Raw genomic sequence first — 57,671 nt, 5'->3', positions numbered from 1 at the left:
AAAGAATGCTGTAATTTCTGTCGAATTCAATGTGACCAATATCCACTATCCAAAAATTTATCTGGAAAGTATCCTTGGCAATCTCATCAGCAACTCACTTCGGTTTACAGCGAGCGATAAAGCGCCATGTATTGAAATCAGGACTTCCCTAGAGAAAAATGGAACATTATTGACCGTCAAGGATAATGGATTAGGTATCAATCTACCTAAATATAAATCTCAGCTCTTCATGTTTAAAAAGATTTTCCATCGCGGGTTTGAGAGCAAAGGCATTGGTTTATTTCTTACCCGGTATCAGGTAGAATCATTGGGCGGTAAAATAGATGTCCAAAGTAAACCGAACGAAGGAAGTATCTTTTCCGTCAAATTTTTAGAAAGAAAATAATGAATCAGGAAAACAATAGAAAAATCATCCTCATAGACGACAATGCGATCTTACGCACTATTTTTGGCTACATGCTACAGGGATTTTCGGATTATCCAATTGAATTTTACCCTTTCAAAAATGCATTGGACGCACTGGATTTTATGGAATCGAATGACATCAGTGCATCATCCAGACCAGCCGTACTGTTTGTTGATATCAGCATGCCCTTTATGACAGGCTGGGAACTGATGGACGTTTTAGAGGATAAAACCGATTTTATCAATCAGACCAAGATCTTTATCATAAGCTCTTCCACCAGCCAGAGCGACCAGGAACAATTGGCAAATTATCCTTTTATAAGTGGTTTTATTTTGAAACCTTTTGGCAAAGAATTATTATATGAAATTCTGAGAGCGCCCCATTAAAGATGATCGCTTCATCTCCAGAATGTTGGATAAAAGCATTCAACAGAATGCTATACCTATCATTGATGAAACGGAATAGTGGGAAGACCGACAACAATTAGCCTGTTCTTTAGAGGCAAAAAAGGAAATAGACATCAGTTAAAATACGGATGTCTATTTCCTTTTTTTTGTCTGCATTGTTAGATTGCCTTACATTTCTCTGCAAGCCAGTTCTTTTCTTCACTCGAAAGATGTGTTGATAACTGATCAAATACCCATTGATTGTAATTATTCAGCCAAGAAAGATGCCTTTTTTCCAACAGGGATTTTTCAATCAAGTCTGTCGCAATATAACATATTGTCAATGTCTCAAAATCCAAGAAATCACCGAATTCCGACGAACCCGCTTTTCGAGTCAACACCAAATTCTCGATACGAATACCATGTTTGCCAACACGATATAGACCAGGTTCAATGGAGGTAATCATACCCGGTTCAACAGCAACATCTATTGCGGCAGCATTAAATGTCTGCGGCCCTTCATGCACGTTCAGGAAAAATCCAACACCATGCCCTGTGCCATGACCATAATTGCGCAAGGTCTCCCACAATGGGCGGCGGGTAATAGCATCGATTTGATATCCACGAGTGCCTGCAGGAAAAATTGCCTGCGACCCCTCTATCGTACCTTTCAGCACCAATGTATAATCTTCTTTTTCCTCCTGTGTAAGACCTCCCAGTGAAACAACCCGTGTAATATCTGTCGTTCCTGTTTTGTATTGACCGCCAGAGTCCACCAACAACAAGCCCTTTGGGCGTAATGTATAATTGGATTTCTCATTCGCTGAATAATGTGGCAATGCACCATGATCTAGATATCCTGCAATTGTGGTGAAAGAAACATCAACAAATCCGTCTTGGTCCTCACGGAATCCACGCAGCTTATCAGCGATCGACAACTCCGAAAGCTCTTCACTGCCGACATTTTCTTCCAACCATTTAAAAAACTTCGTAAGTGCAACGCCGTCTTTTACAAAAGTATGCCTGTTATTTTCAATTTCAACTTTATTCTTAATTGCTTTTAAGGTCGTAGAAGGATTTATTTTTTCTACGATTTTAATGCTATCAGGCACGCTGTCAAATACAGCAAAGCAAGTACGTTTCGGGTCAATTAAGATGGCCTTTGCCGATAATGTTTCAATCGTTTGATAGATGCTTTCGTATGCAGCTATTTCCACACCATAGCCTTTTAGTTCAGCAATTGTTTCGGTGCTCAACTTCGACGGCTCAATGTAGAGTGTTGCTGTATCCGCTGTAATCAATACGAACCCTAAAACAACAGGATTGCAGGGTACATCCTGGCCACGGATATTAAGTAACCAGGCGAGATCATCCAGAGAAGATATTAAATGTGCATCGGCACGATTTTTCTTTATTTCAGCCCGAACAGCTTCAATCTTCGCAACAGTAGATTGCCCTGTAGTACTTTCTGGCAACAGGTAAGCCTGCTCCCTTGGTAAGTCCGGTCTGCCCTCCCATAAATCAGATAACAAATCGATATGACCATCCACCTGAATATCCAGAGGCTCCAATGCATTTTTGACAGACTGAGCCACCAAAAGTGACGCCAGATTGCCATCAAAAGCAACTTTTGCTCCTGCATTCAATTTCTCTCCTAACCAATCCGCATATTCCGCCGCTGCCTGGACTTTCAGTTTAACTAATTCAAAACCTGTTCCTTCCAATTGCTCCACAGCCTGGACAAAATAACGGGAATCTGTCCAAAGGCCAGCAAAATCTTGCGTGATAGCCAAAGTGCCTGCAGACCCTGTAAAACCTGAGGCCCAGGCAATACATTTGTAACGTTCTGGTAAATATTCACTGATATGAGGATCTGATGACGGGATAATATATCCATCGATTCCTTGAATCTTCATAGCCTCACGAATAGCAGCTAATTTTTCGATATGCTTCATGTCGTCTATACAATTTTATGCAAGTTAGGATTTTTTAGGGTCGAATGCCTAACTTTAAGGCAAATAAAACAAACGGATTAAATGCGTATATACGCTAATTAAAATTATACATACATTGGACCAACGGTACAATATCAAAGAATCGTACAGTTCATGTTCAAAGAAATTACTTGTTGATGAAAAAAATCGCCATATATTCCATTACACTATCGACCTATGCATTTACCGCGGTGACAAGCTCCCTGTTTGCTCAGGATATCAGAACCAAGATCCAAGAAGCATTCAATCAATTTCAAAACCAAGAAAGCCTGAAGAACGCAATAAGTTCTTTGACAGTATTTGACGGAAAGACAGGTCAAACCATTTTTGCTGCCAACGAAAATATCGGGCTGGCTACAGCTTCAACGATGAAAGTCATTACAGCTGCTACAGCATTGGATTTTCTGGGCAAGAACTATCAGTTTAAAACGACCTTATATTATACAGGTTCAATCGATGAAAACGGGGTCCTCAATGGAAATATCATTGTTTCGGGCACCGGTGACCCTACACTGGGGAGCGACCGTTATCCGGAGACCAAAGCAGCTATTGTGCTAAACAAATGGATTACGGCCATTCAAAATGCTGGAATACGAAGTATCAATGGAGCTGTTATTGCCGACGACCGCTTATATAATGGCAATCAGCTACCGGGCGGATGGATATGGACGGATATGGGTAATTATTATGGCGCAGGCATTTCATCACTCAACTGGCATGAAAATGCTTTTGGAATTGATTTTAGTCCGGCGGCCAAAGTAGGTGCAAAAGCTGAAATCGTCAATTACACGGTTCAGGTTCCCTATCTGCAGATTATCAACGAAACCACAACAGGCAAAGCTGGAAGCGGTGACAATGTCTATGCCTATGCAGCCCCCTATTCCACCAAAATATTCGTTCGTGGCACCTATGGGCAGGATTTAAAGAAAACGATCGAACTCGCTTCCCCCGACCCTGCATATGATTTGGCTTTTCAACTGAATGAAGGACTCAACAAACAGGGCATTGTTGCTATCCAACCGCCTGCAACAGGTGTCAAAATGGATTCGATAGACCTTTCCCAAAAGCAACCATTGGATGTACACCTATCGCCTACCATGGACAAAATTGTCTATTGGTTTAATCAAAAAAGTATCAATCTCTATGGGGAAGCCTTACTAAAGGCTATCGCCTATACAACCGCTGGAAAAACGGGAACGGATGATGGTGCCAATTATATCCAGAAATACTGGAACGCGAAGTTAGGGATCAAACCGGGCGAGATCAATAGTGTGGACGGCTCAGGGCTTTCGCCACAGAATAGAGTTACGACCCTAGCCATGAACAAAATTATGCAGTATGCGCAAAAGCAAAACTGGTATCCCGTATTCTACGAAAGTTTGCCGACCTACAATGAGATGAAGATGAAAAGCGGAACAATTGCTGGTGCCTTAGGCTATACCGGCGTACACACCGCTAAAAATGGACAGTCTTTTACCTATACATTATTGGTCAATAATTATTCGGGATCAGGGGCAAATATGCGCAGGCAAATGTTTAAATTGCTGGACGTTTTGAAATAACATATTATTGTCTATTTATAATAAGATATTGGCAAATATTTCCAATTGTCAAAAAGAATGATAGATTTGTAGCCTTAAATTAATAAAATCGTAATGAGTAACACTAATCGTAAACAGGCAGCGTTAAATTACCACTCAATGGGTAGACCTGGAAAAATAGCTGTTGTTCCGACAAAACCAACAAATTCGCAAAGAGACTTATCGTTAGCATATTCTCCTGGCGTAGCGGAGCCATGTTTGGCTATTGCCGAGAATAAAGAAGATGCTTATAAATATACCGCAAAAGGGAACCTTGTTGCTGTTATCAGTAACGGTACAGCTGTATTGGGCCTAGGTGATATCGGCGCTCAAGCAGGTAAACCTGTCATGGAAGGAAAAGGTTTATTGTTCAAAATTTTTGCTGACATCGATGTATTTGACATCGAAGTGGACACCAAAAATGTTGACGAGTTCGTCAAAATCGTAAAAGCATTGGAACCAACTTTCGGAGGTATCAACCTGGAAGATATCAAGGCTCCTGAATGTTTTGAAATTGAGCGTCGCCTCAAAGAGGAAATGAATATCCCGGTCATGCATGATGATCAACATGGTACAGCAATCATTTCCGGTGCAGCACTGATCAATGCCTGTGAAATTATCGGAAAAGATATCTCCAAAGTAAAAATCGTCGTCAATGGTGCCGGTGCTGCTGCGATGTCCTGTACAGCAATGTATATTTCCGTAGGCGCAAGCAAAGAAAACATTGTGATGCTTGACAGTAAAGGTGTCATTCGTACGGATCGAGAAAATCTGGACAGCATGAAAGCACAATATGCTACGGATCGTGATATCCACACCCTAGCAGATGCTGTCAAAGACTCCGATGTGTTTATTGGTTTATCTGCAGCTGATGTCATGTCAGCAGAGATGTTGTTGACTATGGCTCCTAATCCGATTGTTTTGGCGATGGCCAATCCAAATCCAGAAATTGCCTACGATTTGGCAATGGCTACCCGTAATGATATTATCATGGGTACTGGGCGTTCGGATTATCCAAATCAGGTAAACAACGTATTGGGTTTCCCTTACATTTTCCGTGGTGCTTTGGATGTACGCGCAACAGCAATTAATGAGGAAATGAAAATTGCCGCTGTACGTGCTATTGCTGACCTGGCAAAACAACCCGTTCCTGAAGAAGTCAACCAAGCTTACAATACCAACAATTTAAAATTCTCTGAAGAATATATCATTCCTAAACCTACCGATCCACGTTTGATCACAGAGGTTTCTATGGCTGTGGCAAAAGCAGCAATCGAATCTGGTGTAGCGAAAACGGCAATTGAAGATTGGGATAAATACCGCGATGCATTGCGTAAACGTCTGGGTAAAGATGATGCGATCATGCGCAACCTAACGATGGCCGCTAAAAGAGACCCAAAACGTGTTGTCTTTGCCGAAGCAGATAATTACAAAACATTACGTGCCGCTCAAATCGTAAAAGAAGAAGGTATTGCGATCCCGATCCTATTAGGTAAGAAAGAGAAAATCCAACGTTTGATCCAAGAGTATGCTTTTGAATTGGATGGTGTAGAAATTATTGATCCAGTTGCTGAGGTTGACGGTGAATCAGAGCGTTCAAAAAAATTCATTGAGCACCTTTATACCAAAAGACAACGCAGAGGGATCTCCCGTTACGACGCGCGCAAACTGATGTTTGACCGCAACTACTTCGGTGCTTCTCTGGTTGAGTTTGGCGAGGCAGATACATTGATTTCTGGTATGACCAAAAATTATGCAAACACTATTCGTCCGGCATTGCATGTCATCGGTGCCAAACCGGGCAGCCGTGTAGCAGGTATGTATATGATGTTAACCAAAAAAGGGCCTATTTTCATGGGCGATACGACCGTGAATGAGGATCCTACTGCACAAGAGCTAGCTGATATCACCTTACTTTTGGACAAAGCGGTTAAACGCATGAATATCCAACCACGTATTGCTTTGTTGTCTTACTCCAATTTTGGCTCCAGTGAAGGAAAGACTCCTACCAAAGTGAGAGCAGCAGCACAGATCATTCATGAGCAGCACCCTGACATCATTGCTGATGGCGATCTACAAGCTAACTTCGCCTTAAATAGTGATATGTTGACTGACAATTTCCCATTTAGCTGTCTAAATGGACAATCAGCAAACACACTTGTGTTCCCGAACCTGGAATCAGGTAATATTGCCTATAAACTATTACAAGAAGTCGGTGAAGCGGAAGCTGTAGGTCCTATTCTTTTGGGGATGAACAAACCGATCCATGTACTCCAATTGGATAGCTCTGTACGTGAAATCGTCAACATGGTGACTATTGCTGTAGTTGATGTTCAAGCTCATCTTAAAAATTTATAGAATCGCTTAAAATCTTCCTATATTCGTAGTACTATGTACGAATATTTCAATGGAAAATTAGCATATAAAGCCCCCACTCATGTTGTTATCGACGTGAGTGGGATTGGCTATTATGTTCACATCTCTCTTTATACCTTTTCTCAAATCAAGGATCAGGAAAATTGTAAATTATTTATTTCACTACAAGTTCGGGAAGATTCCCATACACTGTATGGTTTTGCCACAGAAGGTGAAAAAAAACTGTTTGAGAATCTGATCTCCGTTTCAGGTATTGGTCCCAATACAGGCCGGATGATCTTATCGTCCAATACACCTGATGAAATACAATCCGCTATTGTCAATGGGCAGGTTGCTTTAATTCAGAAAATTAAAGGAATCGGTCCTAAAACAGCACAACGTCTAATCCTGGAACTTCAGGATAAATTGAAAAAACAGGGCGTGGAAACACTTTCAACTACGATTCCATCGCAGTCTGTACCTGATGAAGCTTTATCTGCTCTGGTCATGTTAGGCTTCAATAAAGCTGCTGCCGAAAAAGTATTGAATACGATTCTAAAAACAGAGGCGAACCTCTCTGTCGAGGATATGATCAAATTAGCGCTAAAGAGGCTTTAAAAAACGGCGGGCTCAATTCGCTTAACAAAAAGAGGCTTACAGGTTTGGCTCAAATAAAGTTTCATCTGCTGTACTCCAATTTCAGGATAACTAGGATGCATCTTTATAAATGCCATAGGATTTATAGGGACTTCACAGAAACCTTATACGGACCCCATTCGGACTTTATTCGGATCAAAGCGTATAAAGTCCGTTTTATATCCTTATCAGCCTCATAAAAAAAAATATCTTATACAAGTGCTAATCTGCATTTTGTTCAATCATTGAAACGAACCATTTGCCTTTTAATGAATTAGGCTGTCCGATACTGTAAACTCCGATAAAATTACGGATGAAATAAACTTTATTCGACAATAAATGCGCATCCAAATGTGATCAATCATCGGTGCCCTCAGCGGGAAACGCAAACGATTGTTTTAATTAAAAACACATTAAATCAAACCACTGCAAAATACAAAGAAGAGTATTTATCCTATTTCAACAGACTATTTGTTACATTAAGCTTTTGCTAAATCGTATTTATTCCTTTATTTTTAGGGCTTCTTATTTCAGTTATAATCGCACTCATGAAAAAACTATTTTCACTTGCGCTTGCTTTAAGTATAGGAGCAGCAGTATTTGCGCAGGAAAAAAAAGATGTCACATTGAATATTGTGCCTCTACCGCAACATGTCCAGATCAAAAATGGCTCATTCAAAATCAATGCAAATACAAAAATTGCTTTCGATAGTGAAGAGGACAAAAAAGTTGCCGCTTTATTCCAGGATTTTCTAAAAAGCAACTACAACCTCAATTTAACGCTGGCAAAGTCGGCAGGTAAAAACAGCATTTATTTCTCTTCTAAAAGTGCAAAATCAGGCAATACCGAAGCGTATGATCTTAACATTGCTTCTGACCAAATTACGGTCAGTGGAAAAGCAGCCGGCCTATTTTATGGTATGCAATCGTTGATTCAATTGCTACCTGTCGATAAAAAAGCAGGTATCGAAATTCCCCAGGCATCCATTCAGGATGAGCCTCGTTTTGCTTACCGTGGATTACATCTTGATGTTGGCCGTCACTTCTTCCCCGTAGAATTTGTCAAAAAGTACATTGATATTTTGGCATCCTACAAACTGAATACTTTTCATTGGCACTTGACAGATGATCAAGGCTGGCGCATTGAAATTAAATCCCACCCCAAACTGACACAGATCGGTGGCTATCGTAACCAGACTTTATTGGGCAACTATAAAACTGACGGTGACTACGACAATACCCCTTATGGTGGTTTCTATACCCAAGACCAGATTAAAGAGGTCGTCGCTTACGCAAAAGCGAAGTATGTCACTGTCATTCCTGAAATAGAGATGCCGGGCCACGCTTTGGCGGCACTTTCGGCTTACCCAGAGCTAGGTTGTGGTGATCAACCGGGGCCATACACAGCTGCCCAGACCTGGGGTGTATTTGATGATGTCTTTTGTGCTGGTAAAGAAGAGACATTCAAGCTATTGGAAGATGTTATCGACGAAGTCATTCCATTGTTCCCAAGCGAATACATTCACATCGGTGGTGATGAGTGTCCTAAGACCAAATGGAAGACTTGTCCACATTGTCAGAAAAGAATCAAGGATAATAACCTCAAAGATGAACATGAATTGCAGAGCTATTTTATTCAACGTATGGAAAAATACATTAATAGCAAAGGCAAACGTATCATTGGCTGGGATGAGATCTTAGAGGGTGGATTAGCACCAAATGCGACTGTTATGAGCTGGAGAGGAGACCAAGGAGCCATCGACGCGGCAAACCAAGGACATGACGTCATTATCACAGCCAACAGTTATGGACTTTACTTTGACCACAAACAAGGTGCTGATCAAAATAGAGAGCCATTGAGCATCGGTGGACTTTCGACATTGCATAAAGTATATGCTGCCGACCCTATGCCTACCAAAATTTCAGAAAACAACAAGAAACACGTTTTGGGTGTACAAGCAAATATCTGGACAGAATATATCGGCTCTTCCAACAAAGTAGAGTTCACCATCTTACCGCGTGTACTGGCTCTTTCGGAAATTGCCTGGACGCAACCGGAGAATAAAAACTGGAAGAATTTTTCCGAACAACGTGCGGCACGCCAATTGGCAAAACTCGATCAGACAAACACATTCTATCGTGTACCTGAGGTATATGGTATCACTGACACGACGATATACGCATCAGAATATACCATCCGGGATTTAAAGCCATCTGTCGAAGGTGCGAAAATCTTTTATACCCTGGACAATTATGATCCTTCAGAATTGGACCTTGAATATACTGGGCCGGTCAAAGTGACGGTTCCAAATAGTAAAGAACGTGTGTTCAAAGCCGTAGTTGTGACGCCTTCCGGAAAACGAAGCAATTACATTCGGGTAAACATTATCAATACAAAGAAATAATATCATTTCGCCCATGTGAAAGCGCTAATATTCTGTTAACTTTGAACAGAATATTAGCGCTTTTCTATTTAATGAGCGTATTCTACAAGAATATAAATACGAATTTTATGGCTGAAGATCTATTAATTGCCAAGGGCAGCAAAGCGGAACAATATCAAAACTTACTTCCACAGATAGGTGGATTGTTACAGGGAGAAAATAATCAGATTGCAAACCTTGCCAATATTGCGGCAGCACTAAAGGAACAATTTAATTTTTTTTGGGTTGGTTTTTATCTCGTAGACGGTACTGAAGAGCTTGTTCTTGGCCCCTTCCAAGGCCCTGTTGCCTGTACGCGTATAAAAAAAGGAAGAGGGGTATGTGGTGGTGCCTGGGCGCAGGCCAAAACTCTTATTGTACCTGATGTGGAGCAATTTCCCGGGCACATTGCCTGCAGCTCGCTGTCACGGTCTGAAATCGTATTACCTGTTTACAAAAAGGGGGAAATTATCGGTGTACTCGATGTGGACAGCAGTGAATTGGATAGCTTCGACGAAATAGACGAAAAATACCTTACCCAAGTCTTGCAGTTGTTGGATAAATAACGTATTAAGCATTATTAGCAAAAAATATATAAAGCAAAAACCTAATAATCAAAAGTCGAATCCATTCATACACATGATTTCTACTGGCGCACTTACGGTCTTTATATTATTGTAATTCCCAAATTTTAACAAGCTTGTCGTCGCTGACACTAAAGAAATATTGGCCGTCTTCGGACCATATTCCTGCATTGACGGATAGATGATGGCCATCCTGCATTTTGTCGCGGCTCATATTTTTCAGCAGTGCAAAATCAGCATTAGACCAAAATTTCAACGACTTATCGCGGCTTACTGTTGCAAAAAATGGTTCAAAAGGGTGTGGATAGATCCCATACACCGTGAACAGGTGTGGTATAAAGGAGAAGTTATTGCTCAGTTGATTGACATCGGAAATAATAAGCTGAGCATCGCGTCCACCGCTTAAGAGTTTATTTTGAAGAAAAGCCAAAGAGGTTGTGGGCAGACTATGCAACTTCATCCGTTCGATGACATGGAAGTCCTCGCTAGCCAACAAATATACCCAGCCATCTTTATCACCCAGAGCAATCTTGGTTTCATCGGCATCCACGGCAATACTTCGTACTGTCGTTTGGGATAGCTGTAGGTCATAGATACGCTTGTATGTTGCGAGGTCGATTACATAAAGCCGTCCTTCCTCCCCTACGGCGAGCAGCTCATTCTTTTGCTGGATATAGGAAAGTGCAAAGATGGCTCTATTGCCGAGCTGCAAACTCGCCACAAGTTTCTGTTCCTGTACATCCACGAAAAGCAACTTTCCCTCCCGCAGCGCAATTGCCAGTATCGCAGTTCCCGGAATCAATTTTAAAGCATACACGGAGGAGGTCACCGCGCAGAGGATGCGCTTAAATCCGTTCTTCTCAACATCCCATTCGACCACGCCCTTGTCGTTACCGCCAGTAAAAAAAGTATTTAGGTAATACCCTTTTTCTACACAAAAAATTGGGTTCTGATGTCCAGTTAAAGTCGATTTTAATTTAATATCCATAGTTATTTATCAAGAGCAAACCGCATTCTTCCTGGCATTCACCTCCGTCCCAAAAAAGTGCAGTATATCTACAAATATACTGTACTTCTTAGATTATTTTGTCATCCTAGCTTAAAGCCTTTCGCCCGAATCGGATTTCGTCCGAATTAAAATGGCGCATTGTCAAATTTAAGCTCTGGGAAAACATTGCCATTTCACATTTGCTTTGACCCCGAACGGGATTATTTGGTCCTGAACCGATAATTAGTTTGCATCCAAGGCTTACACACGGAGCACCGAAGCAAACACTTGCGCGCTTAAAGCATTATATTCGGGTGTTTTCTTAATCCTTCAGCGTGCGATAGCAAATACATGCGGCACTACCCGGATCACATCGTTGTCCACTACATCTCAGTTTGGCGTACAAGCAAACATATATAGCACACATGTAAGGTATATGACGATCGAATTATTTGTCGCTGTATTGGAAGTGTTTGCAAGGTGTACCGATCCAATCGTCCGGGTGGTAGAAGGGATCAAGAAGAAAGGCAAAGCACCCTAATGCAAAGAAAAATAGAATCAGTCGAACGAAATTGGCAATACAATAGCGGTATTTGATTTGCTTTGGAAAAGCAACTGAATATTATTGGTATATCATTGGATTACTTGGTGTGATAATATGGAGTCTTCGGATGCTAAAGAAGTTCCGATCAAACACGAAGTGATATTGAGCTAATACAAAGTGACATCGATCCAGCTTGAAGCAATATCGGTCTGGTGGGAAGAAATACCGTACCAGCTGCCTTTGGACGTCTCTTTAAGTCAAAATCAGTCTGTCAAAGGAATTAAAAATTTACTCAGCTTACCCGGAATTGGGCCCTACAGTACAGCCCTACTTATTACGCTCAATGAGCGCAAGATGCAGACGATACTAAAGTAAAAGCCCAACCAATAGGTCGGGCTTCACTTTTTAAAATGGTCTAATCGTTCTTTATAAACCTTTTTTTGACGCTCAGTTCTTTTTGGGTCGATCGCTTGAGGTCCCTAACTTTTGTTGAGCAGGCTATTGATGCCTACTTTCAAGATTTTTCGCAATTGTTTCCAACGAAAATCCCTTCTCACGCAACAATACGATCAAATGGAACAATAGGTCAGAAGTCTCATTGATAAAGTCGGTTTCAGTTTCAGTTAATGCGGCAATAACCGTTTCTACAGCTTCCTCACCTACCTTTTGCGCGATCTTATTAATTCCTCTGGACCGCAAACGGTTAACATAGGATTCGTCAGAAGGATTTTCATAACGATGATTGACGATACGTTCGAGCTCCAGTATAAAATTCTGATTGAATTCTGTGCTGAAACAGCTCCGGCTTCCCGTATGGCAAGTTGGCCCCACAGGATCAGCCTTGATCAATACGGTATCTTTATCGCAATCGATATGGATACTCTTTACGTTTAAAAAGTTTCCACTCTCTTCCCCTTTTGTCCAGAGACGATTTTTGCTACGGGAGAAAAAAGTCACGCGCTTCTCCGCCTGTGTCTTTTGCCAAGCCTCTTCATTCATATAACCCAGCATCAACACCTCCAGGGTTTGGGCGTCTTGAACAATCACTGGGACAAGTCCGTCACTTTTTGCAAAATCTAACATTGTATTGTATTTAGTATTGAGCTATGGGTATTTGAAGCTTACTTATGTCCGCCTAGGGCTTAGAAGCTTTGTTCCTACTCCTTACTCATTAATCAATTTTCTTATTCTGCAAGCCCTGATAGCTTACCTAATAGTATCATTACTCCTTTATCCTTACTCTTAATTCTTTACTATTTTATTCGCGCCTATCGCACGACAATACCATTATGGCGCAAAGTCTGCTTAAGATCCGGAATCAATATTTCTCCATAATGGAATACGGAAGCTGCTAATGCGGCATCCACGTTGGCCTGTTGGAAAACATCGACAAAATGCTGTTGATTACCAGCCCCACCAGATGCGATCAGCGGAATATGAATACGATCGTTAACAGCCTTTAAAAATTTATTGTCAAAACCGTTCTTAGTTCCATCATGATCCATTGAGGTCAACAGAACCTCTCCGGCCCCGCGTTCTTGCGCTTCAAGGATCCAATCCAGGGTATTGATTTCCGTCTTGATGCGTCCACCACTTAAATGGACAAAATCCTGTCCTTCAATAGATCTCGTATCGACAGCAACCACTACAAATTGGGCACCAAAAGCGGCGGCCATTTGATTGATCAGTCCCGGATTGCGCACTGCTGCAGAGTTAATGGAGATCTTGTCCGCCCCAGCATTTAATAGGATATCCGCGTCACTGATTTCATTGATACCACCTCCTATTGTAAAAGGAATATTCACCTGACGAGCTACCGCTTTTACGAGATCTATCGTCGTCTTACGTCCCTCATGTGTAGCTGTAATATCTAGAAACACAAGTTCATCAGCTCCTTGCTGGGAATATTCATAGGCGAGTTCAACAGGATCACCTGCGTCACGCAGGTCGACAAAGTTGACACCTTTTACCGTACGTCCGTCTTTGACATCCAAGCAGGGAATTATCCGTTTTGCCAGCATGTTAAAATCGGATTAATGATTTGAGATTCCAGTCTTTGACTTCATCGATAGAGATACGATTCTCATAGATTGCTTTTCCTACAACCACAGATTCTACTCCACCTAGCTCTTGAAGCTTTTGAATGTCATCCATTGAACTGATACCCCCAGAAGCAATCAGCTTGATAATCGGAGAGTGGTTTAACAATTTTTGATACAATTCCACACCTGCGCCCCCCAGTTTTCCATCTTTGCTAATGTCCGTACAAAGGAATCTAAAAAATCCCAAAGCCAAGCATTTATCAATATACTCGATCAATTTAATTGGTGAACTTTCTAACCAGCCGGAGTATTTAATGACTTCGTCCAACACATCAATTGCAATGACAATATGATCTGCGTATTTGACTTTCCCTTCGTTAAGCGTTGCCAGTTCCTCCAAAAAAGAAGGATTTGTGATCGCTTGCGTACCGACAATCACACGGTATACACCAGCATCCACCAATTCCTTTACCTTATCAATGCTTCTGACTCCACCGCCATACTGTATTTTCATATCTGTCTTTTGGATGATATCGAATAAATAGGCCTGATTGCTAAAGTCACCTTTTGCACCATTTAAATCTATGATATGAACCAACTCCGTACCGTTTGCACGATAGTTCTCGATCTGCTCTTCTAAACTTATAGCATAAGTTGTAACGTCGTTGTAGTTACCCTCTCTTAAACGGACAACTTTTTTGTCCAAAACGTCAATTGCTGGAATGATATACATAATCGAATATTTTTAGTCTACTTGAATAGTTGAAAAATTGAGCAACAACTGCTCACCTGCTTTTCCCGACTTCTCCGGGTGAAATTGTACGCCAAAGAAATTTTCTCTGGAAATTGCTGCTGAAAATGGCACTCCATATTCACATTTAGCGGCGGTAAATGTCGTATCATATTCGATATAATACGAATGGACAAAATAAAAATAAGTCTGATCTTCTATATTCGCAAATAAAGGATTATTTGCTTGTACCGAAACGCTATTCCAGCCCATATGAGGCACTTTACCCGCTATACCAGCTTCAAAATGTAACGTTTTCAACGGGAACAACTTCAGCATCTCGGCATCACCTTCCTCCGAATATTCCGTCAGCAGCTGCATCCCGACACAGATTCCAAGCACAGGTTTACGCAAATCTTTAATATAGGGTACTAATCCCGACTCAAGCAACTTATTCATTGCCGCCCCAGCATGACCTACGCCCGGAATAATAATCCGATCATAACGATCCATCTCCTCAGCCGTATTGATCATACCATAAGTCAACCCTACTCGATCTAGCGCAGCAGTCAGGGAAAAGATATTCCCGGCACCGTAATTAATAATTCCTATCATCTTACAACACTCCTTTTGTACTTGGCAGTTGCATGTGATCTGCATCACGGCGAACAGCTTTCTTAATAGATTTGGCAAAAGCTTTAAAAATTGCTTCAATCTTATGGTGCTCATTATCCCCTTCGGCCTTGATATTTAGATTCGACCTGGAGGCATCAGAAAATGATTTAAAGAAATGGAAGAACATCTCTGTCGGCATGTCACCTATTTTCTCACGTTTAAATTCAGCATCCCATACGATCCAGTTGCGTCCGCCAAAATCCAGTGCAACCTGTGCCAGGCAATCATCCATTGGTAAGGTGTACGAGTAACGCTCAATACCACGCTTGTCTCCCAATACCTTCAAAAATACCTCACCCAAAGCTATCCCTGTATCTTCAATCGTATGATGCTCGTCTATATGAAGATCACCTTTCGCTTTGATCGTTAAGTCCAATGCACCATGTCGGGCTATTTGATCCAGCATATGGTCAAAAAAAGGCAATCCTGTTTCGATTTCCGATTTACCGGAGCCATCCAAGTTTAGTTGAATAAAAATATCCGTTTCATTTGTCTTACGATGATGTTCGGCAGTACGCGTGCCCAGTTTAAGAAATTCGTATATCGTCTTCCAGTCTGTGGTTTCCAACGCCACCACTTTCGGGTCAATGTCAACGTTCTCCAACGCCCCCAATTGATCATTGGCACGCAGCCATATTGCTTTGGCACCAAGATTTTGCGCGAGCTTCACATCATTGACTCGGTCACCGATAACGAACGATTCACTTAAATTATATTTTGATGGATCGAAATATTCACCGAGCATACCAATACCCGGTTTACGAGTGTCAGCATTTTCATGCGGAAAAGTTTTATCTATATGTTCTTTGGCAAATACTACACCCTCTGCTGCAAACGTATCTAGCACAAAATGATGGACGGGCCAGAAGTTTTCTTCCGGATGGGAAGATGTTCCCAGGCCATCTTGGTTTGAAACCAAGATCAATTCAAAATCCAGTTCCTTCGCGATACGTGGCAGGTACTGCAAGGCACCCGGATAGAATTTTAATTTTGCAAAAGAATCGATCTGCTCATCTTCTGGTTCCAAAATTAATGTTCCGTCGCGGTCTATAAACAGTACACGTTTTAAGTTATCAGGCATAGTATTATTTATTGATTTGATTAAGTTTTTCTAATAATGTTTGGTTCTCTGCAGGCGTCCCGACTGTAATGCGCAAACAGCCCTCACAAAGTTCGACTTTAGACCGATCTCTGACAATGATCCCATATTGAACTAGATAGTCATAAACTTCTCTCGGCTGTTCCATCTTGACCAGGATAAAATTGGCATCAGAAGGAGTGATATATTGCACATAATCCAGTTCGAGGAGCTCGCGTACCAGTCGTTCACGTTCAGCTACCGTCTCTTTGATCCAGTCATTGACCTGATCCACATTATTCAGGGCCTCCAACACGATATCCTGTGTTGCCTGATTAATGTTATAGGGTGGTTTGATTTTATTATAAACTGCTATAATCTCTTTACTTGCAAATGCCATGCCCAATCGCAATGCTGCAAGCCCCCAGGCTTTGGACAAAGTCTGCAATACCACCAAGTTAGGGTATTCAGCCAATTCCTGTGTAAATGATTTTACGGCAGAAAAATTGATATAAGCTTCATCGACGACAACAAGCCCCTGAAAATTATTCAATATCGTTTCGATGTCCTGACGACGGATAGAATTTCCGGTCGGATTATTCGGCGAACAGATAAAAATCAACTTGGTATGTGCATCTACTGCATTCGCTATTCCATCCAGATCCAACTGGTAGTCTGCTGTAAGGTTTACTTTTTTGAAAGCGACATCATTGATATTCGCCGACACCTCATACATACCATAGGTCGGTGGAACGAGGATAACATTATCCACACCGGGTGTACAAAATGCGCGGTACAAGATATCAATCGCTTCATCGCTCCCATTGCCTAAAAAAATATTTTCTGCGGGAACACCTTTTATTGTTGAAAGTTTTGCTTTGACTTGATGTTGGAGTGGGTCTGGGTATCGGTTGTAATCATGGTTGAGTGGGGATCCAAAAGGATTTTCATTGGCATCAATCCATATGGATGCCTCCCCTTTAAATTCATCTCTTGCGGACGAATACGGTACGAGCTTCTTGATATTTTCCCGTAATAGGTTGTTTAAGTTGAATGGATTATCCATTATAAAAAAATTAGAGCCGTAAACTTAGATAAATTGTTTATCAAATGCAATATAATAAGCAATTTAAAAGCATTTGGTCGTAGAAATGTGGTATAAAATTCACAAAAAACTAAACTAAAAACCACTTCCCTTCGATCGAAAGTTCGGTATTGGGAAATACTGTTCGGGCTTCTTCCAACAAGGGTGCTAAATCCCGGTACCGTGCAGAGTAATGACCGAGCAATAATTTCTTTGCATGGGTTTCTTTGGCTATCTCTCCAGCTTCCAATGCCGTTGTGTGGAAAGTTTCTTTTGCCCGGTCGACCATATCATGTAAAAATGTAGATTCATGGTACATGAGATCGGCATGCTGAACATAGGGAAGGTAATTTACTGTGCGTACCGTATCTGAACAATATACATAACTTCTGGATTTGGGTGCAGGCAGGCTCAATTGATCCGCTGGGTAAACATCCCCTTTTTCGTCCACATAATCCATCCCTTTCTTGATAGCGGGATAATATACCGTGGGAATGTTCAACGCTTGAACCACATCACCGAGCAAGGTCCTAGCCCGTGGTCCCTCATCAAAACGAAAACCCGTGCAGGCAATACGATGTGTTAAAGGGAATGCGCTCACTTTCATGGTCCGGTTTTCAAAAATAATACCGGGCCCGTCGGGTGAAATCGGATGAAAAATAAGATTATAGCGCAAGACTGTCTCCGAATGCATAAATTGGACATCCAAAATCTCTTTTAAGGCAGCTGGTCCGTATAAATGAAGATCACTTTTGCGGCCGACGAGATGCATCGAAGAGAGCAGCCCCACTAAACCTAAATAGTGATCTCCATGTAAGTGACTAATAAAAATATGTCCTATACGATTGCTTTTAATTCCATAACGGCTGAGCTGCATTTGTGTCCCCTCCCCGCAGTCTATTAAAAACAATTGTTCATTAAAGTTCAGCACTTGGCTAGTTGGATGGCGATCAAACATCGGTGTCGCGGAACTATTTCCTAATATCAGAACTTCAAACTTCATATTAATCTTCAATTGTCCCCCGGTATTCAGATTCCAGTTCGTGCGCGAAGATCAAATCTTCCGCAACCTTCAGTGATGGAGCGATCTTTATCGATTTATCCAGGTGCGACACCCGAACCATATCCATTAATTTAGGACAAAGATTGACCAAAATAAATACGCCACCAACAGACTGACATAGGCGGTGCGCCAATATGCCCAAACGGATCCCAACTTCATCCGTCTTTTGGACATGAATCATATCCAGAACAATGTTGCGTTGGCCAATTGTATTGCGCAACAAAAACTCACCCTTGAGTTTCGCCGCATTATCCGCATCTATCACTTCGACATGAGGCTCTATGACAATATAGCGATCGTGTTTATCAATAGTATACTTCATAAGTCTATTTCCTTAGTTTGAGGATACAATGTACTAATAATTTAGCTCTTTTAAGGCTTTTGTCACATTTCTTTCCACGCGTTCCAGTACATTTTCCTGATCAGGGTAAACAAATTTTTCGCCCACGATGTGCTCATATAGCTCAATATAGCGTTCGGAAATTGAAGCAATGATCTCATCTGTCATCTCTGGGACCACCTGTCCATCTTTACCCTGAAATCCGTTATCGATCAACCACTTACGAACAAACTCTTTTGACAATTGCTTTTGTGCTTCCCCTTTGTCCTGACGTTCTTGATATCCGTCAGCATAGAAATAACGGGAAGAATCCGGCGTATGAATCTCGTCGATAAGGACTATTTTGCCGTCTTTTTTACCAAATTCATATTTGGTATCCACTAAGATCAATCCTCTTTGTGCTGCAATTTCAGTTCCGCGTTGAAACAATGCTTTGGTATATTTCTCCAGTTGCACGTAATCTTCCTCACTTACAATACCTTTTTTCAAAATATCCCCCCTGGAAATATCCTCATCGTGACCTACTGCAGCTTTGGTCGTCGGTGTGATAATCGGTTCAGGCAATTTGTCATTCTCCTTCAATCCCTCAGGAAGAGACTCCCCACAAACTTCCCGTTTACCGGCAGCATATTCACGCCAGGCATGTCCTGATAGGTAACCTCGGATAACCATTTCAACTTTAAACGGTTCGCACATTTGACCTATGGTCACACTAGGATCCGGTACAGATACGACCCAATTCGGGATAATATCGGCTGTCGCTTTCAAAAATTTAGCCGCAATTTGATTTAACACCTGTCCTTTGTAGGGAATAGGACGAGGAAGTACCACATCAAATGCGGAAATACGGTCAGAAGCCACCATAGCCAAGTAGGTATCTGCAATCGTATACACGTCACGTACTTTTCCTCTGTAGAAAGCAGTCTGGTTTTCGAAATTGAAATTTGTTTCTTTTATAGCGTTCATGTTCAAAGTAAAATTCAAATAAATAATTATTGATCAGTCTTTGTTTTCATTTCCATGGCTGAAAACAAAGACTCGATTATGCATCCATGGCCTTTTCTAATGGTCCAAATGAACCAGTTTATCGTGCCTTTTAAAGACGATATGAATATCCAGATCCTCTTGGTCCGTACTGGGCCTCCGATCGGGGATATTACAATTGATCTATTTTTGCAACGAACGATTAAATGTCGCCGTATGCTTCCAAAATGCGTCGCACCAATTTATGACGAACCACATCGCCACCACTAAGGTGGATAATATCAATACCTTCAATATTTTCCAGCAAACGGATCGATGTCGAAAGGCCCGATTGATTTTTTTTAGGGAGATCGACCTGTGTCATATCACCCGTAACAATGAATTTTGCGGTCGGCCCCATACGGGTCAAAAACATCTTTAGCTGCATATCCGTTGCATTTTGGGCTTCATCCAAAATGACAAAACAATTATCCAGTGTGCGTCCCCGCATAAATGCCAGTGGCGCAACCTCGATGGTACGGTTTTCTAAATATCCTTTTAATTTTTCGGCCGGAATCATATCGTCCAATGCATCGTAAAGAGGTCTTAAGTAGGGATCTACCTTTTCTTTCAGATCTCCGGGTAAAAAACCGAGGTTTTCTCCGGCTTCCACCGCTGGTCTTGTCAGGATAATACGTTTGATTTCTTTATTGCGAAGTGCCCGGACAGCAAGTGCAACAGCCGTATAGGTCTTTCCTGTTCCTGCCGGACCAATGGCAAATAAGATATCATTTTTCGAAATACTATCGACCATCCGTCGCTGATTGGCTGTCCGTGCGCGGACAATCAAACCATTGGGTCCATAAACTATGGGCTCAGAACCAAAGGCAGCTTGCTTGGCAGCAATTTCCTTTTCCTGTTGGGCAGCAGAACCTGCACTTGCCCCAAGGAGATTTTCAAAATCCAACAACGTAATGTTGTTAAATTTCTCAAGGTGAGCCATGACTTCCTTAAACGATTGCTCAAACAGCTCCAACTCCTTCGCATCACCTAACACTTTCATTTCACTTCCACGAGCCACAATCCGCAGTTTTGGGAATTGCTTCTTTAAATAATCAAAGTGCTCATTGTCTGCTCCCCATAATACGGGCAAATTCAGACCATCTAATGCAATTAGTAATTCGTTCAAATTTTATCCTATTTTAGAATTAATTAGATTGTAGCTACCACGCAATAGCTCTTATGCGTAATACTATTCAAAATTAACGTATTCTAATGAGAAAATAGACCATACCAAAGAGATTTTTGCAAAAAGAAAACCAAATTATTTTTTTCGTATTTTATACCTGAGTTTTGCTTTTAAAAGTGGATCTTCAGGGTGCGGAAACCAATTCTTTATTATTTAAATCGAAGCTATGTTTGTGTGTATCAACCGGAAAAAGATATATTCAAAATAAGTTCTTCAATTAGCTTTACAAATCAGCTGATAAATAGTAATTTTGCTCTCTATTTAAATAGATTTTTTAGCATCAGAACAAGTAAGCAACAGAAGATCTATTTCTATTCATTCAAAAAGGGAATTCGACAGCAATTCGGTCTACTTTAGATTATAATGGCAGTAATTACGTTAACGACAGATCTAGGACATAAGGATTTTTATCAAGCTGCGCTAAAAGGGAGCCTTTTAACGCAGTTGTCTGATGTTAATATTGTCGATATCACCCACGAGATCCCAGCATTCAACATTCCGCGCGCAGCCTTTGTACTTGGTAACGCCTATCATTATTTCCCCAAAGGGACCGTACATATCATCGGTATCAACACCTTATTTCATGAAGAATCCAAATACATCGGCATGAAATACAAGGACCATTATTTTGTCGGCGCGGACAATGGTATTTTCAGTTTGCTGTTAAATGGAAATGAGCCCCAGGAATTGTATGAACTCAATCTGATGCAGGACCTGCGATACCTCCATTTCCCACTCGCTGACATTCTTTCAAAATCAGCCTGTCATATTGCAAAAGGGGGAAAACTGAAAGATGTGGGCACGCCAATGCATCAACTGATAGAAAAAGTTACATTACAGCCGATCTTTGATAAGGATATGATACGGGGAAATGTCATCTACGTTGACGCCTTTGGCAATGCCATTACCAATATTTCAAAAGACCTGTTCAATAAAGTCCAAAAAGGGCGAAATTTTGTCTTGTATTTCAAGCGCAACGAAACGATCACCAACCTTTCCTGGCATTACAATGAGGTCGGCGAAGGCGAAAAATTATGTCTCTTTGGAATCAGTAATTATCTGGAAATTGCGATCAACAAGGGCAACGCGAGCCAGCTTTTGGGACTTCACGATGACGACTCCAATGTCATCCGTATCGAATTTAAAGATTAATTTCATAAATTCATTCTTAGAAATTATTTGCCCACAGGTGTCAAGCTCCAAAACAGGGATAGCGCTTGTAGCAGTTCTGCTGCCAAGGCAAAGCAATTTCAGCAAACTTAATATGGGATTGATTGGTTCATTGTTTATGAAGTCTTTAAAATACACGTTACTGCCCTTTCTTTTATTATTTAACCTCGCGTATTTGATGGCGCAGGAAAATGCAGATTCCAGTGCTTTTGAAGTACAGCGCAAACGTGTCAATAGCCTGCTTGAGGCAAGACAACAGAAGTTCGGCGCTTATGATACGAGCCTCACTCAGAAAACAGGGCTTTTTGGACTGTTTAAATCCAAGGGTGATATGCAAAAAAGCATCGATATCCTCAAAGATGTCGTGATCACAGATAACAACATCTTTTTGGAAACCCAACAGCTGCTCAAAATCAAAGATTTCGAAAAGGACAAATTCCGGCAGATGGCCACAGAATATGATAAGCAGATCTCAGCCTATATGGGCACAATTAATAAACTTCAGCTTGAAAATGAAAGACTCAGGACACAATTGGACAAATCAGCCGGAAACGGACTGTCCGGCAATGTATGGCTCTACCTGGCCTTGCTCGTCATCCTAGTGCTAGCGGTCTTATTGTATCGTAGCCGTACACAAAAATCAGTCCCCATCCTTAAAAATACGGACTAGCACTTTGTGCTTTTGGGCGTATAGCGATGACATGCACCACGAGAATTGGCTAAATGATAATTGTTGTTGATTAAAAGCAGTCAAAAGCCAAAAAATTGACCAAAGTATGATAGCAAAATATTTTTAATCTCTTTACATTTGTCCTCGCAACAAAACATTGAAGTAGCGGATTATGGCAAGAGGTTTCAATAGTGGTAATAAACAAGAAGAAGATCTACCAAAACCAAAGTTAAATAAGGAGCTCCTGTTACGGGCTTCGAAAATAATGACCTATTTAAGGCCTTATCGGGTTAAGTTTGGAATCGGCATGTTATTTTTGGTATTATCCAGTCTTTCCATGCTAGCTTTCCCTGCACTTTTGGGTGCGATGATTGATGCCGCCCAAGGCAAGCAAAAATACACCTGGCTACCCCCTGAAGTGTATTACATTGGTGGAATAGCCTTTATCATTCTATCGTTTACGTCCGTCGTTTCTTTTTTCCGAATCCGTATCTTCGTCGAGATCGCTGAACGCGCTTTGTCCAAAATTCGTAAAGATACCTACCATAAGCTTATCTCCTTGCCGATTGAATTTTTCGCCAATCGCCGTGTGGGAGAATTAAATAGCAGACTTTCCGCTGATCTATCCCAGGTCCAGGACACCTTAACCACTACATTGGCTGAAATTTTAAGACAATTGATCAGTCTTTGTTTTGGAGTATTTCTGCTCGTCTGGGTATCGCCCAAATTGGCCTTGATGAATCTCTGCATATTACCCGTCATCGTGGTTGCCGCAATTGTCTTCGGAAAATTTATTCGTGAATTATCCAGACAGGCGCAGGATAAGATGGCGGAATCAAATAGCATAGTTCAAGAAACTTTATTGGGCATTAGCAATGTAAAAGCTTTTGTGAACGAATACTTTGAATTCAACCGTTACAGTAATCAGATGGATTCTGTTGTCAAATTAGCGGTCAAGGGAGCAACATTCCGAGGAGCCTTTGCTTCATTTATCATATTCTGTATTTTCGGTGCTGTTATCGCCGTTATTTGGTATGGAGCCGCATTGGTTTCTATCCATGAGATGTCTGTCGGTGATCTAACAACATATATCCTTTATTCGATGTTTGTTGCCGGATCGATGGGTAGTTTCCCTGAATTATACGCAAACATACAGCGCTCACTTGGCGCCAGCGAAAGGATCCTGGAAATTCTTGATGAACCACAGGAGGATATCAAAGTTGAACCGAGTTGCAAGGAGATCAGTAAAAAGATGAGTGGAAATCTCCGTTTTAATCATGTGGCATTCGCCTACCCTAGCCGTCCGGATATTGAAATTCTCAAAGACATTAATTTTACCGCCAATGCTGGCGATAAAATCGCCATCGTCGGCCCTAGCGGCACCGGTAAATCAACCATTGCCTCTTTAATACTACAGTTCTATACCAGCAATAAGGGAGAAGTACTTTATGATGGCAAGCCTGCATCGGACTTTGAGCTGTGCGATATACGCAACCAGGTGGCCATAGTACCGCAAGACGTACTGCTCTTCGGCGGAACAATCCGCGAGAATATCGCCTATGGTAAATTAGACGCCACAGAAAATGAAATAACAGAAGCTGCCAAACGCGCCAACGCCCATCAATTTATATTAAATTTCCCTGAAGAGTATGATACCGTGGTCGGAGAACGTGGTGTAAAACTCTCGGGAGGACAACGTCAACGCATCGCTATCGCCCGGGCTTTACTCAAAGACCCAGCGATTCTGATTCTGGATGAAGCAACGTCTTCATTGGATTCCGAATCAGAACGTCAGGTACAAGATGCGCTGGAAGAATTAATGCGTGGCCGTACATCCATCATCATTGCCCACCGTTTATCGACGATAGTCGATGCAGACAAAATTATCGTGGTCGAAAATGGCATCGTCTCAGAAAGCGGAACACATTTCGAATTATTACAGAAAGAAACCGGGCTGTACCGCCACCTCTATACCCTGCAATCCAAACAGCAGAAAGTAGATATGTAAAATTTTGTTAATTATTGATTCTTTTTAAACAAATTGTTCCAGTGATTGTTCATTTGGTATCATACTTGATTATCATTTGAATACACAATAAAATAGAAGAATTATGAAAAATAGCAAAAATGGATTAGTGGCATTTGCTTTGGTAGGATTGGCTGCGGGAGCTGCTGCATGGTATCTTTTAGGAACAGATGACGGGAAAAAGCAATTAGATCGTGCAAATGATGGCATCAAAAGCTTAACTAAGTCATTGAAAGATCTTTCGAAAAAAGAAGCTAGAAAAGCCCAAAAGTTAGCTAATAGAGCTTCGGCTGAGCTGGACAACTTAAAATCAAAAGCACAGGCTGCTTTCAGTAAAGCGACGGACGATGCAGATGCATTGAAAAACAAGGCAAAAGAAGCAGGCAGAGAAGCTTTGGACCACGCCAACAATGCAGCACAAAATTTAGCAAGTAAAATCGACAACACAACCGATGCTGCTAAATCAAAAATTTCTAATGCATAAGTAAAAAAAACGTTTTTTTAAGAATTGGTGGTTTGGCCGCCTTCGGTGGTTAAAATACATTTGTATCTTTGCGGAATATGACTTTACTGCAACAGGTAAAAACCTTAATTCTTAAAGACATCATTCTGGAATGGCGATCAAAATACGCCATCAACGGAATCCTACTATATGTCGTATCTACTGTATTTGTTTGTTACCAAGCATTCAAGTCAGTAGATACCACAGTTTGGAATGCTTTGTTCTGGATTATCATGTTATTTGCATCCATCAATGCCATCAACAAGAGCTTCGTTCAGGAAAATCCCAACCGACAACTCTATTATTATTCCTTAGTTGACCCACGGGCAATTATCCTCGCCAAAGTCATTTACAACATGTTATTGATGACCATCCTGGCTACCATCGCTTATTTCGTTTATTCGATCATATTCCAAAATCCTCTCGGGGATCCCACGCTATATTTCATTTCGGTCATTTTGGGCAGCATCAGTTTTGCCAGTGTATTTACTATGATTTCGGGCATCAGTTCAAAAGCCGGAAATAACAGCACGCTAATGGCCATTTTAAGTTTTCCGGCAATCATACCGCTGTTGATCGTACTGATCAAACTCTCCCGCAATGCAATAGAAGGTTTGGAAAGAGCAGCAAGCATGAGAGAAATAATCGTATTACTCGCAATTAATGTAATCACGATCACTATTTCTTTATTGTTATTTCCGTACCTTTGGCGAGATTAAATTTTAGGATTGAAACACATTAAATTCAATTTACCATGAGAAAAAAATGGTGGAAAATATTAGCTGTTCTGATTATTTGCGCAGTCATTATCAATGGTCTTTTAGGCCCTGTCCCCCGCCTATTTATCCTTCACGAAAGTATCCGTAATGTCTATTTCCATGTTCCGATGTGGTCTGCGATGATTGTGATGTACCTGATTTCTGTTATTTATAGTGTCAAATACCTTAATACAGGTAAACAAGAATACGATTTAATGGCCATAGAAGCCGTAAATACAGGTATTACCTTTTGTTTTTTTGGCCTGGCAACGGGAATGCTGTGGGCCAACATCACCTGGGGAGAGCCTTGGCCAAATGATCCCAAGTTAAATGGTTCGGCAATCGCGACATTAATGTACCTGGCCTATCTCGTACTCCGCAATGCACTCGAAGAAGAGCAGAAGCGGGCGAAAATATCTGCTGTCTATAATATCTTTGCATTTCCGATCATTATTGTATTGCTTTATATTCTTCCAAAAATGACAGATTCTCTTCATCCCGGAAGCGGTGGCAACGCTACCTTTGGCCAGCTACAAATGAGCAACGAGCTCCGCCCGACATTCTATGCTGCAATGATCGGATGGCCAATGATTGCTTTTTGGATCTGTTCGATGCGTTACAGGGTGCGTCTATTGGAAAGAAAAGAGCAGGAAATCGATTCATAAAATAATAGAAACAGGCTATAACTGCCTTAAAATAGGCATTAGGACAATAAGTCCTAAGCTCATGAAATAAAACGGAAAAATAAGCATAAGCCCTTTGTTTATAGCGGATCAAATGGCGATAACACTGATCAAAAATAAAATTCTGATGAAACCGGAGATTTACCCGATTACTCATCAGTCATTAAAAGACAAATAATAGGATGAAAAAAATAACATTGTCAATTGCATTATTAATCTTATCAACTGTAAGCACCTTCGCTCAAGATGACGTTGATATGGCAACAGGATTACGTAGTGAGGGCAAAATCTATGTGGTTGTGCTCGTGATGCTGGTCATTTTTTTAGGTTTGGCCTTCTTTCTTTTCTTGCTCGACCGCCGCATTACGAAATTGGAAAAAAAGAATAAATAGTCAGCTATCAATCGCATACCATGATTATAAGTCAGTTCAGAAATTATACACCAATAAATATCCTATTTTTATCCTTAGTGGGTTTTGTATTATGCCTCGGCATATTCCTGCACCTTCCGGATAAACTGGATTCTGTTATTTTTGAACCGGCGCTTGGCAATCTATTGGGGGAAAACAATTTAATCAATCTATCTCCGGCAACCAATGTCTTTATCACGCTCATTCTGACCATTTTTCAGGCAACCATACTTAACCGGATCACAAGCCACTTCAACCTGCTCGGAAAACCTAGCTTTTTGGTTGCTTTGATGTACATGACATTGGCCAGTTTATTTTTACCTTTTCTGGTGCTGTCGCCTACGCTCATCTGTAACTTTATTTCAATATGGATGCTGAGTAAATTGCTTTCTTTGTATCGTCAGACCGATGTGAAAGCAGAAATGTTTGACTTGGGTATGATTGTCGGCATAGGAAGTCTGATTTATTTTCCTTTTTTGAGCATGTTCTTCTTGCTGTGGATAAGTCTGCTTATATTCAGACCATTCAATTGGCGCGAATGGATCACACCGCTTTTGGGATTGGTCACAGTTTATTTTATACTCGCCGTCATCTATCTATGGGTAGGTAAAATGGAATTATTTTACACCATATGGTTGCCATTCACGTATAAGTTCCCAACTGCCATACGGATTCAATTGTTTGATTACCTCGTATTGGTCCCGATACTTTTTACACTGATCCTTTTCCTGTTGATCCTCAAGGATAATTTTTTCAAAAGCATCGTGCACATCCGGAAATCTTTCCAATTGTTGTTTTTCATGTTATGTCTGGCCGTGGCATCTTTCTATTGGAACAAGAAACTAACAGAAGCCCATTTTTTACTCTGTGCCCCCCCAATCGCTATTTATATGGCCTATTACTTCACCTATGCCAAAAAGAAATGGTTTTTTGAAGTTGTTTACGCCATTATTGTATTAACGATAATCTACTTCCAGTTTTTCTAAACAACTGTACAACAGGTGTTTAACCTTTTTTAACAAAATCGGCTTAACAAGCTCACAAAAATTGAATAGTTTTGTATGCGAATAAAAGCAAAGAACATTTAATTACAGGAGTCAAAAAACTCAAAGATTTCACAAAAACTAAATAAACATTAGTTTCTCAATTTTATAGGTTGACCATGCAGAAACGCTTTATAAGCTCTCTAAGAAATAAATCACTCCAACTGTTGTTAGCAGGTGGAATTTTAGCTAGTTCTACTACCGCATTTGCCCAAAAAACAACATCAGCTTCGCCATATTCTCAATTGGGAATAGGTCAGATCCGTGAAGATTTATTGCCTCAGTACAGAGCTATGGGGGGAATTAATACAGGTATCCGTACATTTGACGGGGTATATAATACCAACCCAAGCAACCCTGCCTCTTACTCTGCAGCACGAGTGAGTATCTTCGATGCAGGTCTATATGGAAACTATACACAACTCAAATCCACTACCAGAGCGGACAATACCGCTGATTTTGCTTTTAGCCACATCACGATGACTTTTCCAATGAAGAAGTTCGGCGGTATCAGTATGGGTATATTGCCATTCTCAGATGTGGGTTACCGCACAAGTTCGCAGGAGGGTATTAATTCCGAAATCTATAACAAGGTATTTACCGGTGAAGGCGGTCTGACAAAAGCTTACGCCGGATGGGGTGTACGTGTTTACAAAGGGTTGAGCATCGGTGCGAATATGTCGTACTTATTCGGTACCTTAAATGACTATAGCCGTGTTGAATTTCCGGTCACCTCTGGAGCTTTAAACCCGCAACGCCAAAATAAGCGTGAAATCCAAGGTATTATCTTTGATTACGGTTTACAATATGAACAACCTCTAGGTAAAGAGCATGTATTGAGCTTCGGTTATTCAGGATCACTGAACAACGATATCAAGGAACGCACAACAATTATCGACACAAGGACCGCTCCATCATCTGATCCGGACAATCAAAATATTCCGATAGATACGACTTATATGTCTGACCGAATCAGCAGGCATCTGACTCTTCCGTTAAAACACAATGTGGGGGTTACACTTGCTCGAAATGGCAAATGGCTAGTTGGGGCAGATTTCAAATATGCAGACTGGTCAAGATTTCAGGTCAGAAATGGTGAAAATAGACTCCGTAAAAATTATGGTGTAGCTCTTGGTGGACAATTGACTCCGGACAAATCGTCTCTTAACTATTTAAAACAGGTAGACTACCGTCTTGGATTCAGATACAACAAAACACAGTATTTTCAGGCCGGCGAAAACATCAATGATATGGCTGTGACTGTAGGTGTGGGATTACCATTAGCTAGAACGCTATATTTAGGTGCATTTTCAAAAGTCAATTTATCGGCAGAATTCGGACAGATGGGAAAAGCAGCCAATGGTCTCTTACGGGAACGTTATATCAACTTCAATATTGGCTTTACGCTCAATGACCGTTGGTTTAGAAGAAACCCAATTGACTAAAATCATGGTACGCAAAGTATCCGCAAGATCCATATTTCAAAATATATCGCCCCTGGTAATTCTATTTTTGCTAGGGGCGCTCTTATTGACTTCCTGTGAGCCGGACCTAAAGGAAGTTGACCGGATCGCTAATCTAAAAAAAGAGGAAGCCGTGGATATCTCACGTCATGTGGATATCATCTATAGTGATTCAACCCGGGTCAAAGCCAACCTCACGGCCCCCGAAATGCGAATCAAACATGATAGCACTGAAATCTATGAGTTCCCAAAGAGTATAAAAATCATATTTTATGATGAAAACCTCAAGGAAACCCAACGTATTACTTCTGACCATGCCGTCCGGAGAGAAAAAGAAAAAACAACGATCTTTACCAAAAATGTGGTTGTGACCATGGCTGATGGATCTATTCTGAAAACGGAGGAAATCGTCTATGACGAAGGTGCAAAAGACCCCAATAGGACTTTTTACAATAATCTACCAGTCACAGCATTCTTTAAGGACCAACGTGGTAACCTGTCAGGATCATCATTTACGTCTGACAAGGATTTACTGCATGCCAACATACAGAACGCCACTGGTGTCGTCATTATTAAAGACAACAGTTTATTCCCATCAATAGGTAGATAAACTGCCCCTGCTATTTATTTGTTTCAGGTATTGTTGCACCGCTACTTTTCCCCATCGCTTATATGAGGCCGGAAAACAACGTTCCGAATGGGAGTTAAGCCCCATGAGCAATAAATGGCTGTGACAAGCAAATCACGCTGCTACAGATGGCTTACAGCAGATTACGCTGACCTGATCATAAACTTTGTAATAAAAAACAGCAGAATACAAATAGTTTTCAAATTTGTTTTATTACATTCAGGAAAATATTCCGTTTTTTTTTATAAAAATTGTATCTTGCACCGCATTTTGCTATGCTATGCATAAATTAACGAAATACAAGTATTTACACAATATAAACACAATAAGCAGACTATGGGATTAATGGGCTTTTTGCGTAACAAAGCTGGTGTCATCTTGACCGCAGCGATGGCTATCGCAATTTTAGCATTTTTACTAGGCGATGTCGTTCGAGGAGGAGCCCCTTTTTGGGCGAGACATCAAAATCGTGTAGGGGAAGTCAACGGAACAGAAATTGAGTATCCTGCGTTCAACCAACAAGTGGAACAGGCCGAAGAAATGTTCAAACAACAAATGGGCGGTGCAGTTACTCCTCAAATGAGAACTTATGCCGTACAACAGGTTTGGAATCAATTCCTATCCAGAGAGATCTTGAAAAAAGAGATTGAAAAAATCGGTTTGACAGTAGGTAAAGATGAATTAAATGATCTAGTAAAAGGACCAAATCCTTCTCCTCAGATCGTACAGGCATTTACCAATCCACAAACAGGACAGTTTGACCATGGCCAATTGATGACTTTTATAAGTCAAATGAATACATCCGGTAACCAAGCGGTGGCACAGCAATGGGAAGTGCTACTTGAAGGTGTAAGAGACGAACGCCTAAGCAGCAAGTATGGCGAATTGCTTTCGAACAGTGTTTACGTAACTTCATTGGAAGCTAACGAAGAATACCAGGAACGCAATAAATTGGCCGACTTCAAATACATCCTTTTAGATTACGCTTCTGTAAAAGATGCTGAAGCTAAAGTAACTGATGCGGATTTCCAGGAATACTATAATGAGCATAAAAACATGTTCAAAACACAAGAGGAAACACGTGCGATCCAATACGTTACTGTAGATGCAAAACCTCTTGCAAAAGATTCATTAGCTGTCAAAGAAGCGATCGACAAGTTAAAACAAGATCTTATTGTTGCGAAGGATGACTCACTATTTGCTTCCATCAATTCAGATAACAAATACCCATTCACCTACGTAAAAAAAGGTCAATTGAGCCCTTCATTGGATTCAGTTGTCTTTAACGTAGCAACAGGTACTACGGTAGGTCCATTCTTAAGCAATGGTGCCTATGAAATTGCGAAAGTGGTTTCAACAGTGGTTGGTCCAGATTCAGTAAAAGCTTCTCATATCCTATTGGATGCTACGGCAGAAGGTGGTGTTGACAAAGCGTTGGCAAAAGCTGATTCAATCAAAGGCTTAATTCAAAAAGGAGACAACTTCGCAGCATTGGCCGTTCAGTTCAGCAGTGACCCGGGCAGTAAAACAAATGGTGGCGAACTTGGTACTTTTACAAGAGGCCGCATGGTACCGGAATTTGAAAAAGCCGTATTTGAAGGTAAAGCTGGAGACATTAAAGTGGTAAAATCCCAGTTTGGCGTACACATCATCAAAATCGAGAAACAGATCGGTACTGCAAAATACGCTAAAGTTGCGGTTATCGACAAGGTTATCAACAGCGGCAAAGAAACTTTAAACAATGCACATAGCAAAGCGACAGCATTCTTATCTGCAGCTACTGCACAAAACTTTGCACAAGAGGCTAAAAAACTTGGTTTAGAAGCTCGTACGGCATCACGTGTTACAGCAATGGACAATGTGCTTGATGGTACTGAAGCGCCACGTGATTTGATAAAATGGGCTTTTGAAGCTAAAAAAGGTGATGTTTCAGACAAAGTCTTTGAAACTGAAACTTCTTATATCCTGGCGAGCTTAGTAAATGTACAACCGAAAGGGGTACTTTCTTTGGACGCGGTGAAAAAAGACATCGAGCCTGCAGTTAAAAATAAGGTTAAAGCTAAAGTCTTAAAAGAAAGATTTGACAAAGCTTTAGCTGGAGCTTCTTCAATTGACCAAGTGGCTCAAAAAGTGGGTAAATCGGCTATCCATGTGGAGAATGTGGTATTTGCCAACCCTGTTATTCCGGGTGTAGCCATGGAAAATGCGGTAGTAGGTACTGTATTTGGTCTTCAACCAAATAAACCTTCGAAAGCAATTGAAGGAAACACAGGTGTTTATGTCGTGCAGGTGAATGGATTCACAAATCCATCAGCAATCTCTGACATCAACGGACAAAAGAAACAAATGCTTGCAGCTAAAGCACAACGCGCTTGGGGATCTATTTTCCGCGCATTGCAGGACAAAGCTGAAATCATTGACAATAGAGTGAAATTCTTTTAGAAGATTTTTAAGTAAATTTGTAGCCGGACGAATTATCGTCCGGCTTTTTTTTGATAGAATAACTATGGAAATTCAAACGAATATTGTCAATAAAGTTGCGCAAAGTGGATTAATAACCGTTGATCTGGCAGATTATCATCCGAAGACCGACAATGTCCTATATGATATCAAGGACAATTTGTTCCATGGTCTGATGTTACGGGAAAAAGATTTCCGAGAGTTCATAAAAACACATGATTGGTCACTGTATACCGACAAACATGTTGCCATCACCTGTACTGCTGATGCTATTGTGCCCACATGGGCCTATATGCTGCTGGCAAATAAGCTAGAGCCTTATGCCGCGGCTGTTATCTTCGGAGATTTAGATGAGCTCGTACGCATACAGTACGCCGCCGCTATTGACCAAATTGACATGGAGCAGTTTCGCGATCAACGGGTGGTCGTGAAGGGCTGTGGAGACACCTTCATTCCGGAATCGTCATTTGTTCAGTTCACGATAAAACTTAGCAAAGTAGCTAAAAGTATTATGTACGGAGAACCCTGTTCAACAGTTCCAGTTTTTAAAAGAAGTCCTCAAGCGCCAAAAGCAGCTGACAAACAAGTATAAGCTACTGGCTCATGTGGGTTTCATCACCTTAAAAAGACAATTTATTCTGATGAAATTAACATTTCTTTTCAAACAATTTTCGTAAACTTACGTACATGAAACTTATATCGACATTGCTCCTATACTTATCAGTTTTTGTAAGTACAGTTTTCGCTCAGGATTTACCCCATTTAAAGGAATCGGCATTTAAAGGTGGAGAGAAATTAAAGTACAAACTCCGCTATGGTATAATTTCCGCAGCAACGGGAACGTTGACTGTCGGTGATACGAAAGACGGATTTGGGAATCCCTCCTTTCATCTGTATGCCGCAGGTAAAACAGCGGGAGCATTTGCCATTTATACTGTAAGAAACGAATATAACTCGTATATCAATAGTAAGACATTCTTGCCTTACTACTATACGGAAAACATCCGTGAAGGTGGTTACAGAAGGAACGATAAAGTACGTTTCAATCAGGATACACATACAGTGGTTGGTAATAAAGGAACATTTACATCCAAGGTGGATCAGACCTTTGATTTGCTGTCCTCCTACTACTTTGCCCGCAATCTGGACTTAAGTTCGGTAAAGCCCGGGGAATCCTTTAAACTGACCTATTTTCTGAATGACGAAATTGCCACACTGGGCATACAGTATATCGGAGTCGAAAAAATAAAAACCGAATTGGGTACATTGGAGTGCCTTAAATTCAGTCCCGAAATTAAACCGGGACGTATCTTTAAAAAAAATAGCAAGCTATACCTTTGGGTAACCAACGATGGTAACCGCATTCCAGTGAAGGCCAATGTCGATATATTAATTGGCTCTGTCACGTTAGAACTTCTGGAAGCAAGCGGACTAAAATATAAATTGGGCCAAAAAGCAAGCTACTCAAAATAAATAGAATGATTGAAGTAGGAAATGTGTTGGTACACGAAGATCTGATCAATAATGACTTTGTGTGCAATCTATCAAAATGTAAGGGAATCTGTTGTATCGAGGGGGACTCGGGTGCACCTTTACTGGAAAGCGAAAAGGCCGTTCTGGAGGAGATCTATCCGAAGGTAAAACCCTATATGACAGAGAAGGGTATCGAGGCCATCGAAGAACAAGGCAAATACGTCGTCGATGTAGATGGTGATCTAACCACAACATGTGTTGATGGCAACAAAGAATGTGCCTATGTCACCTGGGAAAATGGCATTACCAAATGTGCGATCGAGAAAGCTTATGAGCTAGGCGAAGTTCACTGGCGGAAACCAGTCTCCTGCCACCTCTATCCTATCCGGACGACGCATTATCCAGAATTTGACGTACTTCATTACGACCGCTGGCATATCTGTAAAGATGCCTGTAGTTTTGGAAAGGAACTTCAGGTGCCAGTCTATAAATTTCTAAAGGATCCCCTGATCCGCACCTATGGCGAAGAATGGTACAAAAATCTTGAGCGGGCAGTCGACGAGTTGTAACAAAATTACTATCTTTAAGCTTTAACTTTTTTGGTATTTCATTCCAATTCATGTCAAAATTAACAGAGATCCAACGCCCTATTATACACGAACTTGAGGCTTTTGAAAAGAAATTCAAAGCATCTATGAAAAGCTCCGTACCATTGTTGGACCGTATTACGCAATATCTGATCAAACGCAAAGGCAAACAAATGCGGCCAATGTTTGTCTTTTTCTCAGCGGGCATCTGCAATGGGATTAATGAATCGACTTACCGGGGAGCCGCTTTGGTCGAATTATTACATACAGCTTCACTGGTACATGATGATGTTGTTGACAACTCGTATGAACGCAGGGGATTCTTTTCCATCAATGCACTATGGAAAAATAAGATCGCCGTGCTGGTCGGTGATTTCTTGCTTTCAAGAGGTTTGTTGCTTTCTGTAAAACATCAGGATTATCACCTGTTAAAAATTGTTTCAGAAGCAGTCGATCAAATGAGTGAAGGAGAATTACTTCAGATCGAAAAGGCCCGCAAGCTGGACATTGAAGAATCCATTTACTTTGAAGTCATACGGAAAAAAACGGCTTCGTTAATCGCATCCTGTTGTGCCTGCGGTTCGGCTTCATCCAATGCGGACCAAGAGACGGTGGAGAAACTCCATCAATTTGGTGAAAAAATTGGCATTGCGTTTCAGATTAAAGATGACTTGTTCGATTTTGGATTAGATGATGTGGGCAAACCGCTCGGCAATGATATCAGAGAGAAAAAGATGACTTTACCCTTGATTCATGCCTTAAATCAGACAAGTTCCAGCGAAAAGCGGAGGATCATCAATCTGGTTCGAAACCATAATGAAGATCCGAAAAAGGTTGCTGAAGTCATCGATTTTGTACGCAACAGCGGTGGACTGGAATACGCAACGGACAAAATGCTGGAATACCAACAAGATGCTTTTCGGATCCTGGAGGATTTCCCTGATAACGAATACAAAGAAGGATTATTACAATTGGTAAAATATACAACAGAAAGAAAAAAATAATGAGTCACGAATTAATGTTTTTTGGAGGTTTTTTAATCTTCATCGCACTGATGCTAGCCATTGACCTTGGATTATTCTCCAAAGGTGATAAGCCTGTTAGCTTAAAGACCGCAGCAATTATGAGCGCAGTATGGGTATTGTTCTCTTTAGGCTTTTATTGGCTACTACGCCACTATGGATTTGAATTGCATAATATCCATGATTTAAATCATCTACAAGAAGTCATCACCAAACATCACCACGAGATCAAAATTATTCCCGGCGATCTGGCGGCAAGTTTAGATGTCTATAATAAAAACCTGGGGTTGGAATATTTGACAGGTTATGTGGTTGAATATGCACTTTCAGTGGATAATATTTTCGTGATGGTACTCCTGTTCACCTCATTTGGAATTCCTGAGCGCTATTACCATAAAGTCTTAGTCTGGGGTATTTTGGGCGCAATCATTATGCGGTTCTTGTTTATTTTCCTCGGAGCAACCCTGATCGCTAAATTTGGCTGGATTCTATATGTCTTTGGTGCCTTCCTAGTCTTCACTGGTATCAAGATGTTTATCAACCGCAACCAAGAGGAAGAAGTCGATCCGCAAAACCACCCGGTGGTCAAATTTGCCTCTAAATATTTTAAGGTAACGCCAAAATTGGATGGTGGTCATTTTTTCCATATCGAGAATGGCGTAAAATACATGACACCGCTATTCTTGGTCTTGTTAGTGATTGAATTTACCGATCTTATTTTCGCCGTGGATTCTATCCCAGCTATTTTCTCGGTGACCAAAGATCCGTATGTGGTATTCTTCTCGAATATCTTCGCCATCCTTGGATTACGCTCCATGTTCTTCTTATTGGTAAATATTATTCATAAGTTCCAATATCTAAAAGTTGGTTTAGCATTTTTATTAGTCTTTATTGGTTTGAAGATGTTATTGCATCACTGGCTGGCAGAAGTTGGCTTTACAACGACGCATTCCCTGATTGTGATCATCAGTATACTTGCCTTAAGCATTATTGCTTCGCTGCTCTTTCCTAAGCATAAAGAAATTGCCGAATAAACATAAAAGCAAAGGGTCGTAAAAATTACGACCCTTTGCTTTTCAATAATTTAAGCCTAGTTGTTACGCCTATAATCCAACCTAGAATAAGGACGGAATTACAGCCTATTTTTAAGAACAATTATTTTACAGAGGAATTTACCTTACTAAATTTAATTTATTTAATTTAGCACCACTTTAAATTAACAAAATACTAACAAATGAATTGGAATAAATCGATTGTACTAGCCGCGTCTCTTTTTGCAGCTTCATTCCAAGTACAAGCACAGGACAATTTGATCAATGCCTTAAAAGCAAATCAAAATGACAATAGCAAATCCGGATTTACATTTACAGAAGTTATCAATTTAGGTAACACCTCGATCAAGGATCAAGGTTCTTCAGGTACATGTTGGTCTTATTCAGGAAACTCGTTTTTAGAATCCGAGATGATTCGTATGGGTAAAAAACCTGTGGAGATCTCTCAGATATATACAGCACGTAATACATATTTAGATAAAGCACGTACTTATGTACGTCTTCATGGCGGATTATCTCTGGGCGAAGGCGGTCAATTCCACGATGTGCTGAATTCATTCCGCAAATATGGTACGATGCCACAATCAGCCTATACTGGTCTTCACTACGGCAGCACACGCAATAACTTCGGTGAAATGACCTCCATGCTCGACGCGATGTTAGGTTCGATTGTAAAAGGTAAAGCTTTGACTCCAAACTGGGAAAAAGCCTATACGGCAGCAATGGACTCTTACTTAGGTGAAGTTCCTGAAAAATTCGATTACAACGGTAAATCATATACGCCACGTACATTCGCAGACCAGGTTATCGGTATCAATCCCGATGATTATGTTGGCATCGCCTCAGTTACTGACCACCCTTATTACAGCCAATTTGTTCTGTTAATTCCCGACAACTGGTCATTTGACCGTTTTTATAACGTCAAAATGAACGATTTAACGGACATCATCGATAACGCTTTACAAAAAGGGTATACTGTTGCTTGGGCAACCGACGTGTCAGAAAAAGGATTCTCCTGGAAAAACGGTGTTGCTTATGTACCGGAAAAACCATTCGAACAAATGAGCGAGCAAGAAAAAGCCAGCATGTTTGTAGGTCCTAAACCAGAAATGAAAATTACGCCAGAGGAGCGCCAGAAAGCTTTCGACAATTGGCAAACAACAGACGATCACGGTATGCATATCGTAGGTCTGGTGAAAGATCAAAACGGAAAAGAATACTATATTGTTAAAAATTCATGGGGAACATCCAATGATTACAAAGGATATCTGTATGCTTCCAAAGAATTTGTACGCTACAAAACAACTTCTTTACTGTTACATAAAGACGGTCTGACCAAAGATTTAAAATCAAAGATAAATATCAAATAAGCGATTTAAAGATCCTTTAAAACACCTCTGAAATTAATCTTTCAGAGGTGTTTTTGTTTTCAGATTAATTTGATAACTTAAACATAAATTATAAATCTAGTTGTTCAGTGAGTATGAGAAGTATAATCACATTATGCCTTGCAATTTTATTTGGGAATTTAGCACAGTCCCAGACCAAAGGGGTGAAATTTGTAGAAGGATTAAGTTGGAAACAGGTCAAAGAAAGAGCGAAGGCAGAAAATAAGTTTATCTTCGTAGAACTTTTTGCAACCTGGTGTGGCCCTTGCCAATACATGAGTAATGAAATTTTCCCTTTGGAACAGGTTGGTGAGCCCATCAATCAAAATTTTATCAGTGTCCGGGTTCAGATGGACTCCACCGAAGCGGACAATGCTGCTGTCAAGAAATGGTACGCTGACGCCCGTGCCATTTCCAATGAGTACAATATCCAGTCCTTTCCGACCTTTTTAATCTTCAATCCAAGCGGGGAAGCTGTACACCGCATTGTTGGTGCGAGCGATGCCCCTGAGTTTGTCGAACATGTATCGGACGGACTGTATCCAGAAACACAGTATTATACCCTATTAAAAAAATTCGAAAAAAGGCCTCAGGATATCTACACGGCCAAACAGATGTTAAAAGCGGCAAATATCGCTTATGATGAGAATACCGCCCGTAAAGCAGAGAATACTTTAGCCAACTCCTTGGGCACCGACGAGCTTTTTAAGAAAGAAAATGTACATATTCTATTGGCTGCGGCCAAGTTTACAAATTCAAAAGCTTTTAACCTGATTCGCAACAATAAGGAAAAAATAGATATTCTGCTGGAATCTCCGGGAATTGCCAACCGTACACTGGCAAACGTCGTTGTCAATGAGCTTTTCCAAATTAAAATAGACGCCAAACACGAGCCCAATTGGGATAGTTACCAAAGCGAGCTATCCGCAAAATATCCGGACATAGACTTCGTCCCCATGTTTAAAAAGATCAAGGCACACTATTATCTTCAGGTCAAGAATTATGTGGCCATGAAAAATACCATCAATGATTATCTATCGTCAGAGGATTTTACGGCCCATCAATTAAACACCTTTGCATGGACGATCTTTAATAACAGCAGTGATCCTGAATGTATCGACGCAGCGATCAGCTGGAGTAAAAAATCGATTATAGAGGATCCCAGTTCTGCATTCTTAGACACATATGCCAACCTACTGTATAAAAAAGGTGAAAAAGACAAGGCGATCAAGTGGCAAAATAAAGCGATCGAAATGGCCAGTGACGACGATCGACCGATCTATCAGGAGACATTGGACAAAATGACCAAAGGGATAAAAACCTGGGAAAATTAGAGCTCGCCTTCAGGGATCCCGCGCTTGAAATAAGGCAATGTCGCAGAGGCATTGCCTTATTTTATTGATCCGGGTTTTAATTCGAGGGATGCATCCATCGATGCCTCAAAATAGTAAACTCCTTGATTAATTTTTTTTACAATATTTTTCTTGATCGCAATTTTAATTCCGTAAATTAACATCTAAATATCAACGGATTATGAAAAAGTTAATTTTAATGTTATTCCTGATTCCAACACTCCTATTTGCGCAAAGTGAAGGTGTAAAATTTGAGCATGGCCTCAATTGGAATCAGATAAAAGAAAAAGCGGCCAAAGAAAACAAATTTATTTTTGTGGATTGTTTCACCACCTGGTGCGGTCCCTGTAAGTATATGGCAAGTACAATCTTTCCACAGGCAAAAGTAGGAGATTTCTTCAATGCCAAATTTATCAACGCCAAAATCCAGATGGATAAAACCAAGGACGACAGCGAGGAAATAAAATCCTGGTATGCAGAAGCAGATCGTTTTGCCAAAGATTATACAGTAAGAGCCTATCCTACATTCCTGATCTTCGATTCAAAGGGCAATCTTGTCCATCGGATTGTCGGTGGCGGAGAAGCAGATGCTTTTATCGCTAAAGCCCAAAAAGCGCTTGACCCAAATACGCAATATGAAACCCTATTGGCAAAATTCAATGCTGACCCCAAAAATATAACGATTGCAAAAGCCATGGCTGCGGCAGCAAAAGATGCCTATGATAAGGAAACACAGGCAAAAGCAGAAGGCGTTGTATTGGCTTCGCTATCAACTGATCAGATCTTTACCAAAGACAATGTCGAGTTGTTGCTTTCTTCGGCAAGTATTAAGGATTCAAAGGCATTTAACTTAATAAAAGATAACCCAGCCAAATTTGACGCCATCAGTGAGAAGGTTAAAGCAAATGATTTCTTAGCTAAACTATTGATCGGTGAAGCTGTCAATACCAAAATACAGGCTAAAGAAGCCGTGGATTTTGCTGCTATCGAAAAAGAACTGGCTCAGAAATACCCAACGGTCAATACCGAAAAAGCGAGCTTGGAAATGCAACCTCGTTATTTCTCTTATACCAAAAACTATCCTGGATTGAGAGACAGTTTTAACAAGTATATTGCCAAATACGGTTCAACGATCACTGCGATGGAACTCAACAATATGGCTTGGTCTATTTTTGAAAACTGTGACGACCCCGCTTGTTTAAAAGCAGCTTCGGAATGGAGCAAATTATCACTGGAGAAGGAAAAAGATACACCAATGTATCTGGATACCTTTGCAAATCTTCTTTATCGTCTAGGTGATAAAGATCAGGCTATCAAAACACAGGAGAAAGCGATCTCACTTTTGACAGCAAATGATAAAAAAGAGGATTATGTAGCAACGCTGCAAAAAATGAAAAAAGGCGAAAAAACCTGGGAATAATTCTTGTCTCCAAAATAAAAATATAAAGTCCAGATCAAGCATGTTGATCTGGACTTTTTTATTGTCTTCGGATAAGCGCGATCGACAACGAAATCAAGCTGTGGAAAGTTCCTCCCGATATCCTTATTTCAATTCTTTGACCCCCATATTCCAGAGCGCAAAAGCATATTTATCAACTGTACTATTGATCAGCACCTCGGTAGATCGGCCAGCACCATGTCCGGCCTTTGTTTCGATACGGATCAATACGGGATTATCACAAGCCTGTTTGGCCTGTAATTCGGATGCAAACTTATAAGAGTGTGCCGGCACAACGCGGTCATCATGATCGCCGGTCAATACCATGGTTGCCGGATAACAAACACCTGCTTTCACATTGTGCACGGGTGAATAGGCTTTCAGATAGTCAAACATCTCTTTACTATCCGCAACTGTTCCATAGTCATATGACCAGCCTGCGCCAGCTGTAAATGTATGGTAACGCAACATATCCAAGACGCCCACTTCCGGCAATGCGACTTTGGCAACCTTAGGATCTATGGTCATTGTTGCTCCAACGAGCAAACCACCATTGGAACCACCAGACAATGCCGTGTATTCGGGTGAAGTATAACCATTCTCTTGCAGATAATGTGCCGCAGCGATAAAATCGTTAAATACATTCAGCTTGTTGAACTGTCTTCCACCATCATGCCATTTTTGACCATATTCGCCACCACCGCGTAAGTTTGGAACAGCATATACACCCCCATTTGCCAGCCAAACCGCAACAGAAGTGCTGAAAGATGGTGTCAGGCTGATATTAAAACCACCATAACCATATACAATTGTTGGATTTTTACCGTTCAGAGCGATGCCCTTTTTATACGTAATAATCATGGGCACTTTCGTTCCGTCCTTGGAAGTATAAAACACCTGCTTCGATTCATATTGATCACTGTCAAACTTGACATTCGGTTTGATATAGAGCGTCGATTGTCCCGAGTTGACATCAAACTTATAGCTTGATGAAGGCGTAATATAATTCGAGAAACCAAAGTAGATCTCTTTTTCCTTTTTCTTGCCCGAGAAACCACTTGCGGTTCCTACACCCGGCAATTCGATCTGTCTGATTTTTTTACCGGTATAGTCGTATTGGATCACAACCGAGACGGCATCTTTCAGGTAATTTGCGAATAGATAACCACCACCAGTACTGATTGAAAGTACATTTTCAGTTTCCGGAATCACGTCTTTCCAGTTTTCTTTGGCCGGATTTTTCAGATCTACTTTGACTAATCTATTATTGGCCGCCTTATAATTTGTTTCCAATAGAAAAGTATCCCCGATATTATCCACTACGCCTGTATTTGCATCAAAATGATCCTGTAGGCAGATGATTTTGCTATTGGGTTTACTCAGATCTTGGTAATAAAGCTCATTCCCCGTAGTTGTATTGGCTGCAGAGATAATCAGATAGCGTTGATCATCCGTTAATGAAGCGCCCACATAACGTCTCGGCGTTGCCGAACCGCCAAAAATCAGCTGATCCGTAGACTGTGCTGTTTTGAGCTTATGGTAATACAATTTATGCTGGTCTGTTTTTTCCGACAGTTCAGACCCCTTGGGTTTGTCATAACTCGAATAGTAAAATCCGTCGTTTCCTTTCCAGGCGATGCCTGAGAATTTCACATCCACAAGCGTCTCTCCCACTGGCGCTTTATCCTTAGCATTCAACACAATCACCTTTCTCCAGTCCGAACCGCCCTCAGAGATCGAATAAGCAACCAGACTTCCGTCCTTTGAAAAAGAAACATCGGCCAAAGAAGTCGATCCATCTTTTGAAAAGGTATTTGGATCAAGGAAAACCTCCTCTACACCATTCTCACCTTGTTTACGATAAAGTACGGAATGCTGCTGAAGTCCATTATTTTTAAAGAAATAGGTATATGCCCCCTCCTTGAAAGGAGTTCCTATTTTTTCATAATTCCAGATTTCCGTTAATTGCTCTTTCAATTTTGTCCGGAAAGGAATGGTATTTAGATAATCAAAAGTGACTTTATTTTCGGCTTGGACCCAACTTTTAGTTTCTGCTGACCGATCGTCCTCCAACCAACGGTAGGGATCGGCTACTTTCTCGCCCCAGAATTCGTCTACGACAGAGCCTTTGCTCGTCGTTGGATATTTCAACTGTTGTCCACAAACAGTAGTTGCTGTACCAGCCATACCGATCATCATCAGGATAAGACCAATTTTTTTGTTTATCATAAAAAACTTTATACTTGTTTCACCCAAAAATAACAAATATAATTTCAGATTTCATAACGATAGCTTAAAGTAATGTCATTATCAGGGGATATTGAACAATAATTCACGTCTTCAGACCAAAGGCCGGATCTCATCCTGATGAAATTTTCAGAATCCTTATTTTTACATCAGCTGAAATTTTTTTAGCTTTATTTAAATCTTTTAAATATTCAACAATGCGCAAAAGAATCGCTTTCCTTTACTTGGCCATTACCCTTTCTGCTATCGGTATGAGTCAAGCGCAGCAGCCTTCGGAAGATCAGCAATATCGTGCTACCCCCACTAAGGTCAACAACCTCGTCCATACCAAACTCGATGTCCGTTTTGACTATAAAAATCAATTTTTGAACGGGAAAGAATGGGTCACATTACAGCCGCATTTCTATCCGACAGATTCACTGCGCTTGGATGCCAAGGGCATGGATATCAAACAAATCGCACTGGTCAATGGTCAGCAACTCGTTCCCCTAAAATATACTTACGACGATAATTCTCTTCTGATCAAACTGGACCGAAATTATCTTTCAAGCGAAAAATACACCATATACCTGGACTATACCGCCAAACCGAACCTACTCAAAGTACAGGGCAGTGCGGCAATCAATGATGCGAAAGGACTCTATTTTATTAATCCCGACGAACGGACGCCGAATAAACCCCGACAGATCTGGACACAGGGCGAAACAGAGGCTTCGTCTGCCTGGTTCCCAACCATTGACCGCCCCAACCAAAAGACGACGGCCGAAATTTCAATGACTGTACTGGATAATTATGTCAGTCTGTCCAATGGAGCTTTGGTCAACCAGCATAAAAACAACGACGGAACACGTACCGATACCTGGAAAATGGATCTTCCCCATGCGCCGTACCTCTTTATGATGGCCGTAGGAGATTTTAAGATTTACCGGGATAAATACAATAATATTCCTGTGGATTACTACCTGGAACCGAAGTATGCCCCTTATGCCAAAGATATCTTTGGAAAAACCCCAGCCATGATGGATTTCTATGGCAAAACCTTGGGAGTTCCCTATCCTTGGAACAAATATGCGCAGATCGTCTGTCGCGATTATGTCTCCGGAGCCATGGAAAACACCACGGCGACGTTACATGGTGAGCATGTGCAAAAGACCAAAAGAGAACTTTTGGATGAAAATGAAGAAGGCACCATTGCCCATGAGCTGTTTCACCAATGGTTTGGTGATCTGGTTACCGCCGAATCCTGGTCCAACCTAACGATGAACGAATCTTTCGCAACCTTTGGCGAGGTCATCTGGCATGAGCATGACGGTGGCAAAGAAAAAGGGGATAAATCAAGATTCGAAAAGTTACAGTCGTACCTCAAATCAACTCAGAACGGTAATAGTCCGGCACTTGCACGTTACTACTACCACGACAAAGAAGATATGTTTGATAATATCAGCTATGCCAAAGGTTCGTTGATATTATACGCCTTAAAAGAACAGATGGGCGATACAGCGTTCTATCAATCACTCAAAAAATACCTTACGGAAAATTCTTTCAAAACCGGCGAGCCACAGCAATTACGTCTGGCCATGGAAGAAGTTACCGGTAAAGACTGGGCTCCTTATTTTAACCAGTGGTATTACAAAGGCGGCCATCCGATCCTCAACGTGACACGCAAAAATGAGAACAATACACTTGTCCTCAACATCGATCAAGTACAAGATTCAAGTGTTCAAACATTCCAATTGCCACTCACCATTGACGTTTATACCAAAGAAGGCAAAATCCGTAAAACGATACAGCTCAACAAACGGGCGACAAAGCTGACGATTCCCTTGGCCAGTCCTCTTGAATTTATTGATATCGATCCCGAAAAAACGCTTGTCGGCGAGATCCGGATCGACAAAAGCGACGCGGACTATCTTTATCAATATAAACATGCACCATCTTTTACCAACCGTGTTACCGCGTTACTATTTGCGATGAAAAATCCAAAAACAACAGTCGGAAGGGAACTACTGACACAGGCATTGGCTGATAAGGATGCTGACCTGATAGCGATGGCCATTCAGGGCATCGATCCAACCGATCCTGAAGTTAGGAAATCTACTGGGAACATCATCGCTTCATTGGCTGAAAAATCCACCGTCTCGGTCGTACGCGCTTCTGCGATCCGGAAGCTGGGACAAATCAAAGACAAAAAGTATAAAAATTTATTGTTTAACGGAATTAAAGATCAGTCTTATATGGTCATCGCAAGTTCACTCATGGCCATTAAGGATGCCTATCCTGATCAACTCCAGCAGGCTGCCAAGAATATAGATCCCGAGGCTTCGGAATATTTGAAATCCCTCCTGACAGATCTGTCCAAATTGTAAAAAATATATTGTGGAAGCGAATTTTGTATTCGCTTCCATTTTCTTTAGATTTGGGCACATGTCAACAAGAAAAAAAATCTATTTTGCCTCAGACTTCCACCTTGGATCCTATCCACTGGAGCACTCGCGCGAAAGAGAACAGGCTATTATTCAGTGGCTCGACGAAATCAAAGTCGACGCAGCACAGCTCTACCTTGTTGGCGATATTTTTGATTTTTGGTTTGAATATGCGACCGTAGTACCCAAAGGCTACATCCGCTTTTTGGGCAAACTGGCAGAAATTGCCGACCTGGGTATCCCGATCACTCTATTTAAGGGCAACCACGATATGTGGATGTTTGATTACCTCAAAAAGGAGTTAAATGCGCAGATCATTGCCAATGAACTGGAGCTTGAACTTGACAATAAACTTTTCTACATCCATCATGGGGATGGACTAGGCTCCGGGGACTACAAGTATAAATTGCTCAAGAAAGTATTTCGGAGTCGTTTCTGCCAATGGTTATTTGCCCGATTGCATCCCAATCTAGGGATAGGCATCGCCACCCGATGGTCCAAGCATAGCAGACTCTCCAATAATGAAGATGAAAAATTCCTAGGCGAAGATAAGGAATGGCTAATCGGTTATGCCAAAGAAATCGAGCGTAAACAACATCACGACTTCTATCTATTTGGTCATAGGCACCTTCCCTACGATGTCCAACTGGGTACTGAAAGCCGTATTGTCAACTTGGGTGAATGGATCAATTATTATACCTACGCCGTATGGGATGGGGAAACTTTACGTTTGGAAAAATGGGCGAAAAAGTTGTAATTTCTTTGGCAGACTGCTTCCAGGGTTACCATTTTCTCAACCCTCTGAGCATTGATCGGCTGGAACAGATCAGTGAAAAACTTATCTGCAAAAGGAATAGTGTATTGATCCGGCAAGATAAAATACAGAAAGATATTTATTTCTTGGCTTCCGGATTAGCCCGTGTCTATTACGAAACTGCAGACCGGCAGATCACATTGGACTTTGTCTCTCCCGGCGGCACTTTAATCTCGATGAACAGCTATGTGCATGACACACCGGGCTACGAAAACATCGACCTCCTGGAAGACAGCATAGTTTACAAAATTGACCAGAAAAAGCTATTTACGCTCTATGAGAGCGACATTGCAATTGCTAACTGGGGCAGAAAAATGGCTGAACTAGAATTTATCAAAGCGGAGCAGCGCACAATGTCCAAACTTTTTAATACAGCCCAGGAACGATACGCCGAGTTGCTCGAAAAATATCCTCAATATATACAACGGATCAAACTTGGTTACATTGCCTCTTATCTGGGCGTTAGCCAAGTGACCCTCAGCCGCATCCGGGCAAATATCCTTTAAAATTTTTAACATTTGTTAAAATTATTCTGCGGAAAAACGTAGACCTTTGTTCCTGAAACAAAAAAACAGATATATGAACTGGGTATTTTTAATTCTTGGCGGAATATGTGAAATTGGTTTTACAACCTGTCTGGGAAAAGCCAAGGATGCAGAGGGCAGTGAGCAATGGCTCTGGTATGGAGCCTTTGTTGTCTTCCTATTTGCAAGTATGGGCTTGTTGATCAAAGCAACGCAGACACTTCCGCTCGGAACAGCCTACGCTGTATGGACAGGTATCGGTGCTGTCGGAACGGTTTTAATGGGTATTATCTTCTTTAAAGAACCGGCAGATTTCTGGCGCATATTCTTTATTTTCACGCTGATTGCTTCCATTGTTGGACTAAAAGCAGTTTCCTCTCATTAATAGCTGGCTAGGTAGTTCAAAAGCAACAAAATTTCCTTACTTTTGTACTCTCAATAGTAATCTAGGTCATAAATTCCTAGAAGAAGCATTTTTGATATATGTTAGATAAATTACAAGCGATCAAAGAAAGATGGGAAGAAGTGGAAGCTGAGTTAAGCAACCCTGACACCATGCAAGATATGAAACGTTTTGCCAAATTGAATAAAGAATACAAAGATTTGGGCAAAATCGTGGATCAATACCATATTTATAGAAATATGGTCAGTAATATTGATACCAATAAAGACATCATCATGAACGAGAAGGATCAGGAACTTCGTGAGATGGCAAAGGAAGAGCTGGATATTTTATTGGTTGAAAAAGAGGAAAAAGAAGAAGAAATCCGTTTGATGCTGATCCCTAAGGATCCTGAGGATGCCAAAAATGCCATTATCGAGATCCGTGGTGGAACGGGCGGTGACGAGGCAGCTCTATTTGCCGGTGACCTTTACCGTATGTACACCCGTTATTTTGAAACAAAAGGCTGGCGCAATGAGGTGATGGACGTTACCGAAGGAACTTCAGGTGGTTATAAGGAGGTTATCCTTAAAGTAATCGGTGAAGATGCATATGGTCAATTGAAATATGAGTCTGGTGTACACCGCGTACAACGTGTTCCTGATACAGAGACACAAGGACGTGTACATACATCAGCAGCTTCAGTTGCCGTATTGCCAGAAGCAGAAGATGTGGATGTTGAAATCAATCCGGGTGATATCGAATTACAGACATCCCGCTCGGGTGGTGCCGGAGGTCAGAATGTCAATAAAGTAGAAACAAAAGTACAATTGACACATAAACCAACAGGTATTGTCGTCGTTTGTCAGGTAGAACGCTCCCAATTGGCCAACCGCGAGTTAGCGATGGAGATGCTTCGTAACAAACTTTATGAACTTGAACTGAACAAAAAGAACGGTGATATTGCTGCAAAAAGAAAAACTTTGGTGTCCACAGGTGACCGTTCAGCAAAAATCCGTACCTATAACTATCCACAAGGTCGCGTAACAGAGCATCGTATTGGTATGACGATGTACAACCTACCGGCGATCATGGACGGTGATATTCAAGGAATTATCGACGCATTACAATTTGCAGAGAATGCGGAGAAGATGAAAGACGGTCAAGTAGACTAGTTTTTTTCAAAAAATCTTTGCAGATACGTAAACAAACGCTATATTTGCACACCTTCTGAGGAGAAGGGTTGAGGTCTGGTAGTTCAGCTGGTTAGAATACATGCCTGTCACGCATGGGGTCGCGGGTTCGAGTCCCGTCCAGACCGCTTCAAAAAAGAGAGTAATCTCGGTAAGTTCTTTAACAAAATAAGTTTTTAAGATTTTTAGGTCTGGTAGTTCAGCTGGTTAGAATACATGCCTGTCACGCATGGGGTCGCGGGTTCGAGTCCCGTCCAGACCGCCAAAAATTATTAAAAACAATCTTTAAGATTTTAGGTCTGGTAGTTCAGCTGGTTAGAATACATGCCTGTCACGCATGGGGTCGCGGGTTCGAGTCCCGTCCAGACCGCTAAAATTTTAAAAACACACCTTGTTGGTCTGGTAGTTCAGCTGGTTAGAATACATGCCTGTCACGCATGGGGTCGCGGGTTCGAGTCCCGTCCAGACCGCCAACAAAAAAAAGCATCATTTGAATAAAATGATGCTTTTTTTTTGTTACACGAATTTCCTCCCTTATTTTTTTAATTCATACTGCAGCGCTCCCGAAGGACAACGCTTAATCTGATCAATCAGTTCCGCTGTGCTTGCATTTTGAACCGTAATCCAAGGCCTATCTTTTGGATGGTATACCTGTGGTAAACTTTTAACACAGACAGCGGCGTGTTCACATCGCTCAGGAATCCAAAGCACAGCGATCTCCCCATTGGGGTGATCATATCTAACAATCCTTTCTTCCATAATAAAAATCTCTCCTGAAATACTAATATCAATAAGAACGATTTTGTTTTACGAAATCGGACGTCTCCGTTTGATCATCCTACTGACACGATAGAGCATAAAAATAGCCACTATAGAGAGTAACACGACAATGACACCCAAGCTTGGGTAATGTTCCAATGGGCTTTCCTTCGTCTGTTGAACAATGATCACACCGGCAAGTGACGCTGCTACTCCCCCAGCCAGCTGCTGCAGGGATGAGCTGATGCTCATAAATGCGCCCCTGTCTTTCATCTCGGGAACCGCACTGATCAAAGCCGAAGAAGGTGTCATACGGCTCAGGATACCGGCCATCATCAATATATTCAAAAAGATAACTAGATAAAACGGTGTAACTCCCAGATTGGTATAAATCAATACGACAACCATCAGCCATATCGAAGCTAGCGCAAAGATTTTAAATTTGTCATAGCGATCGCTCAATTTGCCAACGATAGGCATAATAATCAATGAGGCGACACCGGATATCATAAATAATAGGGGCAATTGCTCATGACTAACTTTCAGGTTATTGACAGCAAAGGCACTTCCAAAAGGCATCATCATATAACCACCAATAGAGAGCAGCGCTGTCGCGAGAAAACCAATGCGATATTCCTTTTGCGAGAATGTTGACCAAAGGTGTTTAAGTGCAGATTGATGTTTCTGCAGGCCGATATGTGCAGTAATAGGAATCAGTTTAACCGCAATAATAATGACAATGATCAAAGCCATCACAGCGATCCACAGGAAAGCACTATGCCAGCCCCAGTTGTTTGCAATATACAGGCCTATTGGAATCCCAAGTACCTGACTGGCGCCAAAGCCCATCTGCACAAAACCCATGACGCGCCCTCTTTGTTGCAGCGTAAATATATCCGTAATGATAGCCATCGAAATCGACCCAATGACACCACCAAACAAACCGGTCACCACACGGGCAGCAACCAAAGTCCAATAGTCATTGGCGAAACTGCAAAAAAAGGTTCCGATGATAAAACCCGAGTAAAAAAACAGCAAGAGCTTCTTCCGGTCGAAGCGATCGGCAAATCCCGCCGTCAGCAAACCCGATGCGCCGGCACTAAAAGCATAGGCTGAAACCGCTACACCAAATTGAGCTGGTTTTAGATCGATGGCCTTCATCAAAATATCGCCCATCGGTGACATCACCATAAAATCAAGCACGACGGTAAATTGTGTTATTGCCAGCAAAAACACAACGAGTTTTTGGTACGCCGTAAACGGGGCATTCGCCTGTTGGTCTATTTTCATGTGATAATGATGATCTTGGTTTAAACTGGGTAAAAATACAGAAGCGTCTGAACATTCTACGCAATAAGGCTATAAAAATTATTCAACATACTTTTTGACAGCTTTAGGGCCAATTTTTACCAAACCTACACGAGGTAAATAGCCCTGCTGCCGACTTTTTCAGCCCCTTAGTATCCTTTTTGCTTTAGCGATAGCTGGGGCTCAACCGTCAGTCTTATCATGCAATAAACGCGCGCAACTGGTTTACTTAACACCTATTGAAACCGTGGAAGCAGCTGCGTTTGCTAAAAGCTGACACACAAAATAAAAAAGCCAGCACTTGTGTTTCAGGTGCTGGCTTTGATCGCTTTTAATGTATTTTTTATTCGGCAATAACAGCAAATTCTGCGCCTGAAGCGAAATCATCGCCACGCTGCGAGCTCAATGCGGTAAAGCGGATATAACGTCCCTTGACAGGCTTTTCGAACCGAACGGTTTTGAGCTTCTTATTCCGTTCGAATGCGCCCGACATGACGTCTTCCCAGTTTTTACCGTCTTGACTCACCTGAATCTTATAATCCTTGATATCACCATTTGCGCCATCCGGTCTCGGCAAAAATGTAAAACCTTTGATAGTCTTCACACTAGCCGCATCGAAATCAACCCAATGCGGATATTGTGCGACAGTGACTGAATACATCGTATGCCAGATCGACGAAGGATCTCCATCCAATAGGTTCTTGGCATCACCTTCACCGGTCTCCTGGCTGGAAGCAAAGACCACTTCCATCGGAACCGTCTCGATCTTGCTGTATTGTTGGGTTACTTTTAATTTTTCATTTCCCCGATACCAGGCCGTTATTGTTCCGCCCTGACGCAGATCAAAAGAATTCTTATAAATGTTTGCTTTTCCATTGTTCACCGTATACAGTACGGTCTCCGCTTTATTTCCCGAAAGAATGGATACCTCACCTGTTGAACTTCTGGCAAAAGAAATGGGGGCATCACCTGCGGTAGCCACCTGTGCTTTGGCCAAGTAGTCATTTTGTCGCACCGGACGGATAATAAATCCTATTGACGTGGGAACAGCTTTCACACGGTCTTTTTCCAATGGCGGCCCTTGACCGCAACTATTACCGCCGAGACCAGTGACCGCAGCGTCCAGGTGTAAATGCACACCGGAGCTCTTTGGTAGCTGATAAGGGTGCGGTGCAAATGTCAATTCCAGTTCGCTGTATTCCAAAGCGGACGTCGCAAGATGATCTTTCGCAATAAAGATCGCTCCTTGTCCATCCGTATTGGTCAGGGATGTCCAGCGCACATCCTCATTGTTACTCATATTCTGCGGATTGGGCCATGAGACGAACTGATCTTTTACTGTACTTTTATGCAATTCGATAAATTGTGCCGTTTTACGATCCGCATAGTTATTGATCGGGCCACGTCCATAATAGGTATAATTGCCAAATTCACCCGGCAATTGCAAGGAATAGCCCAGTCTTGCCAATACGACGCTTGCATTGTTCGAAGTGATACTAGATGACAATTCAATCGAACCATCCTGGTATATCGTCCAGATCTGATTGCTCGTAAACTTGAAATCATCAGTACCAAACGGTTTATCCGTATGCGCTTTGAGTGTATATCTTCCTGATGTTCCACCTAACAGTGAAGCACCATAGGGAGCCTGAGACTCAATCGTAAATGCCAAAACTACTGTCCCGTCTTTCTTCGTATAGCTATTTGAAGATAAAACGTTATGTTTTAAGTTGTGCAAACCCTTTTCAAACCATTGCTGATAAGCCCAGTTATCGTTATCAACAGGCGCACGCAAAGCATCCAGTTTAGGTCCTTCGCCGTCACGAATAATTTGCTTGCCAGCATAAGCCAAACTGTAGATTGACCCAGTCTTATTGTCAAATTTTGCGACAAACTGATCCCCTTTCACAACCTGAAGCTCACCTTCCTTGGAAAGTACGGGATTTTCACCTTTGGCAACAGTCGAAATCAACGGTTTATTTTCTGCGGCTTTGACAAACAGCTGCTCTTCCATTTGGACAAAGCCCCTATTTGCCCATGGCTTATCCTCGTTGAGCAGAAATTGAACCTTGACAAAATATTCAGATCCCGCATCCAATTTAGCATATTCGATCGGCAGGACAACCTGTTTTTTCTGACGTGCTTTGGGCAGATCAGCAGTGGCTATTGTACCTGTACTTCCGGCAACAGCGATCCCATCTTTGAACAGTGACCATTGAACCCGATAGTCACTAAGATCTTTGAAATAGTTTTTATTGAATAGCTCAATTTTTCCCTGTTGAATATCAATGGCCTTAATACCAACATTTTGATAAACCTTTTTTACCTCATAATATTGCGGTTTGGGTTTCATATCGGCAAAGATCAACCCATTGTTGACAAATGTACCATCATTCGGCTTGTCACCAAAGTCACCACCATAAGCCAAAAACCGTTCACCTGTCTTTTTATCGTAATAATACATCGCTTGGTCAATCCAGTCCCAGATTGCTCCACCCATAAAGAAGTTGGTCGATTCGATGGCTTCCCAGTAATCAATTAAGTTGCCGACGGCATTTCCCATCGAATGCGAGTACTCGGAGATATGAAAAGGGTACTTCAACTTGTAGGTTCCTTTGACAGCCCCTCTGACCCAGTCAATAGATGGATACTGATTTGAGCCCATATCCACAATCGCGTTGTTACGTTCGTACTGGACAGGTCTTGAGGTATCTATTTTTTTGATCGCATCATAAGCCGCTACAAAATTATCTCCGGGACCAGCCTCGTTACCAAGCGACCAGATCACGACAGAAGGATGGTTGATAGTAGCATGCACCATTTCGATATTCCGTGCTACATGGGCATTTTTCCATTCGGGAACATGAGAAAGCGATTCCTTTCCATAATAGTATTGATGGCTTTCAATATTAGCTTCATCCTCAAGATAAATGCCGTATTTATCACAGAGGTAGTACCAATAGGGCGGCTCCGGATAGTGTGAATTACGCACGTGATTGATATTGGCGCTTTTCATCAGCTTTACTTCGGCCTCCATCTGCTCCCTGGTAACGACTTTTCCATGTTCAGGATTCGTCTCATGGCGGTTCACACCTTTCAGTTTAACCGTTTTTCCGTTGATGTAGTAATAACGTCCGGCAAGGCCAAATTCGTCATCAGACGCCTTGGTATCTTTAATTTCGACCTTCCGAAACCCGACATAAGTGGAAACCGTTTCAATCGTTTTATTTTTCCTGTCCTTCAATTCGGCAACCAAGGTATACCGATAGGGAAGTTCAGCGGACCATTTATCCGGATTTTTTACAGTTAATGTTGCTTCGATACTATTCGAAGCCTTCGCATTCAACTGTGGAACAATAGCAGACACTTCAGCCCGATCTACCAAGGTATTTTCATCGCTATACAGTTTATTCTTATACAAGGAATAAACAAGGGTATAACCATCAGCTTTCTTACGGCTCAAATTACGGACGGTACCGATAATTTTCAGGGCACCATCCTCATAGCGGTCATCCAATGTCGGAATTGCTGCCAGATCACGAATTTGGACTTTAGGAGTTGATGTCAGAGAGACATCCCGAAATATTCCCGGCAGGCGAAACATATCCTGGGCTTCCAAGAATGATGCGTCAGAGCTGCGGTAGACTTCTACCGCCAACACGTTCTCCCCTTCTTTTTTTAAGAAAGGAGAGATATTAAAGGAAGCAAGGTTTCTTGAATTTTTTGAAAAGCCAACATATTTGCCATTCACCCAAAGGTAGAAAAAGGAGTCTACCCCGTCAAAATTGAGAAATACCTCACGACCATCCCAATCCTTCGGAACGGTAAAATTACGGCGGTATGAGCCGACTTCATTACGGTATACATAAGTCGTCCAATCTTGTGGTGGCGTACGCATCACCCCTCCACGCCAGTCATCCACCTTCACCTGATGTTGAAAAATCACGCGCTGGTTGGTGTAAATAGGCACACCATATTTTAGGCTGCCATCCTTCTGAATACCGAAGATGTTCCAGCTCATTGGAACAGGTACGGATTCCCAAGCATTGACATCATAGTTAGGATCATAAAAATCTTTTGGTCGTTCTTCCGGTGTCTTTACCCAATGAAACTTCCAGGAACTGTTGAGCGAGCGCCAAAAGTTACTATGCTCGGGAAGTACTTTTCTCGCAGTTTCAACGTTTGAAAAGGAGAAGAACGAAGCGTGTGGCAATTCTTTGTTGAGTGATAATAACTGTGGTGATTCCCATTCATTACCTTTTGGAGATAAGATATCTTCATACTGGAAGCCTGCTATAGGAGCTGTGAATGACTGTCCTGTCGTCGAGGTCGAATGAAGGGACAGCAACGAAGCCAGTAAGGTTGGAAAAATAACGGATTTTCTTAACATCATGTATTTAAGCATTTTAGTTCAGGAAACCAAATGTAACTTCATTTTAGAGGAATAACAAGCAGATTATTAAAGCACTCGATTGCGAAACTTTTTCGATACATAAATAAACAACGGATGATTCAAGGGTCATCTGAAAATCGAAGCAAAAACAAATGCTTTCGGTTTCAGGGAATAAGCAGTATTTTTGGGCGTAGATTTCGCATTAAACAAATAAAAGTTTACGTTTGAAAATATTTTGAAGATTTTCATTTTTCAAAGGGTTACAATTTAGGCATTAAGGTATTAATAGGTGAGTAAATTCAGTAAATCAGTCCTGCTAGAAAATGATGAGCAGATCATTGAAGGCCTCAAACAAGGCAATAGCTTGGCGATAGATAGTATCTATAAACGATATTATCCATCCATAAGCCATATGATACTGCAAAACAATGGAAGTGAGGATGAAGCAAAAGATATCTTTCAGGAGGCTGTAATTGTGCTCTACGATAAAGTTGCCAAAGGTGACTTTGAGCTCAGCAGCAAACTCAAAACATATCTTTACTCGATTTGCCGAAGGCTTTGGCTTAAGCAACTCAATCGTGCTGGTTTTGGCAATAGTGACATTAGCGGTTATGAAGACTCTTTATTTGAGGAAGAAGATTTACAACAGCACCAAGAACTTGAAAAAAAGTTCGATCAAATGGAACTCGCGCTAGAGAAAATGGGGGAACCTTGTAAGACGATCTTACATGATTTCTATATCTTAAACCACTCGATGCAGGACATCTGTGAAAAATTTGGTTATACCAATACAGATAATGCCAAGACTCAAAAATATAAATGCCTACAACGGCTGAAAAAAATATTTTTTTCAACAGATTAAAATTTGAGTAACACCATGGGAACAATGAATCAAAAAGAATTTTTCGAATTGGCTGACCAATATCTGCGCGGGGAATTACCTGCAGCGGAAAAAGCGGCGTTCGAATCTTTTTGTGCTGAAAATCCTTCGTATGCTGCCCAATTACAACAACACCGCAACTTTGTTGCCAATATGAAAGAAACTAGCCAAAGGCTCGATTTCAAAAAGGTATTGGCTAACTCAGCCAAGGAATATCATACATCCCAAGGTCCGACCGCAAAAGTGGTTCCGATAAAACAATCTACCGTTATATCACTTTGGGAACGGATCAAAGCAAGCTCTTTAGTAGCTGCAGTTGTGGCAGTATTTGCGGTATTTGGCACTTTATGGCTTAGTGGCTATTATAGCAACCTGGAAAAAGCCTCTTCGGATTACAGCGCGTTGCGCCGCGACATGAATAATGTCAAAAAGAACGTCAATGCACATAACGCCGCAATAAAAGATATCAACGATAAAAAGTCGGTTAAAAGTAGCGAAAGCCAATTTGGAGCAACCGGTTTTATGTTGACAACAGATGGCTACGTCGTAACAAACTATCACGTCGTCAGTGGCGCTGATTCCATTTATCTGCAAAATAGTAAAGGGAACTCCTACAAAGCGCAAGTTGTTCACACCGATGCCAGCAAAGATTTAGCAATCCTATATATTGCCGATAAAAACTTCAAAAAGGCCAAAAGCTTGCCTTATACCTTCAAAACGTCTACTTCGGATTTAGGAGAAGATATCTATACAATCGGCTTTCCACGTGATGAAGCAGTATATGGACAGGGATACTTAAGCTCGTCAACAGGTTACGCAGGTGACACGATCGCTTATCAAATATCCGTTCCGGTCAACCCCGGAAACAGCGGTGGCCCCGTATTGGACAGCAGAGGCAATGTGATCGGTATTATCTCCGGTAAACAAAGAGGAATAGACGGTGCTGCTTTTGCCATCAAAACCAAGTCAATCATGAATGCGCTTGCTGATATTCCGAGCGACTCATTAACCACGGGCGTAAAAATCAATAAAAAGAATGCTTTGGCAGGTTTACCAAGAACAGAACAGATCAAAAGAATACAAGACTATATTTATATGGTTAAGGTCTATTAAGACTGTATCTTTAATGCTTATAAAAAGGGCGGTACATAAGTATCGCCTTTTCTTTTTTATCAAACGCTGGTTAAAGGCTGGATCCGGTCATTTTCAAAAGGAATTCCTGATTCATCTTGTATAGGAACGCTCAAAATGATGTAGTCCAAAAAGAAACAGCGGACTCCGCTGCGTATGACAGCGGAAAAGGAGTATGTGAAGAAAAGGCAAAAATCAAAAAGGGAGTGTCCAAAAAGATAGGACACTCCCTTTTTATATCGGAATTTCACCTAATTGACTATAAATTAGGCTGTGGCGTTGTTCTCAAATAAGGCTTGATCTCCTTAAATCCTTTCGGGAATTTTGCCGGGATATCTTCTGTCTTGATTGCAGGTACAACAATTACGTCTT

General features: G+C 41.3%; 51 protein-coding genes and 4 tRNA genes (2 of these 55 only partly in view). 38 read left to right on the top strand and 17 right to left on the bottom strand.

The genetic code is table 11. The features are described 5' to 3' along the window. Both G6053_RS03670 and G6053_RS03665 read left to right on the top strand, forming a co-directional pair. A protein-coding gene (locus G6053_RS03670; protein WP_165305576.1) for a PAS domain S-box protein crosses the window boundary here: on the top strand, positions 1-385 show its end. Its footprint begins 1,490 nt before the window's first position; the window shows 385 of its 1,875 coding nt (coding positions 1,491-1,875); the start codon falls outside the window, past its left edge; the stop codon is at positions 383-385. Next, the gene (locus tag G6053_RS03665; protein WP_165305575.1) at positions 385-792 is read left to right on the top strand and encodes a response regulator; all 408 of its coding nucleotides are present in this window, start codon (positions 385-387) and stop codon (positions 790-792) included. Before G6053_RS03670 ends, G6053_RS03665 begins: the two co-directional genes overlap by 1 nt. A gap of 179 nt (positions 793-971) precedes the next feature. Here G6053_RS03665 and G6053_RS03660 read toward each other — a convergent pair whose 3' ends face one another. Beyond that, on the bottom strand, positions 972-2,747 hold the full coding sequence (locus G6053_RS03660) for an aminopeptidase P family protein (protein ID WP_165305574.1): 1,776 nt from the start codon (positions 2,745-2,747) through the stop codon (positions 972-974). Positions 2,748-2,923: 176 nt separating this feature from the next. On the opposite strand from G6053_RS03660, the gene dacB reads away from it, so the two are divergent. From dacB to G6053_RS03635, 5 genes are all read left to right on the top strand, one after another. Continuing rightward, positions 2,924-4,348 (top strand): D-alanyl-D-alanine carboxypeptidase/D-alanyl-D-alanine-endopeptidase, encoded by a 1,425-nt coding sequence (gene dacB / locus G6053_RS03655; RefSeq protein ID WP_165305573.1) that lies wholly within the window; start codon positions 2,924-2,926, stop codon positions 4,346-4,348. A gap of 93 nt (positions 4,349-4,441) precedes the next feature. Continuing rightward, the gene (locus tag G6053_RS03650) at positions 4,442-6,724 is read left to right on the top strand and encodes an NADP-dependent malic enzyme (RefSeq protein WP_165305572.1); all 2,283 of its coding nucleotides are present in this window, start codon (positions 4,442-4,444) and stop codon (positions 6,722-6,724) included. A gap of 33 nt (positions 6,725-6,757) precedes the next feature. After that, positions 6,758-7,339 carry a Holliday junction branch migration protein RuvA gene (ruvA, locus tag G6053_RS03645; RefSeq protein WP_165305571.1) on the top strand — a complete coding sequence of 194 codons (582 nt, stop codon included), beginning with the start codon at positions 6,758-6,760 and terminating at the stop codon, positions 7,337-7,339. A gap of 566 nt (positions 7,340-7,905) precedes the next feature. Beyond that, positions 7,906-9,762: a family 20 glycosylhydrolase gene (locus G6053_RS03640; protein WP_165305570.1), complete on the top strand. Its 1,857-nt coding sequence runs from the start codon at positions 7,906-7,908 to the stop codon at positions 9,760-9,762. A gap of 107 nt (positions 9,763-9,869) precedes the next feature. Then, complete coding sequence (locus tag G6053_RS03635; protein WP_165305569.1) at positions 9,870-10,346, top strand: GAF domain-containing protein; 477 nt, start codon at positions 9,870-9,872, stop codon at positions 10,344-10,346. 106 nt (positions 10,347-10,452) lie between these two features. On the opposite strand, the gene G6053_RS03630 is transcribed toward G6053_RS03635, so the two are convergent. Then, the gene (locus tag G6053_RS03630; protein WP_165305568.1) at positions 10,453-11,352 is read right to left on the bottom strand and encodes a WD40 repeat domain-containing protein; all 900 of its coding nucleotides are present in this window, start codon (positions 11,350-11,352) and stop codon (positions 10,453-10,455) included. A 721-nt stretch (positions 11,353-12,073) separates the two neighbouring features. On the opposite strand from G6053_RS03630, the gene G6053_RS03625 reads away from it, so the two are divergent. Then, the gene (locus G6053_RS03625; RefSeq protein WP_165305567.1) at positions 12,074-12,271 is read left to right on the top strand and encodes a hypothetical protein; all 198 of its coding nucleotides are present in this window, start codon (positions 12,074-12,076) and stop codon (positions 12,269-12,271) included. Positions 12,272-12,394: 123 nt separating this feature from the next. Here the strand turns inward: G6053_RS03625 and hisIE are convergent, their stop codons facing one another. From hisIE to G6053_RS03575, 10 genes are all read right to left on the bottom strand, one after another. Continuing rightward, entirely contained in the window at positions 12,395-12,979 is a 585-nt protein-coding gene (gene hisIE / locus G6053_RS03620; protein ID WP_108636052.1) for a bifunctional phosphoribosyl-AMP cyclohydrolase/phosphoribosyl-ATP diphosphatase HisIE, read from the bottom strand. Positions 12,980-13,164: 185 nt separating this feature from the next. Beyond that, the gene (gene hisF / locus G6053_RS03615) at positions 13,165-13,917 is read right to left on the bottom strand and encodes an imidazole glycerol phosphate synthase subunit HisF (protein ID WP_108636053.1); all 753 of its coding nucleotides are present in this window, start codon (positions 13,915-13,917) and stop codon (positions 13,165-13,167) included. A gap of 1 nt (position 13,918) precedes the next feature. After that, positions 13,919-14,671 carry a HisA/HisF-related TIM barrel protein gene (locus G6053_RS03610; protein ID WP_108636054.1) on the bottom strand — a complete coding sequence of 251 codons (753 nt, stop codon included), beginning with the start codon at positions 14,669-14,671 and terminating at the stop codon, positions 13,919-13,921. Positions 14,672-14,683: 12 nt separating this feature from the next. Further along, positions 14,684-15,283, bottom strand: a complete 600-nt coding sequence (gene hisH / locus G6053_RS03605; protein WP_108636055.1) for an imidazole glycerol phosphate synthase subunit HisH — start codon at positions 15,281-15,283, stop codon at positions 14,684-14,686. A 1-nt stretch (position 15,284) separates the two neighbouring features. Then, entirely contained in the window at positions 15,285-16,424 is a 1,140-nt protein-coding gene (gene hisB / locus G6053_RS03600) for a bifunctional histidinol-phosphatase/imidazoleglycerol-phosphate dehydratase HisB (protein ID WP_108636056.1), read from the bottom strand. Positions 16,425-16,428: 4 nt separating this feature from the next. Continuing rightward, on the bottom strand, positions 16,429-17,487 hold the full coding sequence (gene hisC, locus G6053_RS03595; RefSeq protein WP_165305566.1) for a histidinol-phosphate transaminase: 1,059 nt from the start codon (positions 17,485-17,487) through the stop codon (positions 16,429-16,431). Positions 17,488-17,596: 109 nt separating this feature from the next. Beyond that, positions 17,597-18,508 carry a ribonuclease Z gene (locus G6053_RS03590; protein ID WP_165305565.1) on the bottom strand — a complete coding sequence of 304 codons (912 nt, stop codon included), beginning with the start codon at positions 18,506-18,508 and terminating at the stop codon, positions 17,597-17,599. Position 18,509: 1 nt separating this feature from the next. Continuing rightward, complete coding sequence (locus G6053_RS03585) at positions 18,510-18,890, bottom strand: STAS domain-containing protein (protein ID WP_104385068.1); 381 nt, start codon at positions 18,888-18,890, stop codon at positions 18,510-18,512. A gap of 33 nt (positions 18,891-18,923) precedes the next feature. Further along, positions 18,924-19,874, bottom strand: a complete 951-nt coding sequence (locus tag G6053_RS03580; RefSeq protein WP_165305564.1) for a phosphoribosylaminoimidazolesuccinocarboxamide synthase — start codon at positions 19,872-19,874, stop codon at positions 18,924-18,926. A gap of 220 nt (positions 19,875-20,094) precedes the next feature. Then, a complete protein-coding gene (locus tag G6053_RS03575; RefSeq protein ID WP_165305563.1) occupies positions 20,095-21,060 on the bottom strand; it encodes a PhoH family protein in 966 nt (321 codons plus the stop codon). Between the two features lie 423 nt (positions 21,061-21,483). Between G6053_RS03575 and G6053_RS03570 the strand changes: the two genes are divergently transcribed. The 19 genes from G6053_RS03570 to G6053_RS03480 all read left to right on the top strand — a co-directional run bounded on the left by G6053_RS03570 (position 21,484) and on the right by G6053_RS03480 (position 41,227). Further along, positions 21,484-22,272 carry an SAM-dependent chlorinase/fluorinase gene (locus G6053_RS03570; protein WP_108636061.1) on the top strand — a complete coding sequence of 263 codons (789 nt, stop codon included), beginning with the start codon at positions 21,484-21,486 and terminating at the stop codon, positions 22,270-22,272. 136 nt (positions 22,273-22,408) lie between these two features. Then, positions 22,409-22,960: a hypothetical protein gene (locus tag G6053_RS03565; protein ID WP_165305562.1), complete on the top strand. Its 552-nt coding sequence runs from the start codon at positions 22,409-22,411 to the stop codon at positions 22,958-22,960. 172 nt (positions 22,961-23,132) lie between these two features. Then, positions 23,133-24,968: an ABC transporter transmembrane domain-containing protein gene (locus G6053_RS03560; RefSeq protein WP_165305561.1), complete on the top strand. Its 1,836-nt coding sequence runs from the start codon at positions 23,133-23,135 to the stop codon at positions 24,966-24,968. Between the two features lie 103 nt (positions 24,969-25,071). Continuing rightward, positions 25,072-25,470 carry a hypothetical protein gene (locus tag G6053_RS03555; protein ID WP_104385074.1) on the top strand — a complete coding sequence of 133 codons (399 nt, stop codon included), beginning with the start codon at positions 25,072-25,074 and terminating at the stop codon, positions 25,468-25,470. A 77-nt stretch (positions 25,471-25,547) separates the two neighbouring features. Continuing rightward, entirely contained in the window at positions 25,548-26,207 is a 660-nt protein-coding gene (locus G6053_RS03550) for a heme exporter protein CcmB (protein ID WP_165305560.1), read from the top strand. 35 nt (positions 26,208-26,242) lie between these two features. Next, positions 26,243-26,911 carry a cytochrome c biogenesis protein gene (locus G6053_RS03545; protein ID WP_165305559.1) on the top strand — a complete coding sequence of 223 codons (669 nt, stop codon included), beginning with the start codon at positions 26,243-26,245 and terminating at the stop codon, positions 26,909-26,911. 200 nt (positions 26,912-27,111) lie between these two features. Next, entirely contained in the window at positions 27,112-27,321 is a 210-nt protein-coding gene (locus tag G6053_RS03540) for a CcmD family protein (protein WP_108636066.1), read from the top strand. Positions 27,322-27,341: 20 nt separating this feature from the next. Then, the gene (locus G6053_RS03535) at positions 27,342-28,325 is read left to right on the top strand and encodes a DUF6427 family protein (RefSeq protein WP_165305558.1); all 984 of its coding nucleotides are present in this window, start codon (positions 27,342-27,344) and stop codon (positions 28,323-28,325) included. Between the two features lie 176 nt (positions 28,326-28,501). Next, complete coding sequence (locus tag G6053_RS03530) at positions 28,502-29,827, top strand: hypothetical protein (protein ID WP_165305557.1); 1,326 nt, start codon at positions 28,502-28,504, stop codon at positions 29,825-29,827. A gap of 4 nt (positions 29,828-29,831) precedes the next feature. Next, positions 29,832-30,455, top strand: a complete 624-nt coding sequence (gene lptC / locus G6053_RS03525; RefSeq protein ID WP_108636117.1) for an LPS export ABC transporter periplasmic protein LptC — start codon at positions 29,832-29,834, stop codon at positions 30,453-30,455. 354 nt (positions 30,456-30,809) lie between these two features. Further along, complete coding sequence (locus tag G6053_RS03520; RefSeq protein WP_165305556.1) at positions 30,810-32,915, top strand: SurA N-terminal domain-containing protein; 2,106 nt, start codon at positions 30,810-30,812, stop codon at positions 32,913-32,915. Positions 32,916-32,979: 64 nt separating this feature from the next. After that, complete coding sequence (locus G6053_RS03515; RefSeq protein WP_165305555.1) at positions 32,980-33,525, top strand: DUF2480 family protein; 546 nt, start codon at positions 32,980-32,982, stop codon at positions 33,523-33,525. Positions 33,526-33,620: 95 nt separating this feature from the next. Beyond that, entirely contained in the window at positions 33,621-34,406 is a 786-nt protein-coding gene (locus G6053_RS03510; RefSeq protein ID WP_165305554.1) for a DUF3108 domain-containing protein, read from the top strand. A 5-nt stretch (positions 34,407-34,411) separates the two neighbouring features. Further along, positions 34,412-34,975 (top strand): DUF3109 family protein, encoded by a 564-nt coding sequence (locus G6053_RS03505; RefSeq protein WP_108636071.1) that lies wholly within the window; start codon positions 34,412-34,414, stop codon positions 34,973-34,975. Positions 34,976-35,025: 50 nt separating this feature from the next. After that, positions 35,026-35,997, top strand: coding sequence for a polyprenyl synthetase family protein (locus G6053_RS03500; RefSeq protein WP_165305553.1), 972 nt, complete (start codon positions 35,026-35,028; stop codon positions 35,995-35,997). Next, positions 35,997-37,049: a TerC/Alx family metal homeostasis membrane protein gene (locus G6053_RS03495; RefSeq protein WP_108636073.1), complete on the top strand. Its 1,053-nt coding sequence runs from the start codon at positions 35,997-35,999 to the stop codon at positions 37,047-37,049. Before G6053_RS03500 ends, G6053_RS03495 begins: the two co-directional genes overlap by 1 nt. A 200-nt stretch (positions 37,050-37,249) precedes the next feature. Then, on the top strand, positions 37,250-38,437 hold the full coding sequence (locus tag G6053_RS03490) for a C1 family peptidase (RefSeq protein WP_165305552.1): 1,188 nt from the start codon (positions 37,250-37,252) through the stop codon (positions 38,435-38,437). 113 nt (positions 38,438-38,550) lie between these two features. Then, on the top strand, positions 38,551-39,789 hold the full coding sequence (locus tag G6053_RS03485; protein WP_165305551.1) for a thioredoxin family protein: 1,239 nt from the start codon (positions 38,551-38,553) through the stop codon (positions 39,787-39,789). 199 nt (positions 39,790-39,988) lie between these two features. After that, positions 39,989-41,227, top strand: coding sequence for a thioredoxin family protein (locus G6053_RS03480; protein WP_165305550.1), 1,239 nt, complete (start codon positions 39,989-39,991; stop codon positions 41,225-41,227). A gap of 123 nt (positions 41,228-41,350) precedes the next feature. On the opposite strand, the gene G6053_RS03475 is transcribed toward G6053_RS03480, so the two are convergent. Then, positions 41,351-43,474 carry a prolyl oligopeptidase family serine peptidase gene (locus G6053_RS03475; RefSeq protein WP_108636077.1) on the bottom strand — a complete coding sequence of 708 codons (2,124 nt, stop codon included), beginning with the start codon at positions 43,472-43,474 and terminating at the stop codon, positions 41,351-41,353. Between the two features lie 215 nt (positions 43,475-43,689). On the opposite strand from G6053_RS03475, the gene G6053_RS03470 reads away from it, so the two are divergent. The 9 genes from G6053_RS03470 to G6053_RS03430 all read left to right on the top strand — a co-directional run bounded on the left by G6053_RS03470 (position 43,690) and on the right by G6053_RS03430 (position 49,301). Further along, complete coding sequence (locus G6053_RS03470) at positions 43,690-45,858, top strand: M1 family aminopeptidase (protein WP_165305549.1); 2,169 nt, start codon at positions 43,690-43,692, stop codon at positions 45,856-45,858. A 58-nt stretch (positions 45,859-45,916) separates the two neighbouring features. Further along, on the top strand, positions 45,917-46,672 hold the full coding sequence (locus G6053_RS03465) for a UDP-2,3-diacylglucosamine diphosphatase (protein ID WP_108636079.1): 756 nt from the start codon (positions 45,917-45,919) through the stop codon (positions 46,670-46,672). Further along, positions 46,654-47,235, top strand: coding sequence for a Crp/Fnr family transcriptional regulator (locus G6053_RS03460; protein WP_165305548.1), 582 nt, complete (start codon positions 46,654-46,656; stop codon positions 47,233-47,235). The genes G6053_RS03465 and G6053_RS03460 overlap by 19 nt, the downstream gene beginning before the upstream one ends. A gap of 73 nt (positions 47,236-47,308) precedes the next feature. Continuing rightward, positions 47,309-47,638, top strand: coding sequence for a multidrug efflux SMR transporter (locus tag G6053_RS03455; RefSeq protein WP_108636081.1), 330 nt, complete (start codon positions 47,309-47,311; stop codon positions 47,636-47,638). A gap of 98 nt (positions 47,639-47,736) precedes the next feature. Further along, positions 47,737-48,810 (top strand): peptide chain release factor 1, encoded by a 1,074-nt coding sequence (gene prfA / locus G6053_RS03450; protein WP_104385093.1) that lies wholly within the window; start codon positions 47,737-47,739, stop codon positions 48,808-48,810. Positions 48,811-48,882: 72 nt separating this feature from the next. After that, positions 48,883-48,956, top strand: a tRNA-Asp gene (locus G6053_RS03445). Positions 48,957-49,016: 60 nt separating this feature from the next. Beyond that, a tRNA-Asp gene (locus tag G6053_RS03440) sits at positions 49,017-49,093 on the top strand. Between the two features lie 31 nt (positions 49,094-49,124). Next, positions 49,125-49,198, top strand: a tRNA-Asp gene (locus G6053_RS03435). Between the two features lie 26 nt (positions 49,199-49,224). Then, a tRNA-Asp gene (locus G6053_RS03430) sits at positions 49,225-49,301 on the top strand. A 61-nt stretch (positions 49,302-49,362) separates the two neighbouring features. Here the strand turns inward: G6053_RS03430 and G6053_RS03425 are convergent. The 3 genes from G6053_RS03425 to G6053_RS03415 form a co-directional block, all read right to left on the bottom strand. Next, positions 49,363-49,587 carry a (4Fe-4S)-binding protein gene (locus G6053_RS03425; protein WP_108636082.1) on the bottom strand — a complete coding sequence of 75 codons (225 nt, stop codon included), beginning with the start codon at positions 49,585-49,587 and terminating at the stop codon, positions 49,363-49,365. A 48-nt stretch (positions 49,588-49,635) separates the two neighbouring features. Then, entirely contained in the window at positions 49,636-50,877 is a 1,242-nt protein-coding gene (locus G6053_RS03420) for an MFS transporter (protein WP_165305547.1), read from the bottom strand. A 361-nt stretch (positions 50,878-51,238) separates the two neighbouring features. Further along, positions 51,239-55,288 (bottom strand): glycoside hydrolase family 2 TIM barrel-domain containing protein, encoded by a 4,050-nt coding sequence (locus G6053_RS03415; protein ID WP_206531862.1) that lies wholly within the window; start codon positions 55,286-55,288, stop codon positions 51,239-51,241. A gap of 289 nt (positions 55,289-55,577) precedes the next feature. Here G6053_RS03415 and G6053_RS03410 point away from each other — a divergent pair, with 289 nt between their 5' ends. Both G6053_RS03410 and G6053_RS03405 read left to right on the top strand, forming a co-directional pair. Next, positions 55,578-56,150 (top strand): sigma-70 family RNA polymerase sigma factor, encoded by a 573-nt coding sequence (locus G6053_RS03410; RefSeq protein ID WP_108636085.1) that lies wholly within the window; start codon positions 55,578-55,580, stop codon positions 56,148-56,150. Between the two features lie 15 nt (positions 56,151-56,165). Next, positions 56,166-57,281 (top strand): serine protease, encoded by a 1,116-nt coding sequence (locus tag G6053_RS03405; protein ID WP_165305546.1) that lies wholly within the window; start codon positions 56,166-56,168, stop codon positions 57,279-57,281. 277 nt (positions 57,282-57,558) lie between these two features. Here G6053_RS03405 and G6053_RS03400 read toward each other — a convergent pair whose 3' ends face one another. Then, positions 57,559-57,671: the final stretch of a peroxiredoxin gene (locus tag G6053_RS03400; RefSeq protein WP_104385099.1), read on the bottom strand. Its footprint extends 523 nt past the window's final position; only the last 113 of its 636 coding nucleotides appear in the window; its start codon lies off the right edge, out of view; it ends in the stop codon at positions 57,559-57,561.

It is taken from the genome of Sphingobacterium sp. DR205 (genome assembly GCF_011064245.1).
Classification (GTDB): Bacteria; Bacteroidota; Bacteroidia; order Sphingobacteriales; family Sphingobacteriaceae; genus Sphingobacterium; species Sphingobacterium athyrii.
The sequence above is the reverse complement of the archived record's forward strand: the minus strand, read 5'-3'. Positions and strand labels throughout refer to the sequence as shown.

What these genes read in the sequence shown, in the direction of transcription:
- G6053_RS03665 (WP_165305575.1), top strand. Translation starts at nt 385, where the DNA reads ATGAATCAGGAAAACAATAGAAAAATCATCCTCATAGACGACAATGCG.
- G6053_RS03660 (WP_165305574.1), bottom strand. Translation starts at nt 2,747, where the DNA reads ATGAAGCATATCGAAAAATTAGCTGCTATTCGTGAGGCTATGAAGATT.
- dacB (WP_165305573.1), top strand. Translation starts at nt 2,924, where the DNA reads ATGAAAAAAATCGCCATATATTCCATTACACTATCGACCTATGCATTT.
- G6053_RS03650 (WP_165305572.1), top strand. Translation starts at nt 4,442, where the DNA reads ATGAGTAACACTAATCGTAAACAGGCAGCGTTAAATTACCACTCAATG.
- ruvA (WP_165305571.1), top strand. Translation starts at nt 6,758, where the DNA reads ATGTACGAATATTTCAATGGAAAATTAGCATATAAAGCCCCCACTCAT.
- G6053_RS03640 (WP_165305570.1), top strand. Translation starts at nt 7,906, where the DNA reads ATGAAAAAACTATTTTCACTTGCGCTTGCTTTAAGTATAGGAGCAGCA.
- G6053_RS03635 (WP_165305569.1), top strand. Translation starts at nt 9,870, where the DNA reads ATGGCTGAAGATCTATTAATTGCCAAGGGCAGCAAAGCGGAACAATAT.
- G6053_RS03630 (WP_165305568.1), bottom strand. Translation starts at nt 11,352, where the DNA reads ATGGATATTAAATTAAAATCGACTTTAACTGGACATCAGAACCCAATT.
- hisIE (WP_108636052.1), bottom strand. Translation starts at nt 12,979, where the DNA reads ATGTTAGATTTTGCAAAAAGTGACGGACTTGTCCCAGTGATTGTTCAA.
- hisF (WP_108636053.1), bottom strand. Translation starts at nt 13,917, where the DNA reads ATGCTGGCAAAACGGATAATTCCCTGCTTGGATGTCAAAGACGGACGT.
- G6053_RS03610 (WP_108636054.1), bottom strand. Translation starts at nt 14,671, where the DNA reads ATGTATATCATTCCAGCAATTGACGTTTTGGACAAAAAAGTTGTCCGT.
- hisH (WP_108636055.1), bottom strand. Translation starts at nt 15,283, where the DNA reads ATGATAGGAATTATTAATTACGGTGCCGGGAATATCTTTTCCCTGACT.
- hisB (WP_108636056.1), bottom strand. Translation starts at nt 16,424, where the DNA reads ATGCCTGATAACTTAAAACGTGTACTGTTTATAGACCGCGACGGAACA.
- hisC (WP_165305566.1), bottom strand. Translation starts at nt 17,487, where the DNA reads ATGGATAATCCATTCAACTTAAACAACCTATTACGGGAAAATATCAAG.
- G6053_RS03590 (WP_165305565.1), bottom strand. Translation starts at nt 18,508, where the DNA reads ATGAAGTTTGAAGTTCTGATATTAGGAAATAGTTCCGCGACACCGATG.
- G6053_RS03585 (WP_104385068.1), bottom strand. Translation starts at nt 18,890, where the DNA reads ATGAAGTATACTATTGATAAACACGATCGCTATATTGTCATAGAGCCT.
- G6053_RS03580 (WP_165305564.1), bottom strand. Translation starts at nt 19,874, where the DNA reads ATGAACGCTATAAAAGAAACAAATTTCAATTTCGAAAACCAGACTGCT.
- G6053_RS03570 (WP_108636061.1), top strand. Translation starts at nt 21,484, where the DNA reads ATGGCAGTAATTACGTTAACGACAGATCTAGGACATAAGGATTTTTAT.
- G6053_RS03565 (WP_165305562.1), top strand. Translation starts at nt 22,409, where the DNA reads ATGAAGTCTTTAAAATACACGTTACTGCCCTTTCTTTTATTATTTAAC.
- G6053_RS03560 (WP_165305561.1), top strand. Translation starts at nt 23,133, where the DNA reads ATGGCAAGAGGTTTCAATAGTGGTAATAAACAAGAAGAAGATCTACCA.
- G6053_RS03555 (WP_104385074.1), top strand. Translation starts at nt 25,072, where the DNA reads ATGAAAAATAGCAAAAATGGATTAGTGGCATTTGCTTTGGTAGGATTG.
- G6053_RS03550 (WP_165305560.1), top strand. Translation starts at nt 25,548, where the DNA reads ATGACTTTACTGCAACAGGTAAAAACCTTAATTCTTAAAGACATCATT.
- G6053_RS03545 (WP_165305559.1), top strand. Translation starts at nt 26,243, where the DNA reads ATGAGAAAAAAATGGTGGAAAATATTAGCTGTTCTGATTATTTGCGCA.
- G6053_RS03540 (WP_108636066.1), top strand. Translation starts at nt 27,112, where the DNA reads ATGAAAAAAATAACATTGTCAATTGCATTATTAATCTTATCAACTGTA.
- G6053_RS03535 (WP_165305558.1), top strand. Translation starts at nt 27,342, where the DNA reads ATGATTATAAGTCAGTTCAGAAATTATACACCAATAAATATCCTATTT.
- G6053_RS03530 (WP_165305557.1), top strand. Translation starts at nt 28,502, where the DNA reads ATGCAGAAACGCTTTATAAGCTCTCTAAGAAATAAATCACTCCAACTG.
- lptC (WP_108636117.1), top strand. Translation starts at nt 29,832, where the DNA reads ATGGTACGCAAAGTATCCGCAAGATCCATATTTCAAAATATATCGCCC.
- G6053_RS03520 (WP_165305556.1), top strand. Translation starts at nt 30,810, where the DNA reads ATGGGATTAATGGGCTTTTTGCGTAACAAAGCTGGTGTCATCTTGACC.
- G6053_RS03515 (WP_165305555.1), top strand. Translation starts at nt 32,980, where the DNA reads ATGGAAATTCAAACGAATATTGTCAATAAAGTTGCGCAAAGTGGATTA.
- G6053_RS03510 (WP_165305554.1), top strand. Translation starts at nt 33,621, where the DNA reads ATGAAACTTATATCGACATTGCTCCTATACTTATCAGTTTTTGTAAGT.
- G6053_RS03505 (WP_108636071.1), top strand. Translation starts at nt 34,412, where the DNA reads ATGATTGAAGTAGGAAATGTGTTGGTACACGAAGATCTGATCAATAAT.
- G6053_RS03500 (WP_165305553.1), top strand. Translation starts at nt 35,026, where the DNA reads ATGTCAAAATTAACAGAGATCCAACGCCCTATTATACACGAACTTGAG.
- G6053_RS03495 (WP_108636073.1), top strand. Translation starts at nt 35,997, where the DNA reads ATGAGTCACGAATTAATGTTTTTTGGAGGTTTTTTAATCTTCATCGCA.
- G6053_RS03490 (WP_165305552.1), top strand. Translation starts at nt 37,250, where the DNA reads ATGAATTGGAATAAATCGATTGTACTAGCCGCGTCTCTTTTTGCAGCT.
- G6053_RS03485 (WP_165305551.1), top strand. Translation starts at nt 38,551, where the DNA reads ATGAGAAGTATAATCACATTATGCCTTGCAATTTTATTTGGGAATTTA.
- G6053_RS03480 (WP_165305550.1), top strand. Translation starts at nt 39,989, where the DNA reads ATGAAAAAGTTAATTTTAATGTTATTCCTGATTCCAACACTCCTATTT.
- G6053_RS03475 (WP_108636077.1), bottom strand. Translation starts at nt 43,474, where the DNA reads ATGATAAACAAAAAAATTGGTCTTATCCTGATGATGATCGGTATGGCT.
- G6053_RS03470 (WP_165305549.1), top strand. Translation starts at nt 43,690, where the DNA reads ATGCGCAAAAGAATCGCTTTCCTTTACTTGGCCATTACCCTTTCTGCT.
- G6053_RS03465 (WP_108636079.1), top strand. Translation starts at nt 45,917, where the DNA reads ATGTCAACAAGAAAAAAAATCTATTTTGCCTCAGACTTCCACCTTGGA.
- G6053_RS03460 (WP_165305548.1), top strand. Translation starts at nt 46,654, where the DNA reads ATGGGCGAAAAAGTTGTAATTTCTTTGGCAGACTGCTTCCAGGGTTAC.
- G6053_RS03455 (WP_108636081.1), top strand. Translation starts at nt 47,309, where the DNA reads ATGAACTGGGTATTTTTAATTCTTGGCGGAATATGTGAAATTGGTTTT.
- prfA (WP_104385093.1), top strand. Translation starts at nt 47,737, where the DNA reads ATGTTAGATAAATTACAAGCGATCAAAGAAAGATGGGAAGAAGTGGAA.
- G6053_RS03425 (WP_108636082.1), bottom strand. Translation starts at nt 49,587, where the DNA reads ATGGAAGAAAGGATTGTTAGATATGATCACCCCAATGGGGAGATCGCT.
- G6053_RS03420 (WP_165305547.1), bottom strand. Translation starts at nt 50,877, where the DNA reads ATGAAAATAGACCAACAGGCGAATGCCCCGTTTACGGCGTACCAAAAA.
- G6053_RS03415 (WP_206531862.1), bottom strand. Translation starts at nt 55,288, where the DNA reads ATGATGTTAAGAAAATCCGTTATTTTTCCAACCTTACTGGCTTCGTTG.
- G6053_RS03405 (WP_165305546.1), top strand. Translation starts at nt 56,166, where the DNA reads ATGGGAACAATGAATCAAAAAGAATTTTTCGAATTGGCTGACCAATAT.